At 47.4% G+C, this 50,751-nt stretch carries 54 protein-coding genes and 1 pseudogene; 25 read left to right on the forward strand and 30 right to left on the reverse strand.

Features of this window, described 5'->3' with window-relative positions:
* Positions 1–21 precede the first annotated feature (21 nt).
* The gene (locus Q3A88_RS16880; RefSeq protein WP_110162306.1) at positions 22–900 is read right to left on the reverse strand and encodes a flagellin; all 879 of its coding nucleotides are present in this window, start codon (positions 898–900) and stop codon (positions 22–24) included.
* A 280-nt stretch (positions 901–1,180) separates the two neighbouring features.
* Here Q3A88_RS16880 and fliD point away from each other — a divergent pair, with 280 nt between their 5' ends.
* Genes fliD through fliT form a run of 3 tightly spaced genes read left to right on the forward strand, consistent with a single transcriptional unit; the run spans position 1,181 to position 3,390 of the window.
* Positions 1,181–2,569, forward strand: a complete 1,389-nt coding sequence (gene fliD / locus Q3A88_RS16885) for a flagellar filament capping protein FliD (protein WP_110162305.1) — start codon at positions 1,181–1,183, stop codon at positions 2,567–2,569.
* A gap of 30 nt (positions 2,570–2,599) precedes the next feature.
* Positions 2,600–3,010: a flagellar export chaperone FliS gene (gene fliS, locus Q3A88_RS16890; protein ID WP_039285815.1), complete on the forward strand. Its 411-nt coding sequence runs from the start codon at positions 2,600–2,602 to the stop codon at positions 3,008–3,010.
* Positions 3,010–3,390: a flagella biosynthesis regulatory protein FliT gene (gene fliT, locus Q3A88_RS16895; protein ID WP_039285813.1), complete on the forward strand. Its 381-nt coding sequence runs from the start codon at positions 3,010–3,012 to the stop codon at positions 3,388–3,390. The genes fliS and fliT overlap by 1 nt, the downstream gene beginning before the upstream one ends.
* A gap of 276 nt (positions 3,391–3,666) precedes the next feature.
* On the opposite strand, the gene fliE is transcribed toward fliT, so the two are convergent.
* The gene (fliE, locus tag Q3A88_RS16900) at positions 3,667–3,981 is read right to left on the reverse strand and encodes a flagellar hook-basal body complex protein FliE (protein WP_010279635.1); all 315 of its coding nucleotides are present in this window, start codon (positions 3,979–3,981) and stop codon (positions 3,667–3,669) included.
* A gap of 261 nt (positions 3,982–4,242) precedes the next feature.
* Between fliE and fliF the strand changes: the two genes are divergently transcribed.
* The 13 genes from fliF (at position 4,243) to fliR (ending at position 15,127) form a co-directional block, all read left to right on the forward strand.
* Entirely contained in the window at positions 4,243–5,967 is a 1,725-nt protein-coding gene (gene fliF / locus Q3A88_RS16905) for a flagellar basal-body MS-ring/collar protein FliF (RefSeq protein WP_110162304.1), read from the forward strand.
* Entirely contained in the window at positions 5,964–6,956 is a 993-nt protein-coding gene (gene fliG, locus Q3A88_RS16910; RefSeq protein ID WP_103860356.1) for a flagellar motor switch protein FliG, read from the forward strand. Before fliF ends, fliG begins: the two co-directional genes overlap by 4 nt.
* On the forward strand, positions 6,949–7,671 hold the full coding sequence (fliH, locus tag Q3A88_RS16915) for a flagellar assembly protein FliH (RefSeq protein WP_110162303.1): 723 nt from the start codon (positions 6,949–6,951) through the stop codon (positions 7,669–7,671). The genes fliG and fliH overlap by 8 nt, the downstream gene beginning before the upstream one ends.
* The gene (gene fliI, locus Q3A88_RS16920; RefSeq protein WP_014915896.1) at positions 7,671–9,041 is read left to right on the forward strand and encodes a flagellar protein export ATPase FliI; all 1,371 of its coding nucleotides are present in this window, start codon (positions 7,671–7,673) and stop codon (positions 9,039–9,041) included. Before fliH ends, fliI begins: the two co-directional genes overlap by 1 nt.
* A gap of 8 nt (positions 9,042–9,049) precedes the next feature.
* Positions 9,050–9,496: a flagellar export protein FliJ gene (gene fliJ, locus Q3A88_RS16925; RefSeq protein WP_010279625.1), complete on the forward strand. Its 447-nt coding sequence runs from the start codon at positions 9,050–9,052 to the stop codon at positions 9,494–9,496.
* Positions 9,493–10,794, forward strand: coding sequence for a flagellar hook-length control protein FliK (locus tag Q3A88_RS16930; protein ID WP_110162302.1), 1,302 nt, complete (start codon positions 9,493–9,495; stop codon positions 10,792–10,794). The genes fliJ and Q3A88_RS16930 overlap by 4 nt, the downstream gene beginning before the upstream one ends.
* 155 nt (positions 10,795–10,949) lie before the next feature.
* A complete protein-coding gene (gene fliL / locus Q3A88_RS16935; RefSeq protein WP_110162301.1) occupies positions 10,950–11,429 on the forward strand; it encodes a flagellar basal body-associated protein FliL in 480 nt (159 codons plus the stop codon).
* A 5-nt stretch (positions 11,430–11,434) separates the two neighbouring features.
* The gene (gene fliM / locus Q3A88_RS16940) at positions 11,435–12,448 is read left to right on the forward strand and encodes a flagellar motor switch protein FliM (RefSeq protein WP_110162300.1); all 1,014 of its coding nucleotides are present in this window, start codon (positions 11,435–11,437) and stop codon (positions 12,446–12,448) included.
* A complete protein-coding gene (gene fliN / locus Q3A88_RS16945; protein WP_010279616.1) occupies positions 12,441–12,854 on the forward strand; it encodes a flagellar motor switch protein FliN in 414 nt (137 codons plus the stop codon). Before fliM ends, fliN begins: the two co-directional genes overlap by 8 nt.
* Positions 12,854–13,276 (forward strand): flagellar biosynthetic protein FliO, encoded by a 423-nt coding sequence (gene fliO, locus Q3A88_RS16950; protein ID WP_110162299.1) that lies wholly within the window; start codon positions 12,854–12,856, stop codon positions 13,274–13,276. The genes fliN and fliO overlap by 1 nt, the downstream gene beginning before the upstream one ends.
* 77 nt (positions 13,277–13,353) lie before the next feature.
* Positions 13,354–14,049 carry a flagellar type III secretion system pore protein FliP gene (fliP, locus tag Q3A88_RS16955; protein WP_172644770.1) on the forward strand — a complete coding sequence of 232 codons (696 nt, stop codon included), beginning with the start codon at positions 13,354–13,356 and terminating at the stop codon, positions 14,047–14,049.
* Positions 14,050–14,069: 20 nt separating this feature from the next.
* Positions 14,070–14,339 (forward strand): flagellar biosynthesis protein FliQ, encoded by a 270-nt coding sequence (gene fliQ / locus Q3A88_RS16960; protein WP_010279609.1) that lies wholly within the window; start codon positions 14,070–14,072, stop codon positions 14,337–14,339.
* 2 nt (positions 14,340–14,341) lie between these two features.
* Positions 14,342–15,127 carry a flagellar biosynthetic protein FliR gene (gene fliR / locus Q3A88_RS16965; protein WP_317178326.1) on the forward strand — a complete coding sequence of 262 codons (786 nt, stop codon included), beginning with the start codon at positions 14,342–14,344 and terminating at the stop codon, positions 15,125–15,127.
* A gap of 366 nt (positions 15,128–15,493) precedes the next feature.
* On the opposite strand, the gene flgL is transcribed toward fliR, so the two are convergent.
* The 11 genes from flgL to flgB all read right to left on the reverse strand — a co-directional run bounded on the left by flgL (position 15,494) and on the right by flgB (position 25,732).
* Positions 15,494–16,447, reverse strand: a complete 954-nt coding sequence (gene flgL / locus Q3A88_RS16970) for a flagellar hook-associated protein FlgL (RefSeq protein WP_110162298.1) — start codon at positions 16,445–16,447, stop codon at positions 15,494–15,496.
* Positions 16,448–16,478: 31 nt separating this feature from the next.
* Positions 16,479–18,173, reverse strand: coding sequence for a flagellar hook-associated protein FlgK (flgK, locus tag Q3A88_RS16975; protein ID WP_039285795.1), 1,695 nt, complete (start codon positions 18,171–18,173; stop codon positions 16,479–16,481).
* A gap of 126 nt (positions 18,174–18,299) precedes the next feature.
* Positions 18,300–19,262, reverse strand: a complete 963-nt coding sequence (gene flgJ, locus Q3A88_RS16980; protein WP_110162297.1) for a flagellar assembly peptidoglycan hydrolase FlgJ — start codon at positions 19,260–19,262, stop codon at positions 18,300–18,302.
* On the reverse strand, positions 19,262–20,371 hold the full coding sequence (locus Q3A88_RS16985) for a flagellar basal body P-ring protein FlgI (protein ID WP_110162296.1): 1,110 nt from the start codon (positions 20,369–20,371) through the stop codon (positions 19,262–19,264). The genes flgJ and Q3A88_RS16985 overlap by 1 nt, the downstream gene beginning before the upstream one ends.
* A 16-nt stretch (positions 20,372–20,387) precedes the next feature.
* Positions 20,388–21,101, reverse strand: coding sequence for a flagellar basal body L-ring protein FlgH (locus Q3A88_RS16990; RefSeq protein WP_110162295.1), 714 nt, complete (start codon positions 21,099–21,101; stop codon positions 20,388–20,390).
* 173 nt (positions 21,102–21,274) lie between these two features.
* Positions 21,275–22,057 carry a flagellar basal-body rod protein FlgG gene (flgG, locus tag Q3A88_RS16995; protein WP_011093286.1) on the reverse strand — a complete coding sequence of 261 codons (783 nt, stop codon included), beginning with the start codon at positions 22,055–22,057 and terminating at the stop codon, positions 21,275–21,277.
* Positions 22,058–22,084: 27 nt separating this feature from the next.
* Positions 22,085–22,840 carry a flagellar basal body rod protein FlgF gene (locus Q3A88_RS17000; protein ID WP_039285786.1) on the reverse strand — a complete coding sequence of 252 codons (756 nt, stop codon included), beginning with the start codon at positions 22,838–22,840 and terminating at the stop codon, positions 22,085–22,087.
* Positions 22,841–22,861: 21 nt separating this feature from the next.
* Entirely contained in the window at positions 22,862–24,118 is a 1,257-nt protein-coding gene (gene flgE, locus Q3A88_RS17005) for a flagellar hook protein FlgE (RefSeq protein ID WP_110162294.1), read from the reverse strand.
* Between the two features lie 74 nt (positions 24,119–24,192).
* Positions 24,193–24,867 (reverse strand): flagellar hook assembly protein FlgD, encoded by a 675-nt coding sequence (flgD, locus tag Q3A88_RS17010; RefSeq protein WP_110162293.1) that lies wholly within the window; start codon positions 24,865–24,867, stop codon positions 24,193–24,195.
* Positions 24,868–24,882: 15 nt separating this feature from the next.
* Positions 24,883–25,287, reverse strand: coding sequence for a flagellar basal body rod protein FlgC (flgC, locus tag Q3A88_RS17015; RefSeq protein WP_010279553.1), 405 nt, complete (start codon positions 25,285–25,287; stop codon positions 24,883–24,885).
* Positions 25,288–25,315: 28 nt separating this feature from the next.
* Positions 25,316–25,732, reverse strand: a complete 417-nt coding sequence (gene flgB / locus Q3A88_RS17020; RefSeq protein WP_010279550.1) for a flagellar basal body rod protein FlgB — start codon at positions 25,730–25,732, stop codon at positions 25,316–25,318.
* 165 nt (positions 25,733–25,897) lie between these two features.
* Between flgB and flgA the strand changes: the two genes are divergently transcribed.
* From flgA to Q3A88_RS17035, 3 genes are all read left to right on the forward strand, one after another.
* The gene (flgA, locus tag Q3A88_RS17025) at positions 25,898–26,566 is read left to right on the forward strand and encodes a flagellar basal body P-ring formation chaperone FlgA (RefSeq protein WP_110162292.1); all 669 of its coding nucleotides are present in this window, start codon (positions 25,898–25,900) and stop codon (positions 26,564–26,566) included.
* Positions 26,567–26,707: 141 nt separating this feature from the next.
* Positions 26,708–27,004, forward strand: a complete 297-nt coding sequence (gene flgM / locus Q3A88_RS17030; protein ID WP_010279542.1) for a flagellar biosynthesis anti-sigma factor FlgM — start codon at positions 26,708–26,710, stop codon at positions 27,002–27,004.
* 5 nt (positions 27,005–27,009) lie between these two features.
* The gene (locus Q3A88_RS17035; protein ID WP_039273429.1) at positions 27,010–27,447 is read left to right on the forward strand and encodes a flagella synthesis protein FlgN; all 438 of its coding nucleotides are present in this window, start codon (positions 27,010–27,012) and stop codon (positions 27,445–27,447) included.
* A 55-nt stretch (positions 27,448–27,502) separates the two neighbouring features.
* Here the strand turns inward: Q3A88_RS17035 and Q3A88_RS17040 are convergent, their stop codons facing one another.
* From Q3A88_RS17040 to Q3A88_RS17110, 15 genes are all read right to left on the reverse strand, one after another.
* A complete protein-coding gene (locus Q3A88_RS17040) occupies positions 27,503–27,910 on the reverse strand; it encodes a flagellar protein FlhE (protein WP_233991153.1) in 408 nt (135 codons plus the stop codon).
* 8 nt (positions 27,911–27,918) lie between these two features.
* Positions 27,919–30,003 (reverse strand): flagellar biosynthesis protein FlhA, encoded by a 2,085-nt coding sequence (gene flhA, locus Q3A88_RS17045; RefSeq protein ID WP_110162290.1) that lies wholly within the window; start codon positions 30,001–30,003, stop codon positions 27,919–27,921.
* Positions 29,996–31,147: a flagellar biosynthesis protein FlhB gene (flhB, locus tag Q3A88_RS17050; protein ID WP_233991152.1), complete on the reverse strand. Its 1,152-nt coding sequence runs from the start codon at positions 31,145–31,147 to the stop codon at positions 29,996–29,998. The genes flhA and flhB overlap by 8 nt, the downstream gene beginning before the upstream one ends.
* A 244-nt stretch (positions 31,148–31,391) precedes the next feature.
* A complete protein-coding gene (cheZ, locus tag Q3A88_RS17055) occupies positions 31,392–32,036 on the reverse strand; it encodes a protein phosphatase CheZ (protein WP_010279523.1) in 645 nt (214 codons plus the stop codon).
* A 9-nt stretch (positions 32,037–32,045) separates the two neighbouring features.
* Entirely contained in the window at positions 32,046–32,435 is a 390-nt protein-coding gene (cheY, locus tag Q3A88_RS17060) for a chemotaxis response regulator CheY (protein ID WP_010279519.1), read from the reverse strand.
* Between the two features lie 38 nt (positions 32,436–32,473).
* Positions 32,474–33,526 carry a chemotaxis response regulator protein-glutamate methylesterase gene (locus Q3A88_RS17065; RefSeq protein ID WP_010279517.1) on the reverse strand — a complete coding sequence of 351 codons (1,053 nt, stop codon included), beginning with the start codon at positions 33,524–33,526 and terminating at the stop codon, positions 32,474–32,476.
* Positions 33,526–34,398, reverse strand: a complete 873-nt coding sequence (cheR, locus tag Q3A88_RS17070) for a protein-glutamate O-methyltransferase CheR (RefSeq protein WP_014915918.1) — start codon at positions 34,396–34,398, stop codon at positions 33,526–33,528. Before cheR ends, Q3A88_RS17065 begins: the two co-directional genes overlap by 1 nt.
* 512 nt (positions 34,399–34,910) lie before the next feature.
* Positions 34,911–36,587 carry a methyl-accepting chemotaxis protein gene (locus Q3A88_RS17075; RefSeq protein WP_205605494.1) on the reverse strand — a complete coding sequence of 559 codons (1,677 nt, stop codon included), beginning with the start codon at positions 36,585–36,587 and terminating at the stop codon, positions 34,911–34,913.
* Positions 36,588–36,722: 135 nt separating this feature from the next.
* Complete coding sequence (gene cheW, locus Q3A88_RS17080; protein WP_014915920.1) at positions 36,723–37,220, reverse strand: chemotaxis protein CheW; 498 nt, start codon at positions 37,218–37,220, stop codon at positions 36,723–36,725.
* 31 nt (positions 37,221–37,251) lie between these two features.
* Entirely contained in the window at positions 37,252–39,255 is a 2,004-nt protein-coding gene (cheA, locus tag Q3A88_RS17085; protein WP_180773623.1) for a chemotaxis protein CheA, read from the reverse strand.
* A 39-nt stretch (positions 39,256–39,294) separates the two neighbouring features.
* Complete coding sequence (motB, locus tag Q3A88_RS17090; protein ID WP_039285760.1) at positions 39,295–40,350, reverse strand: flagellar motor protein MotB; 1,056 nt, start codon at positions 40,348–40,350, stop codon at positions 39,295–39,297.
* Positions 40,347–41,234, reverse strand: a complete 888-nt coding sequence (gene motA, locus Q3A88_RS17095; RefSeq protein WP_014915923.1) for a flagellar motor stator protein MotA — start codon at positions 41,232–41,234, stop codon at positions 40,347–40,349. Before motA ends, motB begins: the two co-directional genes overlap by 4 nt.
* Before the next feature lie 134 nt (positions 41,235–41,368).
* Positions 41,369–41,947 carry a flagellar transcriptional regulator FlhC gene (gene flhC, locus Q3A88_RS17100; protein WP_005970730.1) on the reverse strand — a complete coding sequence of 193 codons (579 nt, stop codon included), beginning with the start codon at positions 41,945–41,947 and terminating at the stop codon, positions 41,369–41,371.
* A gap of 3 nt (positions 41,948–41,950) precedes the next feature.
* Positions 41,951–42,301, reverse strand: a complete 351-nt coding sequence (gene flhD / locus Q3A88_RS17105) for a flagellar transcriptional regulator FlhD (protein WP_014915924.1) — start codon at positions 42,299–42,301, stop codon at positions 41,951–41,953.
* Between the two features lie 819 nt (positions 42,302–43,120).
* Positions 43,121–44,053 carry a DMT family transporter gene (locus Q3A88_RS17110; RefSeq protein ID WP_039520120.1) on the reverse strand — a complete coding sequence of 311 codons (933 nt, stop codon included), beginning with the start codon at positions 44,051–44,053 and terminating at the stop codon, positions 43,121–43,123.
* A 309-nt stretch (positions 44,054–44,362) separates the two neighbouring features.
* Here Q3A88_RS17110 and Q3A88_RS17115 point away from each other — a divergent pair, with 309 nt between their 5' ends.
* Positions 44,363–46,084, forward strand: coding sequence for a methyl-accepting chemotaxis protein (locus Q3A88_RS17115; protein ID WP_317178327.1), 1,722 nt, complete (start codon positions 44,363–44,365; stop codon positions 46,082–46,084).
* A 67-nt stretch (positions 46,085–46,151) separates the two neighbouring features.
* Here Q3A88_RS17115 and dsrB read toward each other — a convergent pair whose 3' ends face one another.
* On the reverse strand, positions 46,152–46,355 hold the full coding sequence (dsrB, locus tag Q3A88_RS17120) for a protein DsrB (protein ID WP_014915927.1): 204 nt from the start codon (positions 46,353–46,355) through the stop codon (positions 46,152–46,154).
* A gap of 209 nt (positions 46,356–46,564) precedes the next feature.
* Between dsrB and Q3A88_RS17125 the strand changes: the two genes are divergently transcribed.
* The 3 genes from Q3A88_RS17125 (at position 46,565) to Q3A88_RS17135 (ending at position 49,034) form a co-directional block, all read left to right on the forward strand.
* Positions 46,565–47,980 carry a diguanylate cyclase gene (locus tag Q3A88_RS17125; protein ID WP_317178328.1) on the forward strand — a complete coding sequence of 472 codons (1,416 nt, stop codon included), beginning with the start codon at positions 46,565–46,567 and terminating at the stop codon, positions 47,978–47,980.
* Positions 47,981–48,234: 254 nt separating this feature from the next.
* The gene (locus Q3A88_RS17130) at positions 48,235–48,453 is read left to right on the forward strand and encodes a KTSC domain-containing protein (protein ID WP_010279476.1); all 219 of its coding nucleotides are present in this window, start codon (positions 48,235–48,237) and stop codon (positions 48,451–48,453) included.
* Between the two features lie 224 nt (positions 48,454–48,677).
* The gene (locus tag Q3A88_RS17135; RefSeq protein WP_317178329.1) at positions 48,678–49,034 is read left to right on the forward strand and encodes a hypothetical protein; all 357 of its coding nucleotides are present in this window, start codon (positions 48,678–48,680) and stop codon (positions 49,032–49,034) included.
* A 55-nt stretch (positions 49,035–49,089) separates the two neighbouring features.
* Here Q3A88_RS17135 and Q3A88_RS17140 read toward each other — a convergent pair whose 3' ends face one another.
* Entirely contained in the window at positions 49,090–49,989 is a 900-nt protein-coding gene (locus Q3A88_RS17140) for a LysR family transcriptional regulator (protein ID WP_205567263.1), read from the reverse strand.
* Positions 49,990–50,100: 111 nt separating this feature from the next.
* Here Q3A88_RS17140 and Q3A88_RS17145 point away from each other — a divergent pair.
* Together Q3A88_RS17145 and Q3A88_RS17150 are read left to right on the forward strand one after the other, a co-directional pair.
* Positions 50,101–50,526 (forward strand): annotated as a pseudogene (locus Q3A88_RS17145) (MBL fold metallo-hydrolase); the annotation flags it as partial.
* Positions 50,527–50,597: 71 nt separating this feature from the next.
* Positions 50,598–50,751: transposase (locus Q3A88_RS17150; protein ID WP_317178330.1), on the forward strand; the 154-nt coding region annotated here is incomplete at its 3' end.

A 50,751-nucleotide genomic window follows, 5' to 3' on the forward strand; every position in this document is an offset into this window, starting at 1 on the left:
ATCACGCTGTGTTGCTTACGATTAACGCAGCAGAGACAGAACGGTCTGAGGAACCTGGTTCGCCTGAGACAGGACTGACGTACCTGCCTGTTGCAGAATGTTCGCCTTGGTCATGTTCGACACCTCCACTGCATAATCCGCATCCTGAATTCGGCCACGGGCGTTGGACAGGTTGTTGATGGTGTTGTTCACGTTGGTGATCGTGGATTCGAAACGGTTCTGGATCGCACCCAGGTTACTACGCGCGGTATCTACTGCTTTCAGTGCGGTATCAACGGCATCAACGATATCCTGTGCCAGACCACCAGAACCACCGATAGCACCTGTCCCACCACTAATTGCAGTTACAGCGGTCGATACACCAGAAGCCAAACCTGCGCCAGACGTCGTCGTCGCGTTAACCAGCGCGCCAGAGTCGATGGTAATCACTTCATTAGCACCGGTGTTGGCACCAACCTGAATGTTGATACCGCCGCTTGCCGTACCGTCCAGCAGGTTCGTGCCGTTGAACGATGCTGCGCCAGCAACACGGTCGATTTCGTCCAGACGTTGCTTCATTTCAGTGTAGATTGAAGTACGGTCAGTACTGCCGTTGGTGTCGCTTGCTGCCTGAACCGCCAGCTCACGAACACGCTGTAAGTTGTTGTTGATTTCGTTCAGGTTACCTTCCGCAGTTTGCGTCAGGGAGATACCGTCGTTCGCGTTACGCGCAGCCTGAGTCAGGCCTTTAACCTGTGCAGTCATACGGTTGGCAATCGCCTGACCAGCAGCATCGTCTTTTGCACTATTGATACGCAGACCAGAAGATAAACGCTCAATAGCGGTGCCCAGAGAAGATTGTGATTTGTTCAGGTTGTTCTGGGTGACCAGAGACATGATGTTAGTATTAATCGATGCCATGATAGCGTTCCTTAATCAATAAGATGTAAGTTTCGGGTTAGACCCACGGGGTCATCCCCGTTGTGTCTATTTATCGGAACACTTTTCAAAAGCTTTAATTTTTTACCACACATCTTTTTTTGAGACTGATAGTACAACTGAATTTCTATCCAGCAACGCTTAAGACAGGATCCATGATATTGGATAGAAATAACTCTCGCTCAAAATGCTAAACTTATTATTCGTACTGCCGATAACTGATACATAGACCATTGGCTCTGGATAGATAAAGGATTCGATCATGGCAAGCGTAACTTCATTAGGTGTGGGTTCAGGTTTAGATTTGGCCGGTTTGTTAACCCAATTGAGAACAGCTGAAAACCAACGTTTGACGCCCATTACAACACAGCAAGCCAGTTATAAAGCTCAACTTACTGGAGTCAGTGCGCTTAAAAGTTCACTCGACAAGCTCAATACCGCTACCAATGCCTTAGCCAAATCACAGTCATTCGGTATTGTCGCGGGCTCGATTGATGGAATAACCAACACAAAAGTATCCAGCACCAATAAAGCATTTACTGCAACAACAAGCAGCAAGGCCGTCGCTGGCAGTTATAGTATTGAAGTACAGCAATTAGCTCAAGCTCACTCCATTACCTCTGGAGTTAAGACAAGTGCAACCACGGCACTAAGCTCATCAGATAGCAGTCTCACTATAGCCCAAGCCGATGGTAAGTCATTGACGGTTGATATTAAAGGCGGGGAAACCTCGTTAAACGACGTCCGGGATGCGATTAATAAAGCAAACGGCGGCGTAAGCGCGAGTGTAGTCAAAGCCAAAGATAATGAATATTACCTGATGCTAACAGCCAGAAATAGCGGCGAAAAAGGTGAAATGACAATCACTGACAGCGGTAGTGTTCTGGGTGCAACAACCGAAAAGGTTGCCGCACAGAATTCCGTGATCATTGCAAACGGTATTACCATTGAACGCCAAAGCAATACGATTGATGATGCCTTTGAGGGCGTCAGCCTAACGCTACAGGCTAAAACAGAAGCAACTAAACCTGAAACCCTGACCGTTGATCAAGACATCACGGGCATGAAAGATGCGATAAAAGCATGGGTTGACGCCTATAACGGCCTGCAAGATACGATTGCTGCACAAACTAAATATACCGCAGTTGAAGTCGGAGAAAGTCAATCCAGCACAAACGGTGCGTTAATCGGTGACTCAACGGTTCGTGGTATACAGAATTCACTTAAAGCTCAGCTCACCACAGTACAAACCGGAGATGGCGAGTTTAATATTCTCGCCGATTTAGGCATCAAACAAAATTTTAAGACCGGTAAACTTGAAATAGACAACACGGCTCTGGAAAAAGCGCTTAAAGAAGAGCCAGGTAAGGTTCAAGCCTTCTTCGTGGGTGATAATGACAAAACGGGTTTTGCGACAGAAACACGTGTTTATCTGAAAGAACTCCTTGATACCGTCGATGGTACGATCAAAACGAAAGAAGATGGTATTAATAAAACAATCAAAAGCCTGGATACCCAATCTCAACGAATCAAAGACGGTATTGAAGAAACAATTGCTCGCTACCAGAAACAGTTTACGGATCTCGATAAAGCGATGTCTAACATGAGCTCAACCAGTGCAAGTTTGACCAGCATGTTCTCCAAGCTCTAAAGTTTGCTGATTAAGTAGATAGGTAACGAGATGTACAATATGAAAGGCAGTCAGGCCTACGCTCAGGTAGGCCTTGAAAGCAGTGTAATGAGCGCAAGCCCTCACCAGCTTATCGTCATGTTATTTGATGGTGCACGCAGTGCAATGGTACGCGCACGCATCCTCATGGAGCAAGGCGATATTCCGGGCAAAGGCATGGCGTTATCTAAAGCGATCAACATTATCAATAACGGACTAAAAGCCGGTTTGGACATGGAAAGAGGGGGAGAACTCGTTGAAAACTTGTCCGCCCTGTACGATTACATGTCTCAACGTTTGTTGATTGCCAATTTACATAACGATGCAAAAGCAATAGAAGACGTCGAAGCGTTGCTGGAAAACATCGCTGATGCCTGGCGGCAAATCGGTCCTAATTACAAACCAGAGCAGGAAGTACGTTAATGGCCTCCCCCCATCGGCTTCTAAAAGATTACCAACAACTTTTGTCTCTGAGTCAAAAAATTCTTCATTTGGCTGTTAGCGGCCAGTGGGATACGTTGGTTGAGCAAGAGATTGTTTATGTTCAGTCAGTTGAAGGCTTAGTTAACACGCCAATTCCTGACGAAATTGACAGCGTGATGCGTTTGCATCTGCGACAGATTTTGCAGGAAGTGATGGATAATGAAGCGAAAGTAAAACAACTTCTGCAGAAGCGGATGGACGAGTTAAGTTCGTTAATGGGGCAATCACTGAAGCAAAAGTCAATTAATACAACTTATAGCGAATTTGCGGGCCATCGATTGCTACCTGGTGAACCTGCTCCAGGTGAGCCAAGCTCATAATTTCATACTCGTTATATACGACACTCGCGCTCCTATCTTCATCCGATACGGGCGCGTTTTTTTACCCACAAACGGTGCTTTTACTCTGCATGCTCAGACTATCAGCATAGCGAAATCAGCACGCGTTAAGAATTTAGAGATTAGAGGACGTGAAGACAGGGAATCGACACAGATGGGAAACCGGCACAAATAAAGATTGTGCGTAATTCCATTGCATTAGCAGTGAGATTACGCACAATGACTTTGCTCGTTGCAGGTTGATGTCGTTAGACGACATCAAACAGACATATTCATCACTTCCTGATACGCAGATACTAGTTTATTACGCACCTGAATGCCCATCTGCATTGAAATGGATGATTTCTGCAAATCCACCATCACATCATTCAATGCTACGCCTGGCACACCCAAGGTAAATTTTTCAGCCTGCGTACGAGCCGTCTGCTGCGTGTCGCTGATCTTATCGATCGCGGCTTTCAGCTCACTGGCAAAACCCGGTTCTACCGATGGTCTGGCTATTGGCGTGTCAGCAGCCTGCAGAGCTTTGACCTGCATTTGCTGTAAAACACCATCTATTCCTTGAACTGACATAACACCTCACTACATCATACAGAGTATGACTGCTTATGCATTTTCTATGACAGCATTACCCTATCACACAGCTTTTCAGATAAATCGCACAATTAGCGCGAAAAATGCCACCTTATCGACCCATCGATTTTTCTTTTACGGAAAATAATGACATGCCGATAAATGTAGGCGAAATGTTTTATTGATTGCGCAATCAGGGAGTTCTGTTTTGTCACGTCACAACGTTAAGTATATCGTTCAACAACCAAGCAGAGATAGAGTATGAACGCCTCATTAACCGGCTCCGCTACCGGTAAAAATAGCTTTGGCGAAATACTCAACCGGTTACGCGCCAATCCGAAAATTCCGCTATTGATCGCAGCCGCTGCGACCATTGCTATCGTCGTTGCGTTGACGCTATGGGCCAAAGGTCCAGACTATCGAGTGCTTTATAGCAATATAAATGACCGTGACGGTGGTGCAATTGTCAGCGAATTAACGAAGCTGAATATCCCTTATCGCTTTGCGGAAAATGGCGGGGCGATCATGATTCCTGCCGCAAATGTCTATGAGACCCGACTCCGACTTGCTCAATTGGGGCTGCCAAAAGGCGGCGCAGTTGGCTTTGAATTGCTCGATCAGGAAAAGTTTGGCATCAGCCAATTCAGCGAGCAGATTAATTACCAGCGTGCGCTGGAAGGTGAACTGTCCAGAACGATAGAAACGCTCGGCCCCGTTCAGAATGCGCGAGTTCACCTTGCTATACCGAAGCCTTCATTGTTCGTTCGTGAGCAAAAAGCCCCCTCTTCTTCCGTCACCCTGACATTACAGCCGGGTCGTGCATTAGATGAAGGGCAAATCAATTCCATCGTTTATATGGTTTCCAGCAGTGTTGCTGGCCTGCCACCAGATAATGTTACGGTCGTTGATCAGACCGGACGCCTGTTAACGCAGGCTGGCGGCAGTGGCCGAGATCTGAATGCTGCACAACTGAAGTACAGCAACGAAGTTGAGGCGATGTACCAACGCCGCATAGAGTCCATTATCGCGCCGATGGTTGGTATGGGTAATGTACATGCCCAGGTCACCGCGCAAATCGATTTCTCTGCTCGTGAACAAACTGACGAACAGTATCAGCCCAACCAACCGCCAGATAAAGCAGCAGTTCGCTCTCAGCAAACCAGCCAGAGTGAGCAAAGAGGGGGCCCGAATGTCGGTGGCGTTCCTGGTGCATTAACCAATCAGCCTGCACCAGCTCCTACAGCGCCTATCGCAACGCCGCCAAATAACGCTAATGCCAATGCGAACAATCAGGCTGGCCAGCAGAACCAAAACAATGCGGCAGGTGCGCAAGCTAATGCAGCAAATGCGAATACCGTTATTCAAACATCAAATGTTCGCAATGATGCAACAACCAACTATGAAGTCGACAAGACGATTTTACATACCAAACACAGCTCGGGTGGTGTGAAGCGCTTGTCTGCGGCCGTTATTGTTAACTACCAGCCTCCTGGTGCGGATGGCAAACCGGTTGCACTTACGGAAGAACAGATCAAACAGATTGAAACGGTAGCACGCGAAGCAATGGGCTTCTCTGCTGAACGTGGCGATACATTAAATGTCGTTAATACGCCATTTATGGACAGTACCGACGGTTCTGGCGAACTTCCGTTCTGGCAAAAACAGGCATTCTTCGATCTCCTAATGGAAGCTGGCCGCTGGCTGCTGGTTCTGATCGTTGCCTGGATTCTGTGGCGTAAACTGGTTCGTCCACAGTTGCAGAGAAAAGCACAGCAACAAGAAGCGGCACTGGCGGCGGCTGCCCTGTCTCAAGGTGCAGACAGCGATGTTATGGTCAACTTGAGTAGCTCGGAAGTTGAACAGCAGCGGAAATCACAGCAACGCGTCAATGCAGAAATGCAAAGTAATCGCATACGTGAAATGGCAGAGAACGATCCACGCGTTGTCGCTCTGGTAATTCGTCAATGGATGAGTACTGAACTATGAACCTGACAGGAACAGAAAAAAGCGCTATCTTATTGATGACCATTGGTGAAGACCGCGCGGCAGAAGTGTTTACTCATCTTTCGACGAAAGAAGTACAGCACCTTAGTTCTGCAATGGCGAACATGCGACAGGTTTCACAACAGCAGTTACTTGAAATCCTGAGAGAATTTGAGGCTGATTCAGAGCAATATGCCGCACTCAGTGTGAATGCGGGTGACTACCTTCGCTCAGTGCTTGTTAAAGCCCTTGGTGAAGAGCGAGCGTCTAGCCTGTTGGAAGATATTCTAGAAAGCCGCGACTCTACGAGTGGAATGGAAACACTCAACTTCATGGAGCCGCAGATTGCCGCAGACCTTATTCGCGACGAACATCCGCAGATTATCGCAACAATCCTGGTACACCTGAAGCGTGCTCAGGCTGCCGATATCTTAGCCTTGTTTGACGAACGTCTTCGTCATGACGTTATGCTACGTATCGCAACCTTCGGCGGTGTTCAGCCTTCTGCACTAGCAGAATTAACAGACGTTCTGAATGGCTTGCTGGATGGTCAGAATCTCAAACGCAGCAAAATGGGTGGTGTTCGTACTGCGGCTGAAATTATCAACCTGATGAAAACCCAGCAGGAAGAAGCGGTTATCGATGCAGTACGCGAATTCGATGGCGAACTGGCACAGAAAATCATCGACGAAATGTTCTTGTTCGAAAACCTGGTGGACGTGGACGACCGCAGCATCCAACGCCTTCTGCAAGAAGTCGAGTCCGAATCTCTGCTGTTGGCATTGAAAGGCGCCGAAGAGCCGTTACGCGAGAAATTCCTGCGCAACATGTCTCAGCGTGCAGCAGAAATTCTTCGCGACGACCTATCAACTCGTGGTCCGGTACGTATGTCGCAGGTTGAAAACGAACAGAAAGCGATTCTGCTTATCGTTCGTCGACTGGCAGACAGTGGCGAGATGATTATCGGTGGCGGCGAGGATGCGTATGTCTAATGCCCCCAAAAATCTGGCTTGGCAGCCCTGGAAGCTCAATGACCTGGCTGAACCGGTTTCAAAGTCCGTACCCGCATATCAGGTAACTGATGAGCCTGAAGTGCCTGCGCTGGAGCGTTTCAACGAAGAGAACGCCGTCCCCACTTTAGAGGATGAACTCGCGTCTCTGCGTGAAAGCACGATGCAACAGGCGCGAGAAACAGGTTTTGCTCAAGGCCACCAACAAGGCTATGACGCAGGTTATCAGGAAGGTTTAGCGAAGGGGCAAGAGCAGGGGTTGCAAAATTCCTTGCAGCAGCAGCAGCCGATCATCGAACAGATGCAGCAAATGGTCACCGAATTCCAACAGACGTTGGATACGCTCGACAGTGTGATCCCTGCTCGCCTGATGCAGTTGGCTTTGACTGCGGCCAAGCAGATTCTGGGACAACCTCCGGTGTGTGACGGTAATGCCCTGCTTGGTCAAATACAGCAATTGATCCAGCAAGAGCCTATGTTCTCAGGGAAAACGCAGCTGCGCGTTCACCCTTCAGACCTGGAACGTGTTGAACAATATTTGGGCCCGACACTCAGCTTGCATGGTTGGAGATTGCTTGCCGATAGTCAACTTCACCCTGGTGGTTGTAAAGTCAGCGCAGAAGAAGGCGATCTGGATGCTAGCCTGGCAACACGTTGGCATGAGCTTTGCCGTTTAGCCGCACCGGGAGAGCTATAATGACTTCACGCCTCGGACGCTGGCTTTCTTCTCTCGATTCATTTGAGAAGCGCATTGATGACACGCCTTCGGTGCGTCGTTACGGCCGCTTAACCCGGGCGACAGGTTTGGTATTGGAAGCGACAGGGTTACATATGCCACTGGGTGCCACCTGCCTCATTGAACGGCAGAATGGCTCGCAGGTTGAAGAAATCGAAAGCGAAGTTGTCGGTTTCAACGGGCAAAAACTCTTTCTTATGCCGCTGGAAGAAGTTGAAGGTATTACCCCGGGAGCGCGTGTCTACGCTCGCGTCGGCCAGGATAGCAGCAGCCAAGGGAAGCAATTGCCCTTAGGCCCTGAATTACTGGGTCGTGTACTGGATGGTAGCGCAAAACCGCTGGATGGTTTACCTGCGCCAGATACAGGCTATCGCGCGCCCCTGATTACGCCGCCGTTCAACCCATTACAGAGAACGCCAATCGAAAGTGTTCTGGACGTGGGTGTTCGGGCCATCAACGCCTTGCTTACCGTAGGTCGGGGGCAGCGAATGGGTCTGTTTGCAGGCTCAGGGGTAGGTAAAAGTGTGCTGTTGGGGATGATGGCACGCTATACTCAAGCTGACGTCATCGTTGTTGGCCTTATCGGTGAACGTGGTCGGGAAGTAAAAGATTTTATCGAGAATATCCTGGGCACCGAAGGACGAGCACGCTCTGTCGTTATTGCTGCACCAGCAGATGTTTCTCCATTATTAAGGATGCAGGGTGCCGCGTATGCCACGCGTATTGCTGAAGATTTTCGCGATCGCGGGCATCACGTTCTGCTCATCATGGATTCGCTAACGCGCTATGCTATGGCGCAGCGTGAAATTGCGTTAGCCATTGGCGAACCGCCGGCGACCAAGGGGTATCCTCCTTCTGTCTTCGCTAAATTACCCGCGCTAGTAGAGCGCGCAGGTAATGGTATTCATGGAGGTGGTTCAGTCACCGCCTTCTATACTGTTCTAACAGAAGGTGACGATCAGCAGGATCCTATTGCTGACTCCGCTCGTGCCATCCTTGACGGACATATCGTGTTGTCACGCCAATTAGCTGAGTCTGGCCATTATCCGGCAATTGATATTGAAGCATCGATTAGTCGTGCGATGACAGCGCTGATCGATGAAGGGCATTATGCTTCTGTAAGGCAGTTTAAACAGTTACTATCCAGTTACCAACGTAACCGTGATTTAGTCAGTGTTGGTGCCTACGCCGCAGGCAGCGACCCTATGCTTGACAGGGCAATTCGGCTTTACCCGCACCTGGAAGCCTTTTTGCAGCAGGGTATGTTTGAACAAAGTAACTATGACGAGTCCTGCCAGGCGTTGCACACTATTTTCCCTCGTAACGAGTAGGAGAGCAGATGAAAACCCAGTCACCGCTGGTTACACTACGCGAACTGGCGCAGAAGGACGTTGAGAAAGCTGCTGGCCAGTTGGGCCAGGTACGTCAGGCACATCAACAGGCCGAGCAGCAGCTCAATATGCTGTTAAACTATCAGGATGACTATCGTCAAAAATTGAACTCGACGATGTCCTCTGGTATGGCGAATAATAGCTGGCAAAATTATCAGCAGTTCATCCGAACGCTGGACAGTGCAATTGAGCAACATAGACAACAGCTCTCGCAATGGACATCACGTTTAGATTTAGCAATGAAGACTTGGCAAGAAAAACAGCAGCGCTTGAACGCATTTGAAAAACTGCAGGATCGCGAACTGACAAGACAGCTTGCCAAAGAGAATAAAATAGAACAAAAACAAATGGATGAATTTGCCCAACGGGCCTCACAGAGGAAAGCAGAATCATGAATCTGTCCGCATTACCTATAGCTACCGCTGCCAGTGATACAAGCAGTTCTTCTGCTTCATTACTGACACAGGGTGAGCTGCCAAAAGATTTTGTTGATCTGTTGAGCAAACGCATATCACAAGTAGCCGATACTTCGGGTAAAAAAACGCTCGATAAAGTAGACGAAGAAGCCCTGTTAAGCGCATTAGGGAAAGATAATGCTTCGCTTAACCGTGACGATTTAAATGCCCTGCTTTCTTCTTTCAGTTCTCTGACGGGAGCAACGATTACAGCAGGTAAGCAAAACCCAGAAATTGTGGGGCAGGCGAAGTTTAAGAATCTGGATAAAGAAGAGAGTGGCAGCAAGACAGATGACGCTATCGCCATGCAGGCACTGCTTGCCATGCTGCAGACAACGCCGCTTGCTACACAACCTGCCGCCGCTGATAATATTGCAGCGAATGCCGTAAACGCAGGGTTAACGATTCCAGGACTCATTGACGCTAAACGGCAGAATGAGGCATCTGCATCAGTACTAAACACTACGGGTGAAAGTGCTAAAGGCACACTGGTAAAATTGCTCGACGCTTCAGTGACCTCAGATAAAGATGCAGGCATATCACGCGATCTGCATCATGCAGCCAAGCAAACCTCATCAACAACAACCGAGTCTGCTGATGAGGCTACAAAGTTTGCGCTAACGACGCCAAATTCCCTTGCGGGCGATCGCAATGTGTCTGAATCAGTCTCTACATTAGGCAACGGCGCGTCTCAAACAACGCCACCTGTCGCACAGGCTATGCACATTCAGCCAGCCTCGGTGGGAACGACCACGCCAGCGCCTCAGGCAGCGAGTGCTCAACTGAACGCACCATTTGGTTCACCACAATGGCAAGACGCATTGGGACAGCAAATCATTATGTTCAGCCGTAATGGTCAGCAGACCGCAGAGTTACGTTTGAACCCACAGGAATTGGGTGCCCTGCACATCAGTCTAAAAATCGATGATAACCAGGCTCAAATTCATCTGGCCTCAGCAAACAGCCAGGTTCGCTCAGCCCTGGAAGCTGCGCTGCCTCACCTGCGTAATGCGATGGCAGAGAGCGGAATTAACCTTGGTCAGAGCAGCGTAGGTAGTGATTCCTCTGCCTGGCAACAGCAAATGGCCAGTAATAACAACGATAGCACTAACCGTGGCCCGTCTTACCAACAACAATTTGGCCATTCAGCAGAAGGCTCAACAGGTGAATTATTAAACGTACCAGAACCGTTAAGATCAATAGCATCATCCGTCAACGGCGTTGATATCTTTGCCTGAAACTGAAGTAAACGAATAAGTTAGCACGGTTTTCCCTGCCTATTCCTTGTATTGAACATAGCAATAGGCAGGATAATCATCAACATTACGCATTTATTTATTGCTGGTTTCATACGGCAGTAAATATCGATAAGTAACGGGAACTCTCTTTAGCTATGTCTGATATGCAAGTTCGACCAGGACGTAAACGGTCTTTTTGGCTAATACTACTGATTATCGTTGCTCTCGCTGCGGCTGGCGCTGCGGGCGCCGCCTGGTGGCTATTAAATCAGAAAAACGCAGCAACGGCTGAGCAGGAAGCGCCGCCACCGCCAGAGCCTGTTTTCATGCCACTGGATACCTTTACCGTTAATCTCGTCAATGCAGATAATGACCCTGATCGCGTGTTATATGTTGGATTCACGCTGCGGTTACCCGATGAAGCCACGCGTACACGGTTTACGAATTATCTGCCAGAAGTTCGCAGCCGACTCTTATTACTGCTTTCTCGTCAGGATGCGATTGCGCTTGCCAATGAGCAAGGTAAACAGAAGCTGATAGAGCAAATTAAGCAAGTGCTAAGCCCACCATTAGTTCCTGGTCAACCTAACCAGGTCGTTACTGATGTTCTGTTCACGGCCTTTATACTGCGGTAACCATTATGGGCGATAGTATTCTTTCACAAGCAGAAATTGATGCACTATTGAATGGCGACAGCGGCGACAGCGACGCTGATAGCAACGCGACATCAAAAACGGACGGGGACGTTAAACCCTATGATCCGAACACTCAGCGACGCGTCATTCGCGAACGTTTACAGGCATTAGAAATTATTAATGAACGTTTCGCGCGTCAATTTAGAATGGCATTGTTTAACCTGTTGCGCCGTAGCCCAGACATTACGGTGGGTGGAATCAAGATCCAACCTTATCATGAGTTTGCCAGGAACCTTCCGGTACCGACAAACCTGAACCTTATCCACTTAAAACCGCTACGCGGTACTGCATTGTTTGTGTTTTCGCCAAGTTTGGTGTTTATCGCTGTAGATAACCTTTTCGGCGGTGACGGTCGTTTCCCGACGAAAGTAGAAGGTCGCGAATTTACCCATACAGAGCAAAGAGTAATCAAACGTATGTTACGCTTGGCTCTGGAAGCCTATGGCGAAGCTTGGAATGCGATTTACAAACTTGACATCGAATACGTGCGTTCAGAAATGCAGGTCAAGTTTACCAACATCACGACATCACCTAATGATATCGTCGTGACGACGCCGTTTCATGTTGAGATCGGTTCGCTGACTGGCGAATTTAACATCTGTATTCCTTTTTCAATGATCGAGCCGCTGCGTGAACTGCTCGCGAATCCACCATTGGAAAACTCGCGTCAGGAAGATCAGAGCTGGCGAGACACCTTAGCCAAGCAGGTACAGCATTCCGAATTAGAATTAGTTGCAAACTTTGTTGATATTCCGCTGCGACTCTCCAAGATTCTGAAGCTACAGCCCGGTGATGTCTTACCGATCGACAAACCTGACAAAATCGTTGCTCATGTTGACGGCGTGCCCGTGCTGACCAGCCAATATGGCACATTAAACGGGCAATATGCCCTACGTGTTGAACATTTGATTAACCCTATATTGAATTCTCTGGATAACGAGGAACAGCCCCATGAGTGACACCAAGAAACCGTCCGACGACAAGGAATCAGTGGACGATCTGTGGGCTGATGCATTTAACGAGCAGCAGGCTGCAGAAAAACCGGCCGCGACAACGGAAGGTATTTTTAAGTCGCTAGACGGTCATGATCCGCTGGGTGCTCTGCAGGATATCGACCTGATATTGGATATTCCTGTCAAACTCACCGTTGAGCTTGGCCGGACTAAAATGACGATCAAAGAGTTACTGCGCCTGACTCAGGGCTCCGTTGTTGCACTTGATGGCTTAGCAGGTGAACCATTGGATATCCTGATCAATGGCTATTTGATCGCCCAGGGCGAGGTTGTTGTTGTATCTGACAAGTATGGTGTTCGTATTACAGATATCATCACGCCATCCGAACGTATGCGCCGCCTGAGTCGTTAATGGCAATAGCCTCGATATCATCCCCCGCTCCAGTAGCAAGTCAGCAGTCAACACTTGTTGCTGAGCCACCACTTACCGGCAGCATGTTACTGACACAGGTTGGTAGCGTGCTAGCTGGTATTTTATTATTTATTCTGCTGATTGCCTGGCTAGCTCGCAAACTCGGTTTTGCTCCCCAAGCCAAGCAAAATAAGTTGTTAAAAGTCGTATCCAGTTGCCCTGTCGGGCAGCGTGAACGTGTCGTTATTGTGGAAGTTGATAATACCTGGCTGGTGTTAGGTGTTACGGCTCAGCAAATCACGCCGCTGCATACACTTCCAGCACAACCAACCAACGACAGTTCCTCAACTGGTGATACCAAGCCGGTAGATTTCAATCAACTGTTAAAGAAAGTTTTAAAGCGTCCGGAAAAATCGGAATGAGTGCCTTGCCTAATTATTTTCGTATCACCGCCCTGCTTCGCACACTGCGCTACGGTTTAGCCATCGGTTTATTGTTCATGGCACCCTCGGTATGGGCACAGCTTCCCGGTATTGTGACGCAACCTCTACCTAACGGTGGGCAGAGCTGGACACTATCCGTACAGACGCTGGTTTTACTCACGTCATTAACGTTTCTTCCTGCTGCACTGTTAATGATGACCAGCTTCACCCGAATCATCATTGTACTGAGCTTGTTACGTAACGCACTGGGTACACCAACCGCACCACCGAACCAGGTGTTGCTCGGGTTGACGCTGTTCCTGACATTTTTTGTCATGTCGCCAGTACTAAACCGCGTTTATGACGAAGCTTATCTTCCCTTCAGTCAGGATCAAATTAGCATGGAAGTCGCCATCGAACGTGGCGCGGAACCCGTGCGTGAGTTCATGCTGCGGCAGACCCGGGAAACCGATCTGGCGTTATTTACCCGGTTGGCAGAAATTCCAGAGATCCAGGGACCTGAAGCGGTGCCCATGCGTGTACTTCTCCCCGCATTTGTGACAAGCGAGCTAAAAACTGCTTTCCAAATTGGTTTCACCGTATTTATCCCTTTCCTCATCATTGACCTCGTTGTTGCCAGCGTATTGATGGCACTAGGGATGATGATGGTTCCTCCGGCAACTATTTCATTGCCTTTTAAACTCATGCTTTTCGTATTAGTCGATGGCTGGCAGCTGCTACTCGGTTCATTAGCCCAGAGTTTTTATAGTTAGACCAATAGAGGAATGCGACTATGACACCAGAATCGGTGATGGCGCTTGGCTATGAGGCAATGAAGGTAGCATTGGCGTTGGCAGCGCCTCCGTTGATGGCAGCACTGCTCAGCGGGCTGCTTATTAGTCTCCTGCAGGCAGCCACTCAGATAAACGAAATGACGCTATCGTTTATCCCTAAGATCCTAACGGTCTTCTTCACCTTAGTGATCGCTGGCCCTTGGATGTTAAACCTCATGCTGGACTATATGCGTACGCTATTCGGCCAGTTACCTAATATTATTGGGTAAGCATGCTGACGTTTAACAGTTGGGACATGGTGAATTGGGTCAGTCAGTTTTTCTGGCCTTTTGTCAGAATTCTCGCACTGATCAGCACCGCTCCTGTCTTTAACGAAAGAGCAATTGGCAATCGAGTAAAAATCGGTCTGGGCGTACTGATTACCTTACTCGTAGCGCCTTATTTGCCGTTAAATACCACGCCTATTTTTTCCATCGCGGGCGTATGGCTGTTAATACAGCAAATTCTCATCGGTGTTACACTCGGCCTATCAATGCAGTTAGCATTTGCCGCTATTCGTCATGCTGGCGAACTCATTGGCTTACAAATGGGGCTCGCTTTTGCGACCTTCTTTGATCCCACTGGCGGCCCGAATATGCAGGTGGTCGCCCGTTTTCTGAATATTCTCGCAATCCTACTGTTCTTAACCTTTGATGGGCACCTCTGGATGATTTCGCTATTAGCAGATAGTTTCTATACTCTGCCCATCAGCGCCAATCCTATTAACAGCCACGCTTTTCTCGCTCTTGCTCGTGCCGGTGGACTGATTTTTATTAACGGATTAATGCTGGCGCTGCCAATTATAACCCTATTGCTAACCATTAACCTGGCACTAGGTATGCTTAACCGCGTCGCCCCTCAACTCTCAATATTTGTCGTTGGCTTTCCGATTACCCTCACGGTGGGAATCATGACCCTAGGTTTATTACTTCCTCTTATCCCACCCTTTGCGGAGCATTTATTCAGCGAAGTATTCGATTTACTCGCTGACATTCTCACCCAGCTAGCAAGTTCTTAGCCGTCCCCTATATATCCTTAGTGGTCGAAGTGAGGCCAATACGGAAACCAGACACATATATTTATTCCCAATTTAACATTCTTACAGTTTGCTACTGTAGCTCATCGTATTGCTATACGACGCTGTGATTTTTCCAGATCGCGCCAAGAAAGCGCATCAGATAATGATGTTCTAAAACAGTCCATGCACTAAAACAATAGGTGCTATATAAAATAGAATGCCAAAGGGAATTGAGGATGCTGGGGGGAATAAAAAATGGCATGTCATCCATTCAATATAATGAAAGGAGTGACACGCCTAAAAAATACGCCCGGTTTAAGCGTATTCAAACCGTAAAGTAGAATAGAAAAATATCGTCTATTGCTACTATTTAATCTGGAATAACGACATTCCTTGCATATTTTGGAAAGCCGTATAAGAGGCCTGCAGAGAAGACTGTTGCATGATATAAGACGAAATTGCGTCATACCAATCAGTATCCTGCAGTTGCCCCAATGCAGTTTTATTGGCTACATCACGATCTTTACCAATAGCATCAAGGTTATCAATCTCATTGAGCTGAATACCCAACTCTGCACGAACGGCAGAAATATTATTAAAGGAATTTTTTAAACCGCGGTTTGCCGTCTCTAATGCCGCTGCTACACTGGCTTTTGTTGCATCGTCAGCATCAGCAATAGGCGTTTCAAGCGCTTTAATTGCGATATCCAAAGTCTCAAATAAATCTGACTGAATGCTACCATCCGGTTCTGCTTGAGCATCACCGGTTGTTCCATTGAACACCGCGGAACCAACATGGCTAACCGTCATATTTCGGGACGCATCTACGCGTTGTGAGATCGCCTGATTACCGCCCAAATATTCAACGCCAGTAGCACCATCAACAAAAGGAATTTTGTCGGTGTTATAACCAGCAAAAATATAATTACCATTACCGTCAGTGCTGTTAGCCATATTCAGCAGTTCAGCTTTCATACCACGCAAGGAAGTCGCGACCGATTTGCGATCGTCATCACTCAAAACACCACCGCCTTTGATTACTTCGGTCAATGCGCTGCTAATCGTGTTCGTGCTTTTGTCCAGAATAGACTCTTCCAGGGACATACTTTGCTTCGCAAATGTGCGTGCTAGCGTGTACTGACCGTTCTCAGACTGAGCCTGACCAAGCATAATGGCCCCTGCTGCAGCAATCGGATCGTCAGATGGGTTGACAACTCGTTTCCCAGTCGAGAGTTGCTCGCCAGTTTTTTGCCACGCGGTCTGACCATTCAGAATGCCTTGCATATTTTGCTGATATATCATGCTGGTACTTAAGCGCATGGTATTAACTCCTCTCAATCAAATGGTCAAACTAGTTACGAGCAGCTAAAAGTGCATCGAATATGGATTGTGCTGTTTTGATGACCTGAGCATTGGCCATATAATATTGCTGGTAACGCATCAGATCGCCGTATTCCTCATCCAGATTCACACCAGATACAGATTGCTGTTCTGCTGTTAGTTGCTTAACAACGTTCTGCTGCGATGTATTATTGATCTTCAGCGTACTGGTCTGGTTACCGATCATGCCCACCAAGCTCGCATATGCGCCAGAAGCACTCGCTTTACCACCGACAATTTTTTCATTTTGCAGCGCAAGTAATGCCTTCGCGTTGGTATTATCACCTACACCACCAAACACGGGATTACCGCTTCCATCCACCACCGGGTTGCCGGCAGAATCAAGCTTAACGGATGCCGCAGCAATCTTATTAGGGTCAGAAATAGCGACGGACATATCGGTAATGACATCATTAACTGGCTTAAGCAAGAAACTGTCGTTCGTTGCTGGCGTACCCGAGATAGTCATCTTGATACCATCAAAATTCAGGCTGTTATCAGAGGTATCCACCGTTGCCGTAAATTTTGAGTTGTCAGATAAACGGGTAACTTGCCAGCTAGCGCCGTCATATTTAACCGAATAATTGGTCGCTTGTACGTCTTTGGTATCAGTGTAAGACGGGGTCAACACGGCGTTACCCGCATTCTTGCTATCATCCAGAACAACAGCCTTACCAAACGAAAAGAAATCGCCGCCTTTGACCCCATCGTGGTCAAAACCTTTTTGGTGTTGGGCATTAAATGCATCAGCAAATGCTAATGCTAACTGCCCTAACTGATTACGCGCCTCATCTAGCGTCTCGGAACGGAAAGCGATCAAACCACCTAATGAACCGCCGGTTAATGAACTCTCATTCAACGTGACAACATCGTTTGTCCGGTCTTTATATCCGATGGTGAGGCGAGATGGGTCAATGCTGGAACTAATTGCAACTAATTGATTGCTCGTACCTGCCTGAACCAGATTAGTACCGTTCTTTAATGCAACGTTATAAACCGTCCCATCCTGAACGGTAACATCAACACCCACTAATTTATTGAGCTGATCGACAAGAAGATCTCGCTGATCGAGCAAATCGTTAGGCATCGTGCCACTATTTGCGCCCATTAGTTTCGTGATTTCGTTGTTTAACGAGGCGATCTGGTCGGTATACGTATTAATTTGGCCAACAGTACTTTGAATCTGTGTATTCAGCCCGCTGTCCATGTCACGCAGGTATTTATCCGTGACCTTGAATTGGTTTACCAGCCCTTCAGCTTTGCCCAGTACAGTTTGACGAGTCGACGAGTCGCCCGCATTACTGGTGAGGTTTTGCAGGTTAGAAAAGAACCCCTGAATCGTTGATGACAGGCTCGTTGTGCTGCTAGCCAACAGATTATCAATTTTGGAGATTTGCTCGTAGTAAGCAGAAACCGAGCTACTTGTCGTTTGCGCAGAACGCAGCTGGTTGGTGATGAATTCATTGTACTGACGATTAATGCTAACAACATTAACACCGTTACCAATATACCCAGCGGATGTGCTGCTGCTAGTTGCCTGCTCAAGAATCGCATTTTGCCGACTATAGCCAGTAACAGCCTGATTACTAATGTTGTTACTCACGGTACTCAGCGCAACCTGTGCACCTTTTAAGCCACTCATCGCTGTGTTAATTAAATTGGACATAGGGTGTTGTTCCTTTTACACAGGCTTTTTTCGCCCTGCGCGATTAACCAAATGCTGAAAGCAGCAAATACGCTACATAAGTTAATTACTATATCGGTCAGGAAGCGCAAATCTTGAATAAAAAAATCAAAATAGCCGACTCAAATCGTGAGTGTAGGCTTTCGCTACTTTCTCACCCGAACTCTTCATTTGCTGGATCATGCTAACCAGTTTTTGGGCATATTGTGGGTCCGTTGCATAACCCGCCTTTTGTAACGCATGAGCCGCTTGCTCAGCCGTTCCAGCGCTCATCACTGCAGAATAGCGTGGGTTATTGGTCAACAATTTCACATAGTCACCAATAGCCTCAATATAGGAATCGTACACCCTGAAGCTGGCTTTTACTTTTTTGGCCACGCCTTGCTCATACTCTGTCGTCGTTATCTCTGTTGTCGGCCCATTCCAGCTGCTGCCAGCTTTGATACCAAACAGATTATGACTTGGACGCCCGTCTTCGGTAGGGATCTCGCGTTGCCCCCAGCCAGATTCAAGCGCAGCCTGAGCGATAATCAGGTGATGAGGTATGCCGCTATGCTGGCTGGCAATCTGAGCAGGTAAGGAAATCTGAGACACAAAATTACTATTGGATAGCGGCAACGCTGAACCCGTAGCGGGCAATTTGGGCAGCGCTTTACGTACCATCTGCTCCACAGCTGCGGTTGGCATGCTTCTGAGCACATCACCATCAAATGTTAATGGAACAGACGGAACAGCGGCTTTAGCCGCCGTAGCCTCTGGGGATTGTCGGGTCAATTGCTCAACCATAACATCCGCGAGCCCAAGCCCCTTGCCTTTAGTTGAGATCTCTTGAGCAATTTGCTGGTCATACATTGAGGTATACAGACGCGTCTGATCGCTGTTGAAGAGCCCGTCCTGCGGAATCGCTGAACGCATGCTTTTCATCATCAATTGTACAAACACGCCTTCCATTTGTTGCGCAACCGCTCTAATGCCCTCTTTGCTTTGAGGATTGCCTGAAACTTCACGCTTCAACGTATTCAGGGATTGCGCATCATAGGCTGCGTTATTCAGCGTCTGCATATCACTCATCAGATAATTTCCAGTTTGGCACGCAAGCAACCTGCGCTTTGCATCGCCTGCAGAATAGACATCAGCTCCATCGGCGTCGCGCCCAAAGAATTCAGTGCACGCACGACGTTGTTGAGGTTGGCGCTGGAATTGACACGCTGTAAAGCACCACCCGCTTGCTGAACCGAAATCTCTGTCTGCGGTGTTACAACCGTCTGACCACCGCCAAATGGTGTATTAGGTTGGCTGACGTTGGCCTGCTGATTGATTGTCACAGAAAGGTTGCCCTGAGCGATAGCACAGCTATCCAGCGTGACATCGCGGTTCATCACGACAGATCCGGTACGGGAGTTGATGATAACCTTGGCGTCCTGGATACCAACATTAACGTCAATATTTTGGATATCGGCCAGAAAGCGAACCTGAGAACTGTTACCATGCGGGGCAAGGACCTGAATAGTCCGAGAATCCAACGGACTCGCGGTACCACCGAATCCAGAGCGATTGATTGCATCACTCACCTTCTGCGCCATCGAAAAATCGTCGTTCTTCAGTTGCAGCATGATGGTATTCGATGTGCCAAACGTGCTTGGCAACTCTCTCTCGATAACCGCACCATTACTGATTCGACCGCCGGCAAGCTGGTTAACTTGAACACTGCTTCCGCCAGCGGATGCACCAGCTCCGCCAACCAACACATTACCTTGAGCAAGGGCATAGACCTGATTATCGACCCCTTTCAATGGGGTCATTAACAGTGTCCCGCCGCGCAGACTCTTCGCGTTACCGAGTGAAGACACAACAATATCAATATTTTGGCCTGTTCTACCAAAAGGCGGAAGTTCCGCCGTGACCATAACCGCCGCCACATTCTTCAACTGCATGTTGGTTCCAGCAGGGACGGTAATCCCCAACTGGGAAAGCATGTTAGTTAAGCTTTGCGTCGTAAACGGCGTCTGCATGGTCTGGTCACCAGAACCATCGAGGCCAACGACTAAACCATAACCAATTAACGCATTACCGCGTACGCCCTGGATATTCACCAGATCGCGAATTCTCTCTGCTGACGCAGGGGCAATATTCAGCACCAGTAACGTCAGCAGTACAGTGAAAAATGATGCAATCCGCATGACAGGCCTCTTGAACTTAGAACGGGGAAACATTGAGGAAGAACCGCTGTAACCAGCCCATGTTTTGCGCTTCGTTAATATAGCCATTACCGACATATTCAATGCGCGCATCCGCAACCTGGGTTGATGGCACCGAGTTATTGCCACTAATGGTTCTCGGATTAACTACCCCAGAGAAACGGATAAACTCTGTTCCCTGATTAATTGCAATTTGTTTTTCGCCAACAACCTGCAGGTTGCCATTAGCCAGCACCTGACCCACAGTAACGGTAATTGTGCCGCTGAACGTATTGTTGGCGTTAGCACCACCTTTCCCCGTAAAGTCATTAGTACCTGTGGCATCCAATGCAGCACGGTTGTTCCCTAGAGGTCCTTCGAGATAACGTGGTGTCGTCGCGACACCAAACGTCGACGCCCCATTACGAGCAGCATTCGCTGATGAACTTTTACTGGCGCTGACGTTTTCCTGCAACACGATCGTCAATGTGTCACCAATATTACGTGGGCGACGATCCTCAAACATCGGCTGGTAGCCATAATTCATCGGCTGCACGGTTTGGAAGATAGAACCATTAGGACCCGCTAATACAGGCGATCCTGGCTGAGCAGTCGTAGGCCCAGTGACAACTTTATCATGCGGAATATAGGCGCAACCGTTAAGTGCTAGCATCGCGATCAATGCCAACAGACGGTGTCGGCGGAGTGGTTTGATAACCGACTTTGCATTCATTATCACTGCGGATATCGCCTTAAATTAATCTATTTCACATATTCACGGGGTAAATCAAAACCATACTAGCCCACTCATCGGGTGCTTATGGTCATCATTACCCCGTTAAACACTGTCTACATTGCTACTATCAGGAGCCAGAATATCCGCTCCTGAAATTAGCGGGTTACCCATTACAGTTGGGTCAATTTCTGCAACATTTGGTCAGAAGAAGAAATTGCTTTACTGTTGATTTCGTAAGCACGCTGAGTCTGAATCATCGATACCAATTCCTCTGCCACGTTGACGTTGGAGGTTTCGACATATTTCTGATACAGCAGACCTGCGCCATTCAAACCTGGGTTCGTTTCATTTGGTGCACCAGAACTCGCCGTTTCCAGGTACAGGTTCTCACCCATGCTTTCAAGGCCGCTATCGTTAATAAAGGTTGTCAGCGTCAACTGGCCAATCTGGTTTGTTGCCGCCTGTCCCTGCACTTTAACGCTGACAATACCGTCACGACCGATATTCAGTTCTGTCGCATTCGCCGGAACAGTAATAGCAGGCTGGACCTGATAACCGCTAGACGTCACTAACTGGCCGTTACCATCAAGTTGGAAGGCACCGTCACGCGTGTAAGCCGTTGTCCCATCAGGCAACTGGACCTGAAAGAATCCCTGACCTTTAATCGCAACGTCTTTAGAGTTGCCCGTTTCGGAAAAAGTCCCTTGAGTATGAATACGCTCTGTTGATACCGGACGAACACCCGTACCTAACTGCAAACCGGACGGTAGCATGGTTTGCTCTGAAGATTGAGCTCCGGGCTGACGAATCGTTTGATACATCAAGTCTTCAAATACCGCACGCTGACGCTTGAAACCATTGGTGCTGACGTTTGCCAAGTTATTGGAAATAACGTCCATATTGGTTTGCTGAGCATTCAAGCCGGTTTTTGCAATCCATAAAGAACGGATCATTTATTCACTCCTGTGCGCACTCGGCGCTTAACCCATTGCTAATATCTGATTAGCGCGTTGTGCATTATCGTCGACGCTGCTAATGATTTTCATCTGCATTTCAAAGCGACGAGCATTGGCAATCATATCGACCATTGTATCGACCGTGTTCACATTACTGCCTTCGATTACACCCGGCATAATACGCACGGTAGGATCGTTTTGCAGAACATTACCACGTTGTTGCTGAGCCTGTTGCGTCAAGCGGAACAATCCATCATCGGACCGTTCAACTTCTTGTCCGGTAGCCTTAACAAGCTTCAAACGCCCCAATTGGGCAATTGTATTCGGCGGGTCCCCAGCATTAAGCGCAGAAATCGTACCATCAGGAGAAATGCTGATCTGAGCCTGTGGCGGTACATCAATCGGCCCGCCGTCACCCATCACAACACGCCCCTGAATAGTCAACTGCCCATCAGCGTTGATCTCCATATTACCATTACGGGTGTACGCTTCACCGCCGTTAGCAGTTTGTACTGCCAGCCAACTCTCTTTTGGTAAAGCGACATCCATTGCACGGCCAGTATAATTCATCACGCCTTCAGTCATATCAGCGCCGGGCGTTGAAGCAACAACCAACGTTCGGGTGGGCAGTGTCAACCCATTTACCGGTACAGCACGCAGTGCGGAAAGCTGTGCCCGGAAACCCGGCGTTGAGGCGTTCGCCAAGTTGTTCGCAGTAATCGCCTGCTTTTCCAATGACTGACTCGCGCCACCCATTGCCGTATAAATCGCGTGATCCATGCAATGTCCCCGTTAGGATAATTAACGCAGGCTAACCAGCGTTTGCAGAATGGAATCCTGAGTTTTGATGGTTTGCGCATTCGACTGGTAGTTACGCTGCGCAACAATCATGTTGACCAGCTCTTTACTCAGGTCAACGTTTGAACTTTCGGTAGATTTGCCGATCAGTTTACCCAGACTTCCGGTACCTGCCAGACCAACAACAGCCTGACCAGAGCTCGCAGTTTCAGACCAGGCGTTATCCCCTTCAGGGGATAAACCTTCTGGGTTAGCAAAGCTAGCCAGCAGGATCTGACCCAGCGCCTGCTTCTGACCGTTGCTGTAGCTGCCTTCGATCGTGCCGTCGTCATTGATAGCAAAACCGGTCAGCGATCCCGGGCCGAAACCGTTCTGGGTTGGGCTCTTGTAACTATACTCCGTGTTTTGCTGCACACTGCCAGTGAAGTTGAGGCTGTATGTCCCCGTTGCTGCACCATTGGTGCCTACAAGGTTTATTGTGAATCCAGGAACTACTGTCGTAGTCGGCGTCGTTGCAGGAGGAACAGGAGGTGTTGTTACGGTCTGAGACAACAAAGCACCATTCGCCCCAAAATTCATCGTCCCCGCATTTTGATACGTGGCTGGAGTGATGGAGTCATCCTTAGCATATGTTTGCCACGTATTATCCGCTGTTTTAACAAAATACAGCGTGAAATTATGCACGTTACCCTGACTGTCATAGGTTGTTAGTGCGGTCTTACTATTATAAGTGCCTTCTGCGCCAGGATTGGTAGCCCAGACCGTTGTCGGAATAGCATCTGAAGATTTCAGGTTAGCTTTAATCGATGCAGTGGTCGTTGCGTTCGCCAGCATGTCCCCATCAGGAACAGTCAACGGAACCGGATCGGCACCCGTTTGTACGACTGGTGGTGTACCAGCAACCGGGTAACCTGTCAGTTGCATACCTTGTGCGTTGACGATATTACGACCGTTCAGCATAAACTGACCATTACGGCTGTAATAAGTCGAGCCATTGGTGTCTTGCAGACGGTAAAAACCACCGCCGCTAATCGCAATATCCAGGTCTCGTGAGGATGAAGTTACCGTACCGTTACCAAAATCCTGCAATACCGATGCAACCTTCACACCCATACCGACTTTAGAACCCGCAAACATATCCGCAAATGTGACGGTCCCGGATTTAAAACCCACTGTCGCCGAGTTAGCGATGTTATTACCGATAACATCCAGGTTATTAGATGCCGCGTTTAAACCACTGACCGCCTGAGAAAAACCCATGTCGCTCTCCAGAGAATTTATTAAGTCATATTCCAGATAGTGAATTTCACTGGAATAACATGAAATTTACACCGTTACAGAATCTGCCGGACATCGTCCATGGTGGCTCTGCCGCGTAGTCCTAAATCCAGTAATGCACCGTTATCGCCGCGAACGACACTATTGACAACCGCATAGCTCAATGGCTGAACAACTTGCTGTGCGCCGCCAGTACTGGCAGCAACAGTGAAGGTATAAGCCCCATCAGGCGCAACCGTGCCATCAGAAAGTTTACTATCCCAGTTGAATGAGTGAACACCGGCAGAAAGCGTGCCCAGTTCGATCGTACGAACAGCTTTACCTGTCGCATCATTAACGGTGACAGTAACAACCTCTGCTGCTTTTTCCAGTTCCAGGCCAAAGGGGGTACTGGTTTCTTTACCAACAAGAATATCTTTTCCAGGGATCATGACACTGTGACCAATCAGCGTTGTTGCCTGCATGGATTGGTTATTATTGATCTGACCAGAGATAGAACCCAATGTGGTATTCAACTTCTCAATACCGCTGACCGTATTAAGCTGAGCAAGTTGGCTGACCAACTGATCGTTGCTCATCGGGTTCGTCGGGTCCTGATTCTTCAACTGCGCAACCAGAAGGGTCAGAAACTGATTCTGTAGGTCAGCGCTGCTGTTCTTCTCTACCGCCGTTGTCGACGAAGTACTCTGTGTTCTCGTTGCCGAGGACGTATCATTAATTGTTACAGACACTATTTCGTCTCCCGATTATTGCCCGATCGTTAACGTCTTCAGCATCATCGATTTTGTCGTATTCAACACTTCGACGTTTGCCTGATAACTGCGCGATGCAGAAATGGTGTTTACCATCTCAGCCACTGGGTCAACATTCGGCATGCGAACGTATCCCTGCCCATCAGCCAGCGGATTGCCCGGTTCGTAAACCAGACGAGCAGGTGATGGATCTTCAATAACATTGGAAACGCGTACGCCACCTGTAGACTGCCCCGGAGCGGCATTCACTTCGAATACCACCTGTTTGGCGCGATAAGGCTCGCCATCAGGACCCGTCACGCTGTCTGCGTTAGCCAGGTTACTGGCGCTCACATTCAGACGCTGAGATTGCGCAGAAAGTGCTGAGCCTGAGATTTCGAATATATTTAATAACGACATGAATCTTTACCTTCCTATCGCGCTACGATCACGAACCTGACTGCAGGACTGACATCATGCCTTTAATCTGTCCACCCAGAACGGTCAGGCTGGATTGATATTTCAGGCTATTATCGGCAAAATTAGTGCGTTCGCGGTCCATATCGACCGTATTGCCATCCAACGCAGGCTGATCGGGTACGCGATAAAGCAAATCAAGTTCCGGCGGCTGAAAATTCTGTGCCGGTATATGCCGTACAGATGTGGTCTTAAGCGCGATACCCGTACCGTTCACCCGCCCTTGCTCCATCGTTTTACTGAGTTGGCTGGCAAAATCGATATCCCTGGCCTGATAGCCTGGCGTATCCGCATTAGCAATATTCGCGGCCAGAATTTCCTGCCGCTGGGCACGCAAGTTCAACGCTTCCTGCTGAAACCGCAACGAGGCGTCTAATTTATCAAGCATGCTCCCTCCGCAAGTTAGAATTTGGAGTGAGTAGGATAATTCTCATGATGGCTACGCCATCGAACGAATAGACACCAAATGCAGCGCTATTTATTGCCTTAACCTCACGCTGACATCGTTACACTTAATGCCCGATATAATCAGGATCAGGAGAGCCGAACAGGAATGAAAACAATACATTATTACTTCTATCTGGCGGCGTCCTGTTTTATCACCCTTTGTGCCCCTGCCAATGCGAACGACCTTCCCGCACAGATCAATCAATTTTTTGCCTCACGCTTTCAGGGAAGCACGAATACCGTAAACGTTGTGGTAAAATCGCCAGAATCGCAATGGCCACAGTGCGAAGTGCCGCAAATCACGCTACCTGGAAATACGAAAATGTGGGGCAATGTGAGCCTGTCCGTACGTTGCGGGCAACAGCGTCGTTTCATTCAAACCGAAGTTCAGGTAACGGGGAATTATGTCACCAGTGCACGACTGATAAATCGGGGAACCACGCTGACGGAAAAAGACATTCGTTTGACAAAAGGCAGGCTCGATTTATTACCGTTGCGCCCTATACTGACGTTACCAAGCGCGCAGGGCGCTGTCCTTTTGCGCGATCTCACACCTGGTCAGGTTATTACCGCGTCTATGATCAGGCGCGCCTGGGTCGTAAAGGCCGGTCAATCAGTGCAGATTATAGCCCAAGGGGAAGGCTTCACAATTAATGGTGAAGGAAAAGCCATGAACAACGCGGCAGCTGGGCAAGCGGTCAGAGTCAGAACGGCAAATGGACAAATAGTCAGCGGAATCACAAATGAAGATGGGATTATTCTGATCTCACAGTAATTAATTAAAGATTTGCTCATGTTTGCCGATGATAGTTACAGAGTCATTACTGATGACGTTTTAAAATTGAACACCAATGTGATGAGAATTCTGTAACACATTGATGATTAACCATTTATCCTCAAATCAGAGGGATGTATTATGAGTATTGATCGCACCCAGTCACTGAAGCCGGTCAGTCAAGTTCAGCAACGCGAATCTGGCGATGTCGCTAAAGCTAAACGTAAACAAGCTGAAGCGCAGTCTGAAGTTAGCGCAACTCAGGTAAAACTGAGCGACGCGCAGGCAAAATTGATGCAACCGGGTACGCAGGACATCGACATGAACCGCGTTGAAACCTTAAAGCAGGCAATTCGTGATGGCTCACTTAAAATTGATGCCGGAAAAATCGCAGATGCGCTGCTTAAAGAGACGCAGGATTTTTTAGCAGGTAATTAATAGTTATGGAAAATCTGCAAGCGATTTTAGATCAACTGCTGAGCAACCTACGTGAGCTCGACATTGTTATGTCCGAAGAGCAAACCCTGCTTTGCGCTGGCCATATTAATAGCATCGCGCTTCAACAGGTAACAGAGAAGAAAACGTCCTTGCTGGCGACGATGCAGCATTTGGAAACGCAGCGTCATGCAATTGAATCTGCTCTTAAGCTACAAGCACCTTATGACGGTATTGAAAAGCTGTCGGCTTATTGGCAGCAAGTGCAAGAGTTAACCAGACGTTTGAATGACCAGAATCAGCACAATGGTCTTCTGCTTAGCCGACATATTGCCTACACGAACGAAGCCATCAACATATTGAAGCCCCGCCATGGTCAGGGATTGTATGGCCCAGATGGTCAGTCAAAAGGTGTAACAGTTGGCGGTAGGAAAATTACATTCTAAAAGTCTCTGCATTTTGGGCAGAGACTTTTGTTTATCTAAGCAGCAACTTAGAAAACTACTTATAATTTACCGCAATATCGATCGTACGCACACTGAAAGTGTGATTAACACGGCCATTCCCTTCAATGTAGTAGACAAAACGAAACTCATTATTAGCCGCTAATCCGTCAAATGCTTGAGTTTGCCCGTCACCACTTCCGTCTAAGTCAACACAGCGCTGCGGCGATTGTGAACACAATTTCACAACAAGCCCTACTGGTATCGCTGAATCAATCACGTGGCGCCAATATATTGTCGTAATTTTTTCATCTGAATTAACGGCTATATTGGGAGCAAAAGCTGACGTCGTAACCATTTCACCACGATGATCAAGTTTTATTCCCGGCATACTTCCGTTCCAACTACCTGGCGTCGCGATGGCACAGAGCGGGAATACCAGCACGACTGCAGCCAGAGAATGCATCGTCTTCCTCACTTCTGAGCTTCCCCTATCACTGATGTCATGCGAATTTGGCGATGATCGCTGATTTCTAAATTAGAAAGTACGGCCATGTTTGGCAAACTACGGTGCAGGAATCGGGCAAGTAAAGCGCGCAAAGCATGGTTCACAAGCAGAACCGGCGGAGCACCCAACATTTCCTGCCGCTGTAACGCTTGTTTCGCCTGTTCAAGCAGACGATCGGCAAGACCCGGCTCGAGGCCACCGCCTCCTTGAAGCGCCTGTAGCAGAAGGCGTTCCAATGAACCTTCCAAACCGATAACCTGAAGTTCACTGTCTCCTGGGAACCACTGCTGGGTAATCGCGCGTCCCAGAGCAACCCTAACCACTGTAGTGAGTTCATAAGGATCTGGTTGCACCGGCGCATGTTCGGCCAATGTCTCCATGATGGTACGCATATCCCTAATCGAAACCCTCTCGCTAAGCAAATTCTGCAAGACCTTATGCAAGGTCGTTAACGTCACTACGCCCGGAATGAAATCTTCTGTCAGTTTTGGCATTTCCTGCGCAACGCGATCCATCAGTTGCTGAGCTTCCTGCCGTCCAAACAGTTCACTGGCATGCAATGCAATTAAATGGTTCAGGTGCGTTGCAACTACGGTACTTGCCTCTACGACAGTGAACCCTTGAGCTTGAGCTTGATCTTTGAGGGCATTATCAATCCAGACCGCTGGTAGCCCAAATGCCGGATCCTGCGTGATATCTCCAGACAAAGAGCCAACCGCATTGCCCGGGTTGATCGCCATCCAACGACCAGGATGAGCCTCACCGCTACCCACCTCAACACCTTTCATCAATATGCGATAGCTGGCAGGCTGAAGTTCCAGATTATCCCGTATATGAACCACTGGCGGTAAGTATCCCATTTCCTGGGCAAACTTCTTCCTGATACTACGAATCCTGCCCAGTAGCTCGCCATCTTGCTGCGCATCAACCATTGGGATTAATCGATAGCCAACTTCCATACCCAACGGATCTTCAAGCTGTACGTCAGACCAGCTGGCTTCAATAACCTGATGCTTCTCCATTGATGCTGGTATAGGTTGCATCACGGGTTCTTTCTGCTGTTCTCCACGCATCCACCAGGCAAGTCCTAACAAAGATGCTGTAAATAGCAGAAAGACAAAGTTGGGCATTCCTGGAACCAGACCAATAAGTCCAATAACCGCCGCACTCAGCACCATCACTCGTGGGTTATTGAATAGCTGGGTGACCATCTGCTGGCCAACGTCCTGATCGGTACTCACGCGGGTAACAATGACACCCGCGGCGGTAGAAATAATCAGAGCTGGAATCTGGGCAACCAGTCCATCACCGATAGTAAGCAGCGTATAGCTTTCTGCGGCCTGCCCCACTGGCATGCCGTGCTGCGCAACACCAACGATCAATCCACCAATGACGTTGATGACCATGATAATCAATCCAGCGACAGCGTCACCGCGTACGAATTTACTGGCACCGTCCATCGAGCCATAAAAATCTGACTCCTGAGTGACTTCAGCACGGCGCTTTTTCGCTTCTTCTTCACCAATGATCCCGGCATTAAGATCGGCATCGATCGCCATCTGTTTGCCTGGCATCCCATCCAAGACAAAGCGGGCACCGACTTCAGCAATACGTCCGGCACCTTTGGTGATAACCATGAAGTTGATTAAAACAAGGATGATAAAGACTACGATACCAATGGCAAAATTTCCGCCTACCAGAAAGTGACCAAATGCCTCAACCACTTTACCTGCGGCGGCCGTCCCTGTATGTCCTTCCAGCAAAATGATACGGGTAGAAGCAACGTTGAGCGAAAGACGCAATAATGTAGAAAACAGCAAAATAGTAGGGAACGCAGCAAACTCCAGCGTCCGTTGCGTAAACATTGCAACCAGCAATACCATGATGGACAGTGCAATGTTAAAGGTAAATAACAGATCCAGAATGAATGGCGGCAGCGGCAATACCATCATGGAGAGTATCAGCAGGATCAGTATTGGTCCGGCTAATATTTGCCATTGGGCACCTTTCATATTACTCGGTAAACGAAGTAAAGAGGCCAAATTAGCCATCAGTAGTATTCTCTTTAGCAAAATCCAGTGCATCCGGCACTGGTAGATGTTTCGGTTTTCTAGGAATTAATCCACCTTCCCGCCTCCAGCGTTTCAGTTGATAAACCCAGGCTAAGACTTCTGCAACGGCTGCATATAGCGCAGCTGGAATATGCTGTCCGACCTCTGAATGGCGAAATAGCGCTCGCGCCAACGGAGGGGCTTCTAAAATAGGAACGCGATGCTCGGCCCCTAACTCACGAATACGCAACGCGATCTCACCAGCCCCTTTAGCCAGCACTCTCGGCGCATTCATTTTTTTCTCATCATAACGTAATGCTACCGCATAATGCGTCGGGTTAGTGACTATCACATCAGCCTTAGGCACATCAGCCATCATTCTACGCTGAGCAATGGCTCTCTGCTGCTGACGAATGCGGCCTTTAACATGCGGGTCGCCTTCGTTCTGTTTATGCTCATCACGAATTTCCTGCTTGCTCATTCGTAACTTTTTGATGTGGCTCCAAACTTGCCAAAACACATCAAAAGCGACCATAGGAATGAGCCCCATGATGATAAGGAAACCACACATCACGGCCAATTCCAGCGCATCACCCATCGCCGCAATCGGCGATTCGGATACCAGATGCAATATCTTCGGCCAGTTATGAATCAAGAAAAAGGTACTAATGATTCCGACCATGACTGATTTCAATATTGCCTTGAAGAGCTCAGCCAGTGATTGAGCGGAAAACAACCGCTTCAGCCCAGAAATAGGATCTAATTTTTTGAAATCAACCTTTAATGATTTGGTACTAAATAATATCCCACCAAGCAGCAAAGGCGCAGACAGCGCAACCAACACAGCCCCTAGCATAATGGGTATCAACGCCGATACCGCCTGACGCAGTAATGAACCAACATGCCGTAGCATTTGAGTGTCATCACCAATCGTTGCGTAATCAAAATTTAACGACTGTGAGACAATTCTGGCCAATCGGCCAGCCATGGCTTCGCCTCCCATCCACAAAATAGCCAGACCTGCGACCATCATCAGAACAGAAGTCAGCTCTCGCGATCGCGGGATCTGCCCTTCTTCACGCGCCTTTTCCTCTTTTTGGGGAGTGGGGGCTTCTGTTTTTTCTAGATCGCTATCTTCAGCCACTATGGCGTTCCTGTTACGACTTTCGGGATAGGAATTTGCTGCCTAGCATGACAAATACGAGAAAGTTTTATGGCTGGAACAACGAGAAAAACCAACGCTTCTTTAACGCATAGTAAGAATTAAGAGGAAGGGAAAAGCGAATTTAGCTATTTATGGCCATAAACACTGGCCATAAATAACAGAGTGATGGTGTTCGTCATCTTTTCAAGAAAGGGAGTGACTTCCTTTCTTGAAGAAAGATTCATTAGAACCCAAGACTATCCAGAAGGTCATCAACCTGATCCTGATTGGCAACAATGCCTGCGGCACCTTTATCCAACTGAGGTCCATTAAGCAGACCATCATTTGCACGCTTAGGTGCATCTGGTTTTTCTGGAATATTTTCCAGCAACACCATCAGCAGTTGTTTTTCAATCTCCTGGACAACATCCATCATACGCTTGATTACCTGACCAGTAAGGTCCTGGAAATCCTGCGCCATCATAATTTCCAACAACTGAGCATTGGTAAACGAGGTATGTTGTGGTACATCCTCAAGATAGCTACGCGTATCCGTCACTAATTCACGCGCATCTGCCAGTTCAATTGGATTTTCAAACCATTCATCCCAACGGGTTTTCAGGGATTTGGCATCCGCTTCTAGTTGGTTTTGACGTGGTTGTGCAGCCTCTACGCAGTTCAGAGCACGCTCTGCCGCTTGCGCAGTCATCTGAACAACATAGTCAAGACGATCGCGGGCATCAGGAATAGCCTCTGCTGCTTCTGCTATCGCATTATCCAGACCCAGCTCTTTCAAACTGTCGCGCAGCATACGAGTCAATTGGCCGATACGCGAAATGATCTCGGTTGCTGAAGCTGTGTCGTTCACGGACGGCATATGTGGCGTCATAAGATCCCCTTACATACCCAGTTTTTCGAAAATCTTACTCAGTTTTTCTTCAAGGGTAGCTGCAGTAAATGGTTTAACTACATAGCCGCTAGCACCCGCTTGTGCCGCAGCGATAATGTTCTCTTTCTTCGCTTCTGCCGTTACCATCAGCACGGGAAGGCTGGAAAGCGCGCCGTCAGCACGAATAGTCTGTAATAACTCCAGTCCATCCATATTGGGCATATTCCAGTCAGAAATGACGAAATCAAAAGCACCGGCGCGCAGCTTGTTCAGTGCATCTGCGCCGTCTTCTGCCTCTTCTACGTTATTAAAGCCCAGTTCCTTCAGCAGGTTACGGACAATTCGGCGCATCGTCGAAAAATCATCCACTACCAGAAATCTGAGTTCTTTATCGGCCATACCTACTCCTAAAATATTTATTGCTCACCGAGAGCTGCTTATATACGTAATGCCTGTCCGGCAGAGATTTGTGCCAACATACGCTGGCTCACCTGGTGCAAATCCACCACTTCATCGACGCCACCCATCGCAATCGCTTCACGTGGCATCCCGAAAACCACACAACTTGCTTCATTTTGGGCCAGAGTATAAGCACCAGCCTGATGGAGTTCCAGCATGCCGGCAGCCCCATCATTCCCCATCCCAGTAAGGATTACCCCTACAGCATTTCGCCCGGCGTATTGCGCAACCGAACGGAATAACACATCGACTGATGGACGATGCCGATTGACAGGAGGCCCATCATTTAAACGTACTTGATAGTTTGCCCCACTACGAGCCAATTCAAGATGGCGTGCACCTGGTGCAATGTATGCATGGCCAGGAAGCACACGTTCCCCATCTTCTGCTTCTTTCACCGTAATCTGACATAACTTGTTCAAACGCTCGGCGAAAGACTTCGTAAAGCCAGGTGGCATATGCTGTGTGATCAGTAATGCAGGGCTTGTCGGCGGCAGGGGCTGTAATACATGCCGTATCGCTTCCGTTCCCCCCGTTGACGCACCAATCGCAATCAATTTCTCACTACTAAGCAGGGGCGTATGCTGAATAATTTTTGTCGGTTCTGCCCCAGTGCTACGTTGCGGCAGACGCGCCTTCGCGGCCATACGAATTTTTTCCGCAATCAGTTCGCTGTATGCCAGCATCCCTTCACGGATACCTAACTGAGGCTTGGTGACAAAATCAATCGCACCAAGCTCCAGCGCACGCAGCGTAATTTCTGAGCCTTTTCCCGTCAGGGACGACACCATGACAACAGGCATCGGACGCAAGCGCATAAGCTTCTCAAGAAAATCCAACCCATCCATACGAGGCATTTCAACATCCAGTGTTAATACCTGGGGATTGAATTTTTTAATCAAATCACGAGCAACTAATGGATCTGGCGCAGTTGCGACAACTTCCATATCAGAATGGCTATTAATTATTTCAGTCATGATCTGACGCATTAGGGCAGAATCATCAACACATAATACTCTTATCTTGCTCATTATCTTTCCTTAGCCAGCCCATATACAGTTTGCCCACGCAAATAGAACTCACGACTGATCTGGCTGAAATTCTCTGAATGCCCGGCAAATAACAACCCTCCCGGCTTAAGCATCGGGACGAATCGACGGAGAATACGCTCTTGAGTTTCTTTATCGAAATAAATCATTACATTACGACAAAAAATAGCATCAAATGGCGCGGGAACGGACCAATCAGGTGCGAGCAGATTTAATTGTTGGAAATGCACCATTGACGCAAGCTCAGGGCGAACACGAACCAAACCACTATGTGGCCCAGTACCGCGTAAAAAAAACCGCTGTAGTTGCTGTGGAGAAAGAGAGCGCAACTCTTCCTGACGATAGATACCAGCCGTCGCCTTTTCTAATACCTGAGTATCAATATCGCTGGCCCATACCTGACATCCGCTCGCTTTATTACCTAAGACTTCTGCAAGTGTCATAGCTAACGAATAAGGCTCTTCCCCTGTAGAGGCAGCCGTACTCCAGATGGTGTAGCCATTTGGACGTTTCCTGGCATGCTCAGCCAATATGGGAAAGTGGTGAGCTTCACGGAAAAACGCTGTCAGGTTAGTGGTTAACGCATTAACAAAGGCTTGCCATTCTGCGCTGTTAGGATCTGACTCTAACAATGCTAAGTACTGACCGAAATCATTGATTCCAAGCAAACGGAGACGTCTAACCAAACGGTTATAAACCATTTCACGTTTGTGATCGGCCAGAACAATGCCGGCACGCTGATATATTAGTTGACTGATCCGTCGGAAATGAGTGTCCGACAACGGCAATCTGTCAACCATCTGCGTCAGAATAGAGGCAGATTCAGGACGATTTTGTGACGGTGTACTTTTCATATCAAACCGCTCGAATAGTGTTTTTTGCTATGGTTTTTTTCAATCTGAACTTTCCTTTACAGCTAACGCAGGTTTTTATTGTCATTCGTCAGTTACTCATCGCATTACGATTAAAACTGACACTGTATTGGTAATACACCCCGCAAGTTCTGCAAACTGAACAGGTCAGCGTGTTCGTTCTACCAAAGCCACATGCCGTCGGGTGGCGTTGTCCCTCTCATCACAGCGGTGCTACCTGCTTTATTATTTGGCGTTAATACCAAAATCAGCCTCACCCCATCATACCCATAACATAAGTTACAGATTGAACAATATCATGAATTACGCTGCTTCAAAGCACCAAGTGCTGTATTACTCACCAGCCTCAAGTGTGCACTGATCAATTACTCGCATGTTCATTTTTCTAAATTATGGCGAGTCAACAATCACCCAGCAGCCTACATATCAGCAGCTGGGGATTAGCTCAGTGTCCCTACAGCTTGGGTTATTTATAGCCTATATGACGATTCTGATCAGAACGTTTCCCAATTATCATTTGATGAACCTTCTTTTGCTTTCTTACCGCTATTCGCTGATGAAGCTAACAATGCAGGTTTTTGGCCCGCTGTCGTCCTTCTAAACGACCCCGCATCTTCAGAGAGGCGGAATACGGCAACAGCCTGATTCAGCACTTTAACTTGTTCTTCCAATGCAACAGCCGCAGCGGCAGACTCTTCAACCAAGGAGGCATTTTGCTGCGTAACCCGATCCATCTCAGTTACAGCCTGACCGACCTGATCAATACCTTTGCTTTGTTCATCAGAAGCCGAGGCGATTTCACCCATAATATCCGTTACACGAGTGACAGCACTGACGATTTCTCCCATCGTCTCACCCGCACTTTCAACCAGTACAGAACCTTCATCGACTCGGCTGACAGAATCTTCAATCAAACTCTTAATTTCTTTCGCAGCCTGAGCACTACGCTGTGCCAAATTACGAACTTCACCCGCAACAACCGCAAACCCACGGCCTTGTTCTCCTGCTCTGGCTGCTTCAACCGCCGCGTTCAGCGCAAGAATGTTGGTCTGGAAAGCAATACCATCAATCACACTAGTAATATCGGCAATTTTTTGCGAACTTCCAGCAATATTGTGCATGGTTTTGACGACATTATCGACGACCTTGCCACCCTTCTGCGCCGTCTCTGAGGCACTCAGCGCCAACTGGCTGGCCTGACGAGCATTTTCCGCATTCTGTTTAACTGTTGCGGTCAACTGTTCCATGCTTGCTGCCGTTTCTTCTAATGAAGCAGCCTGTTGCTCGGTACGCGATGAAAGATCGTTATTACCCGCACTAATTTCTGTAGCACCAGTATAAATGGCATCAGCACCTTGTCGAACCGCACTAACCGTTGAAACAAACTCACTTTGCATATGGCGAATACTGTCAGCCAGAATGCCCATTTCATTGCTGCTGTGAAAGTGAGTCGTTTTTGTCAGATCGCCTTTCGCAATATGACGAATATGTTCAACAATATTATTTAGCGGCCTTATTAATAGCTGTTGAATACCAACCCAGGAAATCAGCGCTAGCGCAAAAACCAACACGATAATGAAGCCAAGGATCCAGAGCGCCGAGTCGTAAGCTGCATCATTTTTAGCTATACCAGCCTGATAAAGTTTATCGCTTTCAGCTTTATAGGCGTAATACGCTTTTTCAAAGTTGTCTTGAAAACTTTGTGTTGGTTGCTCAACGAACTTCTTAAATTCCCCTGCATTCAAAAACTGAATTAATTCAGTTAATGCACCATTCAGAGCCACGTAATTCTCTTTTACGCCCCGAGTAACACTTTCATCCTGACGCGCATCCTGCGGTACTTTTTCATAGCGAGAGAAAAAATCGTTTGCGACAGAGAGTTGCCGTTGAGCAGAGACCAGAAGCTCTTTACCGCCAGCACCCGCCCCCGTACCGCTTGCATCGAGTGCAAAACGCGTCCCCGCTCGGTTAAGCGTATTACGAGTCTGTAATAAATATGACCATGCTGAATCCAGCTCGGAACGCTTTTGGTTAATAACCTGCGTTGAACTGAAGATATCCTTATCATTTTTTAATGCACTAAAGAATAAACCACCAGAAATAAGCTGAAGTGCTCCAAACAGCACCAGTACAAGCATCAGACCTGTAACAACTTTGATACGGTTAAACATATAACGCCTTTTGAGTAGACCAAACACCAATGATATCGGCATTATTCTGGATATCTTTACGAATTTCTGAACTGACAAGAATATGACTAAGGAAGGTTTTCGGGGCCACTTTCGTAGCCCCTGGAGGCCGATAGATTAGACTTTCAATACGCTATCAACCAGCGCCATTTCTTCGCTACTCAACAGTTTCTCGATATCAACCAGAATCAGCATTCTCTCGCCCAGAGAGCCTAAACCAGTCAGGTACTCTGTTGACAGCGTTACAGCAAACTCCGGTGCGGGACGAATTTGGTCTGTGGTCAATGACAACACATCAGACACGCCATCTACAACAATCCCGACAACACGCTGACCAAGGTTGAGAACAATAACAACCGTGTTGTCATCGTATTCAACATCCTGCTTGGCGAATTTAATGCGCAAGTCAACGATCGGTACAATGACACCGCGTAGGTTGGTGACACCTTTAATGAAGGAAGGCGTGTTGGCAATACGCGTTACCTGGTCATAACCGCGAATTTCTTGTACTTTTAAAATATCAACGCCGTACTCTTCGTCACCCAGCGTAAAAATCAGGAATTCCTGTCCTACTGTTTCGCCAGTTAATTTCGTGACGCTTGCAAGTCCAGTCATGTTTTCCACCCTTTATTAACGATCTGTTTTATTAAGCAGCAGTTTCAACCGCACGCTTTTCACGATTAAGCGCTTGTAACGCTGAAACATCCACAATCAGCGCAACGCTGCCATCACCAAGGATAGTAGCGGCTGAAACGCCTGGCACCTTGCGATAATTACTTTCCAGGTTTTTGACAACGACCTGATGCTGCCCAATCAGCTGATCGACCAGCAAGGCATAACGTCGACCCGCACTTTGTAGAATAACAACAATACCCTGAGTAGCATCCGTCTTAGCGCCATCCACATCAAAGATATGGAACAGTTCAACGAGAGGTAAATACTCACCACGAACCTGCAATACCCTTTCTCCGCCAGCTAACGGATACAGGTCTTCCGACTGCGGCTGCAAGGATTCCATCACAGCGTTAAGCGGTAGAATAAAGACTTCGTTGTTAACTTTAACGGACATGCCATCAAGGATCGCAAGCGTTAATGGCAACAGGATTCTGATCGTCGTGCCTTTTCCAGCCTGGAAGTGGATTTCGACATGACCACCCATTTCCTGAATATTTCGCTTCACTACGTCCATACCGACACCACGGCCAGAAACGTCCGTGACTTTCTCAGCGGTTGAAAAGCCTGGAGCAAAGATCAACATGCCCACTTCTTCATCAGACATCGAGTCATTCACAGCCAAACCTTGAGACAAGGCTTTAGCCAGAATTCTCTCGCGGTTGAGCCCTGCCCCATCGTCGATAACCTCAATACAGATGTTACCACCCTGATGTTCTGCAGAAAGCGTCAAGTTACCCACCGCAGACTTACCTGCAGCTACGCGTTTATCTGGAGATTCGATACCGTGATCGAGGCTGTTACGCACCAGGTGCGTCAGAGGATCGATAATACGTTCAATCAAACTCTTATCCAGCTCAGTCGAACTCCCCATCAGCGTTAGTTCAACCTGCTTATCCAATTTCGCAGCCAGGTCACGAACCAATCGAGGGAAACGGCTAAATACATATTCCATCGGCATCATACGGATGGACATAACCGATTCTTGCAGATCGCGGGCGTTACGTTCTAACTGCCCCATGCTGTTGAGCAGATCGCCGTGTGCCACAGGATCGAGTTCGCTTGAGCGCTGCGCCAGCATGGACTGCGTAATCACTAACTCACCAACGAGGTTGATAAGCTGGTCAACCTTCTCAACTGCTACACGAATACTGGTATCACCGGTTTTTGCTTTATTTTTTCCATTTTCCGGTGCAGCTTGCGGTTTTGCAGCAACTGGCGCAGACGGGGCCACTGGAGCGGCGGCGACGGGTGCTTCAACGACAGCCAATGTCTCTACGGCTTCTGCGACAACAGGTTGGCTGGCCACAGCAGATTTGAAGCTGATTTGCTCAGGCTCAAGAACAAAACACAGTACCGCGCTAATATCGTCTTCGCTTTCAGACGTGACCAATGTCACTTCTACGCTAGTGTCAGTCTGGTGAGGGTCTTTAACCGTCCCCAGATTGCCAAGCTCTTCCAGCATCTGAGGTATTTCCTGAGACTTCAGGCCAGTTAATGCGATACGCATTTCACCTTTACCTACACCGTTAGATGCAGGGCTAGCGGAGGGCGGTGTTGCAACTGACGCATCAGGCTGTGCTGCATCACCATCGGCTTTAGACTCCAGAGCAAGCTGGCGCAAGGCCTGACAGATATACTCAAAGCTTTCAGCATTGGGTTCCTGTGCGGTTTTATAAGCGTCCAACTGATCCTGCATAATGTCTTTTGTTTCCAGAAACAGGTTGATGATATCAGTGCTAAGACGCATTTCGCCACGTCTTGCCCCATCGAGTAGGTTTTCTAACAGGTGCGTAGTTTCCTGCAATACTTTAAAACCGAATGTGCCAGCGCCTCCTTTTATGGAGTGTGCTGCACGGAAAATCGCATTCAATTGCTCTGTGTCGGGTTCTGACGGATCTAACAACAATAAGTGTTGTTCCATATCGGCCAGTAATTCATCTGCTTCATCAAAGAATGTTTGATAGAAAGCACTCATGTCCATGCTCACGTGGTCACCTCTGCTGTGAATCGCGGCTTATTGAGAAGGCGTCGCCTGGCTATCGGGCGCAGCAGGCAACGCGGTGGTTGGCTGCTGACGCTCTGGAGCAGGAACTCCATTAGTTGGTTGTGGCGATGCCCCACCACTTCCACTCGTATTGTTGTTATCACTATTTTCGGCAGCCGGAGTGGTAGGTTTAGGCTTATCCAACTCCATATTTTGTAAATTTTCCACCTTGTCTATATTTACAGCAGAGCTTTCTGCATTTTCTTCTTCAATATCCTTTTGAGCTTGTCTGCTCAATACCAGCAAACTGATGCGTCGGTTAATTGCATCATTTCCACTTGTCGCCTGCTTTAGGTTCATTGTCGCAGCCATACCCACAACGCGCAAAACTTTTCCATCAGACAAGCCCCCAAAAATAAGCTCTCGACGTGATGCATTAGCACGATCTGCGGACAATTCCCAGTTACTATAGCCACGTTCCCCTGTCGTATACTGAACATCGTCGGTATGGCCTGAGATACTCAGCTTATTAGGGAAATCGTTCAGGATAGGGGCTATCGCACGCAGGATATCTCGCATATAGGGCTCAACCTGCGCGCTCCCGGTTTTAAACATGGGGCGATTTTGACTATCGATGATTTGGATGCGTAACCCTTCATCAATCATTTCAATTAACAGATGTGGGCGAAGTGCACGTAAGCGAGGATCCGCCTCAATTAACTGATCCAGACGTTCACGCAATCTATTGAGTCGAACCTCGTCCAGTTTCTTTTCTACATTATCTGTCTTGATGGCCTTTTTCACTTCACCATCTTGCTGAGTCGGATCATTCCCCCCGCCGGGAATCGGGCTGGAACTGTCGCTTGATTTAGAACCTGAAGTTAATGCAACCTTCAATGGAGTACGGAAGTACTCTGCGATTTGGGCTAGCTGCATTGGCGTAGAAATTGCGATAAGCCACATTACAAGAAACAATGCCATCATTGCTGTCATGAAGTCAGCGTAGGCAATCTTCCAGGAGCCACCATGGTGGCCCCCATGTCCAGACTTACGCTTTTTGCGAATAATGGGATGCTGATGTTTCATGCGTTACTGTCCGACGCTTGCTGAGTCGGCGATTTCACACGACGAATGTGTTCTTCCAATTCAGTAAAGGAAGGACGCTCCGTTGAGTACAGCGTTTTACGACCAAATTCAACGGCAATTTGCGGAGCGTAGCCATTAAGGCTCGACAGTAAAGTGACTTTAATGCACTGCAATACTTTGATTTTTTCTGCATTTTTTTGACGCAGCAACGCGGCCAATGGGGAGACAAAGCCGTAAGCAAGTAAAATCCCCAGGAAGGTACCCACCATGGCGTGAGCGATCATCATCCCCAACTCAGCTGCAGGACGGTCAACATAGGCCAGTGAGTGAACAACACCCATCACGGCAGCGACGATACCAAATGCAGGAAGACCGTCACCCATCATCGTCAAGCTGGACGCGGGCACTTCACTTTCATGTTCAATAGTCTCGATCTCTTCATCCATCAGCGTTTCAATCTCAAACGCATTCATGTTGCCGCTGACCATCAAACGCAAATAATCGGTAATAAACTCAACAACGGTGTTGTCAGCAAGAATATTCGGATAGCTCGAGAAGATTTCACTCTCACGAGGATTATCAATATCAAATTCCAGGGAAAGCATGCCTTGCTGGCGGGATTTGGCCATCACTCTAAAGAGTAAGGCCATGAGGTCCATATACAGTGCTTTATTGTACTTGGAACTTTTGACCAAAAGAGGTAGTGCACGTAGCGTTGCTTTTATCGCCTTCCCATTGTTACCAACGATGAAAGCACCTACCGCCGCACCACCGATGATCAGCAGCTCCGAAGGTTGATAAAGCGCACCCAAGGCCCCACCGACCATGAGATAACCGCCGAGTATCGAGGCCACAATTACGATATAACCCAATATAACCAGCACAAGAAATCCTTATAATAAAAAAGGTGGGCGGAAAGAGAGATAAAACTGCGGAGCCGTAGCCAGGACGTTCTAGAGGAAGAAATCTATCACCGCCTTCACAACCAACAGTGATAGATTCATAAATCGCTACAGGCTCAGACTGCGTGTTTTACCTGTTCATCCAGCAGTTGAGGTATTATATCGGCAAGATTTTGCGAAAGTTTACGCCTTTTTACCGCTCTGGAAGGGGGTTGGCACAAACTACAAACAAAACTGTTTTTAGGTTGATGAGCGTGAGTAATGAACATCCCTTTGCAGCAATTGCATGACGATAGTTGCAGCATACCGCTGTCAACAAAACGGACTAATGTCCAAGCCCGCGTCAATGCCAACAGTGGAGAATCGCTCTGAGGCGCACACTGTTCCAGGTAAAGTCGATAAGATTTAATAACCGCTTCAACACCGCTGCACTGCCCATTCTTGATTAAAAAACTGTAAGCGTTGTAGAACATTGATGAATGAATATTCTGTTCCCAGGTCATAAACCAATCCGTTGAAAAAGGTAGCATTCCCTTGGGCGGCGGACTTCCTCTAAGTTCTTTGTACAGTTTAATCAAACGTCCGCGACTTAACTGAGTTTCACTTTCCAGCATCTGTAAACGAGCACCGAGCGAAATGAGCTCCATCGCCAATTGGATGTCTTTCGCCTCCTGAACAATACTTTTCTCCGCCATTACTTATGCCCTTTTCTTAGGCAGGTTTTCTTCTTTCGAAGTTAACTGTTGTAATAAATGACTCGACAACAAAATCCCCGTATGGATTTGTTGTAAATCATCCACACGTGATTCCTGAGTCAAGACTTTGATTGTATTGTGATCGTTAAAACGAAAATGGCATATCAGTTGGTTAGTTTCTGCCAATTTCACCATCTGCGGTAAAGTCAGTTGCATCAAGATATCTGCCATCTCGTCATTGATTCCAAGACGAAACATCGCAGAAGCTTTTTCATCATTAATTAAGCGTTGCGCCAGTAACAAATAAGACAGATTAATGTCATAAATGTGTTTGAGTAATTCAGAGGTACCCATATTTCCCATCCCGACAGGCTATGTTTAAAACATAAGTTAGGTGATAGACCATATCGCCCAGTTCGAAAATCACTCTCCATTGATGGCATAAAAAACTATCGGTGCCAGATACTGCGAGTTACTACTTTATCATTTCTTATTCGGGCAATCGTTACTTGCCAACTTTGCGCATCACGCTGAGAATCCGTTCATCCGTTGCTTTTTAGTTCCACCCTGAAGACTCGCTTCAACCAAAGCATAGGATTAATCCTAAAACAGCGCAACTGTACCGCCTAATCCATAGCACATACAACGCGACGGAAGAATGATTTTGGCCATTATGTGACACAGATCACACAAATGAAAGCATTATGAGCTAAACCCTGTCTGGTCAGATCACTTTTATGCCTATTTTTCCGCCAAAATCGCACACTAAACGTTACAAAAAAGAGCATTGAAAATAATAAAAAAGAAACAATTTGCTTGCTATATAAATGATAGATATACAAAAAATCCCTTGAGCCCAGAACACACTCTGTTATGTAAGTTTATACCTTTCACGAAAAACTTACACTTTTTACCCAAAAAACTCTTAACTACATGTTATGAAGCAACATTTATCTATCCTCTGCCAGTACACCGTCGCAACGCCAACAAAGCATACCGTTCTCGCCGCAAAAGGTGGTTAAACATTACTGTATTGATATTAAAGAAATTAGTGATTGTCTGGGATTCAGTACAAGCACTGCAGCATGACGTTACTCGCGGCTTCAATAATCTCAAACATCACGCTACAGACAGTACCTTCAGGGGGATAGGTGAGTTGGGGCACAAAGGCATTTACCGATCGCTTTTAACAATTCGATTAACCAGCCAAATACCTGAGCATACCAGGACTAGTGCAAAGAAATATTTCCACTCCAGAATGCTTTCATTAAGAAACAGTGCTGACAACAGCGTACCAGAGACCGGTATAAGGAAATTAAATGGCGCGACCATACCGACCCGATTATATTTCAGCAATTGGCTCCATAATGAAAAAGCGACTGAAGAAAGCAAAATAAGGTAGCCTAGCATCAGTACAGCTTTCCAATCAGGTATGATGAGTGTCCCACCAGTGCAGTACCCTGATATCGTTAAAATGATCCCGCCAATAGCCAGTTGGTAACCGGTCATTACGGTTGGATCCATCGTTTGTGATATACGCTTACCATATATAGTAGATGCAGACAAAATAAATGCGGCAATAACAACGAACCCATCACCTAACAGCGTAAAACCAATATTCATTCCGTTGCTGTTGATATTAACAACCATTACACCGGCAAAACCTAATATACAACCAATTAGCTTGTTGATATTTAATTTATCATTTTGGTATAAATAATGAGCAAGCAGTACGCTGAAAAAAGTACTGGTTGCATTCATGATCGAACCTTTAACGCCGGTGGTATAAGCCAGACCGATGTAGAAAAAAACATATTGCAACGATGTCTGGAATATTCCCAGTGTGGTCAACTGAACTAACTGCCCACGCTGAAATCGCCCGATGGAACGTCCGCTTAACACAGCAAGTACCAAAAGCAACAACCCAGCGAACGCGAACCGGTAGCCTGCAAAAACGAGTTTCCCAGGAATATCATTATCTGCAATGTGAAACAGCTCATAGCCATTTTTAATTGCCGGATAAGCACTTCCCCAGAGCAAACAGCATAATGTGGCGATAAAAAAAACAACTTTTTTATCAGAAAAAAAATGCGTGCGCTTTTCCAAGAAAAATCCCTCCGAAGATAGATTCGCCATAATAGCGTTGAACCTCAAACAAATAAAGTTAGGAGGTAGACTCTTTATTTTTTATTATCAATCTGTATGATTTCGCATCACGTATTTCTCTTTTCTTTTTAAAGAGTTAAAAACGTGATCGGGATCGCATCGAATTTGATTAAGGTTTCTCAATATATGCCGATTATCTTTTACATTGGTTGTTTAGCTAATGAATTGTCATTAATGTAGACACTAAAACCTAAACGCCAATGCCGCAGCGCGTGGCATGGTAAATCATAAATTCCTGAGAATGAGCGAATGGATATGAAAATAACGTCAAGGTCTGAGCAGCACGCCGAGGCCGGCATGCTGAGCAATTTACGGCTAGTTCCCTTATTCATCATTATTCTGGGTGGTATCATGCTGTTATTTGCAGCATCTATCGGCACATCCAGCTATTTTCTACAAAGCAGCAATCAGTCATTAGACGACGTCACACAAGAAATCGATACCCGAATGGGGATCTCAAACAGTTCTAACCACCTTCGCACCGCACGTCTGCTGCTCATTCAGGCCGCAGCGGCTGCTCGTATTGGCGACTCTCAGGTCTTCAATGACAACCTGAAACAGGCTGAGCAGCGTCTGGAACAATCAAAAAAAGCCTTCCTTGTCTATGAACAACGCTCGGTTAAAACACCTCAGGATATGGCGTTGGACGGCGATCTGCGTAAATCCTATGACGCTTATGTCAATCAAGGCCTTATGCTGATGCTAACAGCAGCAAAAGAAGGGCTGTTTGAAGAGGTCATCACTCTCGAATCCGAAGAAACCCGGGTTTTGGATTTAGCCTATAACAAATTTTTGCTAGAGGCTGTCGCTTACCGTACACAAAGAGCGAAAGAGTTAAACGAAACAGCGCATAAAAATGCACTGCTTGGATATTCGTTGATGGGCGGCAGCTTTGCGCTGGCCACCATTTTAACGCTTCTGACGTTCTTCCTGCTGCGCAGTATCCTCATCAAACCAATAAATCAATTGGTCCTGAGAATTCAGCGTATTGCGCAAGGCGATTTGACTCAAATATCGGACCGTTATGGCAGGAATGAAATTGGCACGCTAGCCAGCAACGTTCAACAAATGCAGTCTTCTCTGGTCACTACCGTCACTACCGTTCGGGAAAGCGCAGACTCTATTTATCAAGGTTCTACGGAGATTTCATCCGGGAACACCGACCTTTCCTCGCGAACCGAACAGCAAGCCTCAGCGCTTGAACAAACTGCGGCAAGCATGGAGCAATTAACCGCAACCGTGAAGCAAAACTCAGAAAATGCACACCATGCAAGCCAGCTCGCGGCAAATGCTTCAGGAAAGGCCAAACAAGGCGGTGAGATCGTTGCAAACGTTGTGAACACGATGAACAGTATTTCAGGTAGCTCAAAGAAAATATCTGAAATTACCAGCGTTATTAACAGCATTGCTTTCCAAACGAATATTCTCGCACTCAATGCGGCAGTTGAAGCAGCCAGAGCGGGAGAACAAGGTCGCGGTTTTGCCGTCGTAGCAAGTGAAGTTCGCAGCCTCGCACAGCGCAGTGCACAAGCCGCAAAAGAGATAGAAACGCTGATTTCTGAATCGGTAAATCTGGTCAGCAGTGGCTCTGTTCTGGTTGATAACGCAGGTCAAACCATGAAAGAGATCGTCGATGCCGTCACTAACGTCACCGACATCATGGGGGAGATTGCTTCTGCTTCTGACGAACAAAGCCGGGGAATTACTCAGGTCGGTCAGGCGATATCCGAAATGGACAGCGTGACACAGCAGAATGCTTCGCTTGTACAGGAAGCCAGTGCTGCAGCGGCATCGTTGGAAGAGCAAGCAGAATTGCTTACGCGTGCCGTTGCGACATTTAAGTTATCCAGCCATTTATCAAATAGCCATTCAGCTCCTGTTCGGCCAAACGCTCTCGCCGCTAAGGACCGTTCATCACTCGCCCTGCCCCGCCAGGCTAATACAGAAAACGGTAACTGGGAAACGTTCTAATACTGATACCAAAGCCACTGCGAGCATTGTTCACCTGGACAATGCTCGTATATCGGCATGTTTCCCTTTACTCTTTTTCTGGCAAGATCTTTGGCTCAACAAACGTCCCGTCTTTGCTGTCAACCTCATTGAAAAACCAGATACCAGCTGGGTAATCTTTTAATGCAACTAAATACATAATCCCTTCCTGAAACGTTTCTACAGCAAGAATCGTCCCTTCCCTGCGCGTCTTTCCATCAGTTTTAACCGTAACCAGATCATTAACTTTCATAAATTTATCTCAAAATAGCTTCTAACATCAAAAAAACAGCATTATCATTTACGACTACGGTAGGAATAGTACCTGCATGAAATGATTAATTTTATTTGTTTTTAACAACGCCATATTGACCCTCTCTGTCATTACATATCAATTATTCAGGCAAAAATTGATCGTTTCTATCCTAGTACATCCGACATACTCGCAAAAGAGATTAAAAGTTGAACGAACTATTGAACGTTAATGAACAGAGAGATAACGGTGAGTCAGACTACAATCAAGTCATAACATCAGAATGGATGAAATTGATAGTCACAACCTCACAAAAATCTTTTAATCTACTGCGAACCCTTGCCGATCAGAAAGCCTCCGACTTTGCTGACGCGTTCTACTCCTACATGCTCCAAGATCAAGAAGCTTCCCTGTTTCTTTCCAGCCAGCAAGTCCACGATCGACTCCATGGTTCGATGAGCAAATGGATAGTAGATATTTTAACGAATACCGGAGATCGTCTGGCTGACCTGATTAATCATCAAAAGAAAATTGGTCAGATTCATGCGCGTATTGGTATTCCCGTCGATCTGGTTGAGCGTGGAGCTCGGCGTTTAAAATGGCACCTTTATGAAGACATCGCACAGGTGGCAGAGGATAAAACGCTCTGCTTTGATGCCATGCGTTTTGCCTCCATCTCTATGGATATTGCCATAGAGATAATGAGCAAAACCTATTCACAGTCGCACGATCTGGCAGCCAAAAATGAAGAATCCTATCGGCTATTTTCTATTCTGGAAAATGCCAGCATGGAAAGAGAGCGTCAAAATGCATCGCTGCTAAATTGGGAAAATGCCTTTATTTTTAGTGTTGCCACTGGTATGCCTCTTTCCAGCATCCAGGACCTGAGTGATTCAGAGTTTGGCCTGTGGTTTAACCATAAGGGGAAATCCAGTTTCAGTAATATTCAGGGTATACGCACTATCGCCTCAATCATGACGGAAACGGATGACTACATTCGCGGCCATAGTACTACCACACTACTGACACAGCAGGATTACGCCCCGCTACTTAAAACGGTCAGAAGCAAAATTTATAAAATAAATATGCTGCTGGGATCGCTATTTGACGAAGTCCAAAAACTGGAAAGCGGTAAGGATACGTTGACCCTTCTGTTAAACCGTCGCTTCCTGCCAACCATTCTTAGACATGAAATATCGCTGGCAATGCACTCAAACACCTCACTCAGCATCGCCATGATTGATATTGACCATTTTAAAACCGTGAATGACACATATGGCCATGCCGCTGGCGATAGTATCCTGAAAAGGATTGCAGAAGTGCTTTATGAGAGCACGAGGAACAGCGACTATGTTTTCCGTTACGGCGGTGAAGAATTCATGATCGTGCTTATTGAAACGCCTAAAGTCGCCGCCCACACCATCATCGAGCGGCTGAGGAAGAAAATCCAGGATCACCCTGTTTATCTTCAAAACGGTGAAAGCGTTACAATGACTATAAGCGCAGGTATCGCTGTCTATAGCGGTCATCCCGATTATGAATGCCTGATAAAGGCAGCAGACGATGCACTCTATCAGGCCAAGGCCAACGGCAGAAACAGGATCGAATACGCGCCGGAAGAATAATCATTTTATCTCGTTGCAAACCTGCGCTTCAGCGCCATAGCTGAATCGCAGGTTTGCACTATTCCCTCACCAAACAGATGAATTCCCTTTCATTGAACAAATTCACAGCATGAAAACGATAAACCAACGATTTTACTAACCAACCTGCCAAAAATTTGATACATATTCAATAAATAAGCATGATCGTCGACAATATGTCATGCAGTGAATCTTTTTATAGTTTGATCTTATTTTGCACAAGGGAGGAACGAGCATTGCAGCGACAGCAGGTTTTATCGTCACGGATTTATTCCATTGGGTACGATCCAAAGACGCACAACCTTGAGATAGAATTTCATAATAAAGACATCTATCAATATGTTGGCGTGCCTGAGTCTATCTATAAAAAATTTATCTCTGACGCTGTCGTCTCTAAAGGCCGTTTCTTTGATGGCGTGATAAAAGATAAGTTTTTGTGCCGTAAAATCAGATAGATAAGAAATAACCAATAACAACGTTGGGATCTGTCGCCGTTCCTTAACGGCGATGTAAAACGTCGCTTTACGCCACATCGATTTGCTAGTTAATCTCTCGCCGCCTTCCGGTTCCACTATCACAGCTAATCCGGTGAATTAAACATACATCCAGATGGTATCTTTTCGATAACATCCCTTCAGATTATGTGAGTATCTATCCTGTCTAACTATGGAGAGTTCATATGATCGCATCGGATATTCAGGGGGCTAATCTTTTATTTTCCCAGGCCAGTAAGCACGCTATTGCACCCAGTGAAGATACTTTCAAAATGGCACTTGAGAAAGCAAAGGATAGCGGGCAGATCTCCAGACACGCACCCAGCGCTAAAATTGAGCCTCAACGCTCGAAAGCAGCACAGGAGTTTATGGATTGGGTCTCCATGTCTCATGAAGAAAGATTATTCTTCTCCGTACTCGCCTCCATGGGAATATCCAAGGAGCAATACGAGGCAATGCCAGTAGAAGAACGCATGGCATTGGATCTTAAAGTACAAGAACGTATAAAAGAAATGGCGGAACAAGGTCAGCAGCTCGCGTAATGACAACAAACACGCCTGTTACAGAGATAGGGTTAGCCGCTTAGCGGCCATAAGTCTAGCCGCTCGACAAGTCATTAAGCAAAAAATCCAGTAACGTACGTGTGCTGGTAGGTAAGTATTTGCGTGAACAATATAACGCATAGACCCCCAACTCTGGCAATGCGTAGTCTGTCAGAACGCGAACCAGTGCGCCGGTACGAAGGTAAGGATCCGTCGTAAAAGCGGGTAAATGGACGATGCCCTCGCCTGCGAGCGCGGCATGCAGAAGCACCATACTATCATTCGCTGCAAAGTTGCCCGTAACACCCACGTCATCCATTACCAGATCTACACCGTCAGCCGATGGGGCTTGGAAGCGCCAGACACGACCAAAACGTGTGTGGTACAAGCAGTTGTGTTGCCTGAGATCGTCTGGCCGCTGGGGCGTTCCGTTACGTGCCAGATAATCGGGTGCTGCGCAAACGACAGAAGCACAGCGGCTCAACTGGCGTGAAATTACCGCCGGATCGAGTTTGTCACCAACATGAATAGCCAGATCAATACGCTGTTCCACCAGATTCACTGACGCATCCTTTAACACCATCTCAATGGAAACTTTAGGGTATTGGGCGGAATAGCGCCTCAGCGCATCGGCCAGATAGGATTGGCCGAATGAAATACTGCTCGCAACCCGGATCAAGCCATTAGGCTCTTGGCTTTTACTCTCAAGGGCAGCACCAATATCATCATTCAACGCTAAAATTTGTCGACAATAGGACAAAATCTCGCTTCCAGCACTCGTCAATCCCAAGCTGCGACTGGAGCGATGCAATAGACGAACGCCGAATGCTTTCTCCAATGACGCGATATAGCGCGTAGCCATAGCACGTGAGATGTCCAGCTTGTTCGCTGCGGCAGTAAGGCTCCCTAACTCAACCACATCCACAAATACCTGCATGGCAACAAAGCGGTCCATAAATCCTCATATTGTTCGAAATATGCAACGTTAGTTTGCATTACTTCGTCTTTATTCGTCCGAATTTCGCAACTATAGTCTGGGCTTTACTATCTAGACAAGAGATAAAGAATGAAGAACCAACGTCTTACGCCTCTGGCTACTTTCTTACTTTTATTCAATATGGCTGCTACGGCTCACTCGCTCCCTTCACCGGATGCAGAAATAAATAGCACGACCATCCCCACACTTACAGGATGCGGTCCATCATCAACCATCAACCAACTTTTCAGCCAATTTGGCAGCAGCGGCAAAATGCCTGCGGAACTTGGACGTTGGCTGAATGATACAAAGGCACAGACTGTAGAGCCCTACCAAGCCTTCGCCAATGTTTATTATGTCGGCATTTGCTGGGTCTCAGCCTGGCTTATCAAAACCAGTGAGGGCCCGGTACTTATTGATACGCTGTATGGTGAATTTACGGATCAGCTAATCGATAATATTAAGAAAATCGGCGTCGACCCGGCAGAGATCAAAATGGTACTGCTGACACACGGGTGACCTGCTCCCAGTTGATTAGTACACCCCGATGTTAGTAATGTCTTCATAAGCCACATGAGGACATCCCCATGAAGAAGCGTTTTTCCGACCAACAGATCGTCAGTATTCTCCGCGAGGCTGAAGCCGGGGTATCCGCCCGTGAACTCTGCCGCAAGCACGCCATTTCCGATGCCACGTTTTACACCTGGCGTAAGAAGTATGGCGGTATGGAGGTGCCTGAGG

Source organism: Pectobacterium sp. HCp5_1 (genome assembly GCF_032905925.1).
Taxonomy (GTDB): Bacteria; Pseudomonadota; Gammaproteobacteria; order Enterobacterales; family Enterobacteriaceae; genus Pectobacterium; species Pectobacterium brasiliense_A.

What these genes read in the sequence shown, in the direction of transcription:
- fliR (WP_317178326.1), top strand. Translation starts at nt 14,342, where the DNA reads ATGCTGACGTTTAACAGTTGGGACATGGTGAATTGGGTCAGTCAGTTT.
- Q3A88_RS17065 (WP_010279517.1), bottom strand. Translation starts at nt 33,526, where the DNA reads ATGAGCAAGATAAGAGTATTATGTGTTGATGATTCTGCCCTAATGCGT.
- fliD (WP_110162305.1), top strand. Translation starts at nt 1,181, where the DNA reads ATGGCAAGCGTAACTTCATTAGGTGTGGGTTCAGGTTTAGATTTGGCC.
- cheA (WP_180773623.1), bottom strand. Translation starts at nt 39,255, where the DNA reads ATGAGTGCTTTCTATCAAACATTCTTTGATGAAGCAGATGAATTACTG.
- fliG (WP_103860356.1), top strand. Translation starts at nt 5,964, where the DNA reads ATGAACCTGACAGGAACAGAAAAAAGCGCTATCTTATTGATGACCATT.
- dsrB (WP_014915927.1), bottom strand. Translation starts at nt 46,355, where the DNA reads ATGAAAGTTAATGATCTGGTTACGGTTAAAACTGATGGAAAGACGCGC.
- Q3A88_RS16985 (WP_110162296.1), bottom strand. Translation starts at nt 20,371, where the DNA reads ATGCGGATTGCATCATTTTTCACTGTACTGCTGACGTTACTGGTGCTG.
- Q3A88_RS17000 (WP_039285786.1), bottom strand. Translation starts at nt 22,840, where the DNA reads ATGGATCACGCGATTTATACGGCAATGGGTGGCGCGAGTCAGTCATTG.
- Q3A88_RS17135 (WP_317178329.1), top strand. Translation starts at nt 48,678, where the DNA reads ATGATCGCATCGGATATTCAGGGGGCTAATCTTTTATTTTCCCAGGCC.
- flhA (WP_110162290.1), bottom strand. Translation starts at nt 30,003, where the DNA reads ATGGCTAATTTGGCCTCTTTACTTCGTTTACCGAGTAATATGAAAGGT.
- cheW (WP_014915920.1), bottom strand. Translation starts at nt 37,220, where the DNA reads ATGACTGGACTTGCAAGCGTCACGAAATTAACTGGCGAAACAGTAGGA.
- Q3A88_RS17040 (WP_233991153.1), bottom strand. Translation starts at nt 27,910, where the DNA reads ATGCATTCTCTGGCTGCAGTCGTGCTGGTATTCCCGCTCTGTGCCATC.
- flhC (WP_005970730.1), bottom strand. Translation starts at nt 41,947, where the DNA reads ATGGCGGAGAAAAGTATTGTTCAGGAGGCGAAAGACATCCAATTGGCG.
- Q3A88_RS17115 (WP_317178327.1), top strand. Translation starts at nt 44,363, where the DNA reads ATGGATATGAAAATAACGTCAAGGTCTGAGCAGCACGCCGAGGCCGGC.
- fliF (WP_110162304.1), top strand. Translation starts at nt 4,243, where the DNA reads ATGAACGCCTCATTAACCGGCTCCGCTACCGGTAAAAATAGCTTTGGC.
- Q3A88_RS17075 (WP_205605494.1), bottom strand. Translation starts at nt 36,587, where the DNA reads ATGTTTAACCGTATCAAAGTTGTTACAGGTCTGATGCTTGTACTGGTG.
- fliN (WP_010279616.1), top strand. Translation starts at nt 12,441, where the DNA reads ATGAGTGACACCAAGAAACCGTCCGACGACAAGGAATCAGTGGACGAT.
- motB (WP_039285760.1), bottom strand. Translation starts at nt 40,350, where the DNA reads ATGAAACATCAGCATCCCATTATTCGCAAAAAGCGTAAGTCTGGACAT.
- flhD (WP_014915924.1), bottom strand. Translation starts at nt 42,301, where the DNA reads ATGGGTACCTCTGAATTACTCAAACACATTTATGACATTAATCTGTCT.
- cheY (WP_010279519.1), bottom strand. Translation starts at nt 32,435, where the DNA reads ATGGCCGATAAAGAACTCAGATTTCTGGTAGTGGATGATTTTTCGACG.
- flgB (WP_010279550.1), bottom strand. Translation starts at nt 25,732, where the DNA reads ATGCTTGATAAATTAGACGCCTCGTTGCGGTTTCAGCAGGAAGCGTTG.
- fliE (WP_010279635.1), bottom strand. Translation starts at nt 3,981, where the DNA reads ATGTCAGTTCAAGGAATAGATGGTGTTTTACAGCAAATGCAGGTCAAA.
- fliO (WP_110162299.1), top strand. Translation starts at nt 12,854, where the DNA reads ATGGCAATAGCCTCGATATCATCCCCCGCTCCAGTAGCAAGTCAGCAG.
- fliP (WP_172644770.1), top strand. Translation starts at nt 13,354, where the DNA reads ATGGCACCCTCGGTATGGGCACAGCTTCCCGGTATTGTGACGCAACCT.
- cheZ (WP_010279523.1), bottom strand. Translation starts at nt 32,036, where the DNA reads ATGACGCCACATATGCCGTCCGTGAACGACACAGCTTCAGCAACCGAG.
- cheR (WP_014915918.1), bottom strand. Translation starts at nt 34,398, where the DNA reads ATGAAAAGTACACCGTCACAAAATCGTCCTGAATCTGCCTCTATTCTG.
- fliT (WP_039285813.1), top strand. Translation starts at nt 3,010, where the DNA reads ATGGCCTCCCCCCATCGGCTTCTAAAAGATTACCAACAACTTTTGTCT.
- flgC (WP_010279553.1), bottom strand. Translation starts at nt 25,287, where the DNA reads ATGTCGTTATTAAATATATTCGAAATCTCAGGCTCAGCACTTTCTGCG.
- flgK (WP_039285795.1), bottom strand. Translation starts at nt 18,173, where the DNA reads ATGTCCAATTTAATTAACACAGCGATGAGTGGCTTAAAAGGTGCACAG.
- flgA (WP_110162292.1), top strand. Translation starts at nt 25,898, where the DNA reads ATGAAAACAATACATTATTACTTCTATCTGGCGGCGTCCTGTTTTATC.
- Q3A88_RS16930 (WP_110162302.1), top strand. Translation starts at nt 9,493, where the DNA reads ATGAATCTGTCCGCATTACCTATAGCTACCGCTGCCAGTGATACAAGC.
- flgE (WP_110162294.1), bottom strand. Translation starts at nt 24,118, where the DNA reads ATGGGTTTTTCTCAGGCGGTCAGTGGTTTAAACGCGGCATCTAATAAC.
- fliJ (WP_010279625.1), top strand. Translation starts at nt 9,050, where the DNA reads ATGAAAACCCAGTCACCGCTGGTTACACTACGCGAACTGGCGCAGAAG.
- Q3A88_RS17035 (WP_039273429.1), top strand. Translation starts at nt 27,010, where the DNA reads ATGGAAAATCTGCAAGCGATTTTAGATCAACTGCTGAGCAACCTACGT.
- fliQ (WP_010279609.1), top strand. Translation starts at nt 14,070, where the DNA reads ATGACACCAGAATCGGTGATGGCGCTTGGCTATGAGGCAATGAAGGTA.
- fliS (WP_039285815.1), top strand. Translation starts at nt 2,600, where the DNA reads ATGTACAATATGAAAGGCAGTCAGGCCTACGCTCAGGTAGGCCTTGAA.
- fliH (WP_110162303.1), top strand. Translation starts at nt 6,949, where the DNA reads ATGTCTAATGCCCCCAAAAATCTGGCTTGGCAGCCCTGGAAGCTCAAT.
- fliL (WP_110162301.1), top strand. Translation starts at nt 10,950, where the DNA reads ATGTCTGATATGCAAGTTCGACCAGGACGTAAACGGTCTTTTTGGCTA.
- fliM (WP_110162300.1), top strand. Translation starts at nt 11,435, where the DNA reads ATGGGCGATAGTATTCTTTCACAAGCAGAAATTGATGCACTATTGAAT.
- Q3A88_RS17140 (WP_205567263.1), bottom strand. Translation starts at nt 49,989, where the DNA reads ATGGACCGCTTTGTTGCCATGCAGGTATTTGTGGATGTGGTTGAGTTA.
- fliI (WP_014915896.1), top strand. Translation starts at nt 7,671, where the DNA reads ATGACTTCACGCCTCGGACGCTGGCTTTCTTCTCTCGATTCATTTGAG.
- flgG (WP_011093286.1), bottom strand. Translation starts at nt 22,057, where the DNA reads ATGATCCGTTCTTTATGGATTGCAAAAACCGGCTTGAATGCTCAGCAA.
- Q3A88_RS16990 (WP_110162295.1), bottom strand. Translation starts at nt 21,101, where the DNA reads ATGAATGCAAAGTCGGTTATCAAACCACTCCGCCGACACCGTCTGTTG.
- flgJ (WP_110162297.1), bottom strand. Translation starts at nt 19,262, where the DNA reads ATGAGTGATATGCAGACGCTGAATAACGCAGCCTATGATGCGCAATCC.
- flgM (WP_010279542.1), top strand. Translation starts at nt 26,708, where the DNA reads ATGAGTATTGATCGCACCCAGTCACTGAAGCCGGTCAGTCAAGTTCAG.
- Q3A88_RS16880 (WP_110162306.1), bottom strand. Translation starts at nt 900, where the DNA reads ATGGCATCGATTAATACTAACATCATGTCTCTGGTCACCCAGAACAAC.
- flgL (WP_110162298.1), bottom strand. Translation starts at nt 16,447, where the DNA reads ATGCGCTTAAGTACCAGCATGATATATCAGCAAAATATGCAAGGCATT.